The 57671-nt window shown below is 52.3% G+C and carries 51 protein-coding genes, 2 pseudogenes and 1 other annotated feature; of the genes and pseudogenes, 23 read left to right on the top strand and 30 right to left on the bottom strand.

Annotated elements, in window-relative coordinates:
- On the bottom strand, positions 1–1047 hold the full coding sequence (locus tag QVF11_RS02810) for a J domain-containing protein (RefSeq protein ID WP_167492812.1): 1047 nt from the start codon (positions 1045–1047) through the stop codon (positions 1–3).
- Positions 1048–1367: 320 nt separating this feature from the next.
- On the opposite strand from QVF11_RS02810, the gene copA reads away from it, so the two are divergent.
- Positions 1368–3869 (top strand): copper-exporting P-type ATPase CopA, encoded by a 2502-nt coding sequence (gene copA, locus QVF11_RS02805; protein WP_287855169.1) that lies wholly within the window; start codon positions 1368–1370, stop codon positions 3867–3869.
- Positions 3870–4047: 178 nt separating this feature from the next.
- On the opposite strand, the gene QVF11_RS02800 is transcribed toward copA, so the two are convergent.
- The 5 genes from QVF11_RS02800 to QVF11_RS02780 are packed head-to-tail and all read right to left on the bottom strand — an operon-like array spanning position 4048 to position 9381.
- The gene (locus QVF11_RS02800; protein ID WP_112214197.1) at positions 4048–5298 is read right to left on the bottom strand and encodes a phospholipase D-like domain-containing protein; all 1251 of its coding nucleotides are present in this window, start codon (positions 5296–5298) and stop codon (positions 4048–4050) included.
- Positions 5291–5938, bottom strand: coding sequence for a MotA/TolQ/ExbB proton channel family protein (locus tag QVF11_RS02795; protein ID WP_142512155.1), 648 nt, complete (start codon positions 5936–5938; stop codon positions 5291–5293). Before QVF11_RS02795 ends, QVF11_RS02800 begins: the two co-directional genes overlap by 8 nt.
- 19 nt (positions 5939–5957) lie before the next feature.
- Positions 5958–8198: a TonB-dependent receptor family protein gene (locus tag QVF11_RS02790; RefSeq protein ID WP_112214195.1), complete on the bottom strand. Its 2241-nt coding sequence runs from the start codon at positions 8196–8198 to the stop codon at positions 5958–5960.
- A 36-nt stretch (positions 8199–8234) separates the two neighbouring features.
- Positions 8235–8972 carry an energy transducer TonB gene (locus tag QVF11_RS02785; RefSeq protein WP_287855168.1) on the bottom strand — a complete coding sequence of 246 codons (738 nt, stop codon included), beginning with the start codon at positions 8970–8972 and terminating at the stop codon, positions 8235–8237.
- A gap of 1 nt (position 8973) precedes the next feature.
- A complete protein-coding gene (locus QVF11_RS02780; protein ID WP_112214193.1) occupies positions 8974–9381 on the bottom strand; it encodes an ExbD/TolR family protein in 408 nt (135 codons plus the stop codon).
- 322 nt (positions 9382–9703) lie between these two features.
- On the opposite strand from QVF11_RS02780, the gene QVF11_RS02775 reads away from it, so the two are divergent.
- On the top strand, positions 9704–10498 hold the full coding sequence (locus QVF11_RS02775) for a TraB/GumN family protein (protein ID WP_287855167.1): 795 nt from the start codon (positions 9704–9706) through the stop codon (positions 10496–10498).
- Between the two features lie 201 nt (positions 10499–10699).
- Positions 10700–11179: a Cys-tRNA(Pro)/Cys-tRNA(Cys) deacylase YbaK gene (gene ybaK, locus QVF11_RS02770; protein ID WP_142512158.1), complete on the top strand. Its 480-nt coding sequence runs from the start codon at positions 10700–10702 to the stop codon at positions 11177–11179.
- A gap of 252 nt (positions 11180–11431) precedes the next feature.
- Here ybaK and ushA read toward each other — a convergent pair whose 3' ends face one another.
- Positions 11432–13084, bottom strand: a complete 1653-nt coding sequence (ushA, locus tag QVF11_RS02765) for a bifunctional UDP-sugar hydrolase/5'-nucleotidase UshA (RefSeq protein ID WP_287855166.1) — start codon at positions 13082–13084, stop codon at positions 11432–11434.
- Positions 13085–13247: 163 nt separating this feature from the next.
- Between ushA and QVF11_RS02760 the strand changes: the two genes are divergently transcribed.
- From QVF11_RS02760 to QVF11_RS02735, 6 genes are all read left to right on the top strand, one after another.
- Positions 13248–14468, top strand: coding sequence for an MFS transporter (locus tag QVF11_RS02760; RefSeq protein WP_287855165.1), 1221 nt, complete (start codon positions 13248–13250; stop codon positions 14466–14468).
- 499 nt (positions 14469–14967) lie between these two features.
- A complete protein-coding gene (ybaL, locus tag QVF11_RS02755) occupies positions 14968–16647 on the top strand; it encodes a YbaL family putative K(+) efflux transporter (protein ID WP_142515295.1) in 1680 nt (559 codons plus the stop codon).
- A gap of 265 nt (positions 16648–16912) precedes the next feature.
- Positions 16913–17464, top strand: coding sequence for a fimbrial protein (locus tag QVF11_RS02750; RefSeq protein WP_185930758.1), 552 nt, complete (start codon positions 16913–16915; stop codon positions 17462–17464).
- Between the two features lie 20 nt (positions 17465–17484).
- The gene (locus QVF11_RS02745; RefSeq protein WP_130624395.1) at positions 17485–18084 is read left to right on the top strand and encodes a fimbrial protein; all 600 of its coding nucleotides are present in this window, start codon (positions 17485–17487) and stop codon (positions 18082–18084) included.
- A 24-nt stretch (positions 18085–18108) separates the two neighbouring features.
- The gene (locus QVF11_RS02740) at positions 18109–18681 is read left to right on the top strand and encodes a fimbrial protein (RefSeq protein WP_287855164.1); all 573 of its coding nucleotides are present in this window, start codon (positions 18109–18111) and stop codon (positions 18679–18681) included.
- A gap of 47 nt (positions 18682–18728) precedes the next feature.
- On the top strand, positions 18729–19313 hold the full coding sequence (locus QVF11_RS02735; protein ID WP_142515296.1) for a fimbrial protein: 585 nt from the start codon (positions 18729–18731) through the stop codon (positions 19311–19313).
- Between the two features lie 61 nt (positions 19314–19374).
- Here QVF11_RS02735 and QVF11_RS02730 read toward each other — a convergent pair whose 3' ends face one another.
- From QVF11_RS02730 to QVF11_RS02690, 9 genes are all read right to left on the bottom strand, one after another.
- On the bottom strand, positions 19375–20679 hold the full coding sequence (locus tag QVF11_RS02730) for an inosine/guanosine kinase (RefSeq protein WP_142515297.1): 1305 nt from the start codon (positions 20677–20679) through the stop codon (positions 19375–19377).
- 63 nt (positions 20680–20742) lie between these two features.
- On the bottom strand, positions 20743–21705 hold the full coding sequence (gene hemH / locus QVF11_RS02725; RefSeq protein WP_287855163.1) for a ferrochelatase: 963 nt from the start codon (positions 21703–21705) through the stop codon (positions 20743–20745).
- A 127-nt stretch (positions 21706–21832) separates the two neighbouring features.
- Positions 21833–22477, bottom strand: a complete 645-nt coding sequence (gene adk / locus QVF11_RS02720; RefSeq protein ID WP_009653605.1) for an adenylate kinase — start codon at positions 22475–22477, stop codon at positions 21833–21835.
- A 177-nt stretch (positions 22478–22654) separates the two neighbouring features.
- Positions 22655–24529 carry a molecular chaperone HtpG gene (htpG, locus tag QVF11_RS02715; RefSeq protein ID WP_112214181.1) on the bottom strand — a complete coding sequence of 625 codons (1875 nt, stop codon included), beginning with the start codon at positions 24527–24529 and terminating at the stop codon, positions 22655–22657.
- Between the two features lie 111 nt (positions 24530–24640).
- The gene (gene recR, locus QVF11_RS02710) at positions 24641–25246 is read right to left on the bottom strand and encodes a recombination mediator RecR (protein WP_287855162.1); all 606 of its coding nucleotides are present in this window, start codon (positions 25244–25246) and stop codon (positions 24641–24643) included.
- Complete coding sequence (locus tag QVF11_RS02705) at positions 25246–25578, bottom strand: YbaB/EbfC family nucleoid-associated protein (protein ID WP_287855161.1); 333 nt, start codon at positions 25576–25578, stop codon at positions 25246–25248. Before QVF11_RS02705 ends, recR begins: the two co-directional genes overlap by 1 nt.
- A gap of 57 nt (positions 25579–25635) precedes the next feature.
- On the bottom strand, positions 25636–27540 hold the full coding sequence (gene dnaX, locus QVF11_RS02700) for a DNA polymerase III subunit gamma/tau (RefSeq protein ID WP_112214180.1): 1905 nt from the start codon (positions 27538–27540) through the stop codon (positions 25636–25638).
- Positions 26239–26303 (bottom strand) — a sequence feature (DnaX frameshifting element). (Overlaps the previous gene by 65 nt.)
- Positions 27541–27632: 92 nt before the next feature.
- Entirely contained in the window at positions 27633–28184 is a 552-nt protein-coding gene (apt, locus tag QVF11_RS02695; protein ID WP_110273694.1) for an adenine phosphoribosyltransferase, read from the bottom strand.
- 150 nt (positions 28185–28334) lie between these two features.
- Positions 28335–28712 carry a DUF454 family protein gene (locus QVF11_RS02690; protein ID WP_110273695.1) on the bottom strand — a complete coding sequence of 126 codons (378 nt, stop codon included), beginning with the start codon at positions 28710–28712 and terminating at the stop codon, positions 28335–28337.
- A 69-nt stretch (positions 28713–28781) separates the two neighbouring features.
- On the opposite strand from QVF11_RS02690, the gene priC reads away from it, so the two are divergent.
- The 3 genes and pseudogenes from priC to QVF11_RS02675 all read left to right on the top strand — a co-directional run.
- On the top strand, positions 28782–29309 hold the full coding sequence (priC, locus tag QVF11_RS02685) for a primosomal replication protein N'' (RefSeq protein ID WP_142512168.1): 528 nt from the start codon (positions 28782–28784) through the stop codon (positions 29307–29309).
- Positions 29310–29323: 14 nt separating this feature from the next.
- Entirely contained in the window at positions 29324–29482 is a 159-nt protein-coding gene (rsmS, locus tag QVF11_RS02680) for a pleiotropic regulatory protein RsmS (protein ID WP_287855160.1), read from the top strand.
- 78 nt (positions 29483–29560) lie between these two features.
- Positions 29561–29821: pseudogene (locus QVF11_RS02675) on the top strand (Rpn family recombination-promoting nuclease/putative transposase); the annotation flags it as partial.
- A 37-nt stretch (positions 29822–29858) separates the two neighbouring features.
- On the opposite strand, the gene mscK reads toward QVF11_RS02675, so the two are convergent.
- On the bottom strand, positions 29859–33203 hold the full coding sequence (gene mscK / locus QVF11_RS02670) for a mechanosensitive channel MscK (RefSeq protein WP_287855159.1): 3345 nt from the start codon (positions 33201–33203) through the stop codon (positions 29859–29861).
- A gap of 130 nt (positions 33204–33333) precedes the next feature.
- The gene (acrR, locus tag QVF11_RS02665) at positions 33334–33984 is read right to left on the bottom strand and encodes a multidrug efflux transporter transcriptional repressor AcrR (protein ID WP_112214176.1); all 651 of its coding nucleotides are present in this window, start codon (positions 33982–33984) and stop codon (positions 33334–33336) included.
- Between the two features lie 142 nt (positions 33985–34126).
- On the opposite strand from acrR, the gene acrA reads away from it, so the two are divergent.
- The 5 genes from acrA to maa all read left to right on the top strand — a co-directional run bounded on the left by acrA (position 34127) and on the right by maa (position 40303).
- Positions 34127–35320 carry a multidrug efflux RND transporter periplasmic adaptor subunit AcrA gene (gene acrA, locus QVF11_RS02660; RefSeq protein ID WP_112214175.1) on the top strand — a complete coding sequence of 398 codons (1194 nt, stop codon included), beginning with the start codon at positions 34127–34129 and terminating at the stop codon, positions 35318–35320.
- 22 nt (positions 35321–35342) lie between these two features.
- Positions 35343–38489, top strand: coding sequence for a multidrug efflux RND transporter permease subunit AcrB (gene acrB / locus QVF11_RS02655; RefSeq protein ID WP_287855158.1), 3147 nt, complete (start codon positions 35343–35345; stop codon positions 38487–38489).
- 481 nt (positions 38490–38970) lie between these two features.
- Complete coding sequence (gene tomB, locus QVF11_RS02650) at positions 38971–39345, top strand: Hha toxicity modulator TomB (RefSeq protein ID WP_112214173.1); 375 nt, start codon at positions 38971–38973, stop codon at positions 39343–39345.
- A gap of 26 nt (positions 39346–39371) precedes the next feature.
- Positions 39372–39590 carry an HHA domain-containing protein gene (locus QVF11_RS02645; RefSeq protein WP_110273703.1) on the top strand — a complete coding sequence of 73 codons (219 nt, stop codon included), beginning with the start codon at positions 39372–39374 and terminating at the stop codon, positions 39588–39590.
- 146 nt (positions 39591–39736) lie between these two features.
- The gene (maa, locus tag QVF11_RS02640; RefSeq protein ID WP_112214172.1) at positions 39737–40303 is read left to right on the top strand and encodes a maltose O-acetyltransferase; all 567 of its coding nucleotides are present in this window, start codon (positions 39737–39739) and stop codon (positions 40301–40303) included.
- Here maa and QVF11_RS02635 read toward each other — a convergent pair.
- Positions 40272–40379: pseudogene (locus QVF11_RS02635) on the bottom strand (hypothetical protein); the annotation flags it as partial. The gene maa and the pseudogene QVF11_RS02635 sit on opposite strands and share 32 nt — an antisense overlap.
- A 61-nt stretch (positions 40380–40440) precedes the next feature.
- Here QVF11_RS02635 and QVF11_RS02630 point away from each other — a divergent pair.
- Positions 40441–40908: a YlaC family protein gene (locus QVF11_RS02630; protein ID WP_287855157.1), complete on the top strand. Its 468-nt coding sequence runs from the start codon at positions 40441–40443 to the stop codon at positions 40906–40908.
- Here QVF11_RS02630 and pdxR read toward each other — a convergent pair.
- Complete coding sequence (pdxR, locus tag QVF11_RS02625; protein WP_287855156.1) at positions 40886–42340, bottom strand: MocR-like pyridoxine biosynthesis transcription factor PdxR; 1455 nt, start codon at positions 42338–42340, stop codon at positions 40886–40888. The two genes, QVF11_RS02630 and pdxR, sit on opposite strands and share 23 nt — an antisense overlap.
- Before the next feature lie 101 nt (positions 42341–42441).
- On the opposite strand from pdxR, the gene QVF11_RS02620 reads away from it, so the two are divergent.
- Positions 42442–43149, top strand: a complete 708-nt coding sequence (locus QVF11_RS02620) for a GNAT family N-acetyltransferase (protein WP_112214169.1) — start codon at positions 42442–42444, stop codon at positions 43147–43149.
- Here QVF11_RS02620 and ykgO read toward each other — a convergent pair.
- The 3 genes from ykgO to QVF11_RS02605 all read right to left on the bottom strand — a co-directional run bounded on the left by ykgO (position 43146) and on the right by QVF11_RS02605 (position 44734).
- Positions 43146–43286 (bottom strand): type B 50S ribosomal protein L36, encoded by a 141-nt coding sequence (gene ykgO / locus QVF11_RS02615; protein ID WP_003859006.1) that lies wholly within the window; start codon positions 43284–43286, stop codon positions 43146–43148. The two genes, QVF11_RS02620 and ykgO, sit on opposite strands and share 4 nt — an antisense overlap.
- Positions 43286–43549, bottom strand: a complete 264-nt coding sequence (locus tag QVF11_RS02610; RefSeq protein ID WP_287855155.1) for a type B 50S ribosomal protein L31 — start codon at positions 43547–43549, stop codon at positions 43286–43288. The genes ykgO and QVF11_RS02610 overlap by 1 nt, the downstream gene beginning before the upstream one ends.
- Before the next feature lie 111 nt (positions 43550–43660).
- Positions 43661–44734 (bottom strand): LacI family DNA-binding transcriptional regulator, encoded by a 1074-nt coding sequence (locus tag QVF11_RS02605; protein ID WP_142512174.1) that lies wholly within the window; start codon positions 44732–44734, stop codon positions 43661–43663.
- A 269-nt stretch (positions 44735–45003) separates the two neighbouring features.
- Between QVF11_RS02605 and QVF11_RS02600 the strand changes: the two genes are divergently transcribed.
- Entirely contained in the window at positions 45004–46275 is a 1272-nt protein-coding gene (locus QVF11_RS02600; RefSeq protein ID WP_112214167.1) for a maltoporin, read from the top strand.
- Between the two features lie 123 nt (positions 46276–46398).
- On the opposite strand, the gene QVF11_RS02595 is transcribed toward QVF11_RS02600, so the two are convergent.
- From QVF11_RS02595 to QVF11_RS02570, 6 genes are all read right to left on the bottom strand, one after another.
- Positions 46399–46713, bottom strand: coding sequence for a glucose PTS transporter subunit EIIB (locus QVF11_RS02595; protein WP_112214166.1), 315 nt, complete (start codon positions 46711–46713; stop codon positions 46399–46401).
- A gap of 65 nt (positions 46714–46778) precedes the next feature.
- Positions 46779–48836: a beta-galactosidase gene (locus QVF11_RS02590; protein ID WP_287855154.1), complete on the bottom strand. Its 2058-nt coding sequence runs from the start codon at positions 48834–48836 to the stop codon at positions 46779–46781.
- A 31-nt stretch (positions 48837–48867) separates the two neighbouring features.
- A complete protein-coding gene (locus QVF11_RS02585; RefSeq protein ID WP_112214164.1) occupies positions 48868–50070 on the bottom strand; it encodes a glycoside hydrolase family 53 protein in 1203 nt (400 codons plus the stop codon).
- A gap of 4 nt (positions 50071–50074) precedes the next feature.
- A complete protein-coding gene (locus QVF11_RS02580) occupies positions 50075–50926 on the bottom strand; it encodes a sugar ABC transporter permease (protein ID WP_287855153.1) in 852 nt (283 codons plus the stop codon).
- Between the two features lie 10 nt (positions 50927–50936).
- Positions 50937–52244, bottom strand: coding sequence for a carbohydrate ABC transporter permease (locus QVF11_RS02575; RefSeq protein ID WP_112214162.1), 1308 nt, complete (start codon positions 52242–52244; stop codon positions 50937–50939).
- Positions 52245–52299: 55 nt separating this feature from the next.
- Complete coding sequence (locus QVF11_RS02570; protein WP_142512175.1) at positions 52300–53532, bottom strand: extracellular solute-binding protein; 1233 nt, start codon at positions 53530–53532, stop codon at positions 52300–52302.
- Positions 53533–53885: 353 nt separating this feature from the next.
- On the opposite strand from QVF11_RS02570, the gene QVF11_RS02565 reads away from it, so the two are divergent.
- Both QVF11_RS02565 and QVF11_RS02560 read left to right on the top strand, forming a co-directional pair.
- Complete coding sequence (locus tag QVF11_RS02565; RefSeq protein WP_142512176.1) at positions 53886–54995, top strand: ABC transporter ATP-binding protein; 1110 nt, start codon at positions 53886–53888, stop codon at positions 54993–54995.
- A 243-nt stretch (positions 54996–55238) separates the two neighbouring features.
- Positions 55239–56825, top strand: a complete 1587-nt coding sequence (locus QVF11_RS02560) for an EAL domain-containing protein (RefSeq protein WP_112214159.1) — start codon at positions 55239–55241, stop codon at positions 56823–56825.
- A 2-nt stretch (positions 56826–56827) separates the two neighbouring features.
- Here the strand turns inward: QVF11_RS02560 and QVF11_RS02555 are convergent, their stop codons facing one another.
- Complete coding sequence (locus QVF11_RS02555) at positions 56828–57100, bottom strand: metal-sensing transcriptional repressor (protein ID WP_112214158.1); 273 nt, start codon at positions 57098–57100, stop codon at positions 56828–56830.
- Positions 57101–57266: 166 nt separating this feature from the next.
- On the opposite strand from QVF11_RS02555, the gene QVF11_RS02550 reads away from it, so the two are divergent.
- On the top strand, positions 57267–57671 hold a 405-nt coding region (locus QVF11_RS02550), incomplete at its 3' end, for a nickel/cobalt efflux transporter (protein ID WP_287855152.1).

Below are 57671 nucleotides of genomic sequence, written 5' to 3'. Positions count from 1 at the left end.
CTATAGCGGAGCCTGCTGGCATATCAGGGTGAAGGGAACAGACAGAATGCGAACATCGTTATTGTAATCATTGATATAGCGATAAATCATAGTGCCATCGGCCGGGAAAAATGTACTGGCGTCCATATAGTCGCCAATATGCGGGCACATAATGCTCCACGGGTTTCTGCCATTATAGGCAGGGCTACTATCGACAATGGTCTTCGCTACAAATGTCGCAGGGTTTAACGTGATATTTGCGCTTTGAGAATAGTAATGAATGTCATACACCAGCGAGTGACCATCAATAAAGATATCGCCTAAGTTAAGGCCTTTATTTTTATAAGAAGGAGCCGACTTTTGCCTGGCATCAGCTTCATTGCTCATTAATGAGCGCATAAAATTATTACTGGCCGTTTCCTGGTCAGTGACCGATGCAGGCGCGTTGACCACACTTTCGACCGCCGTTTTACTTACTTCACGGCCAATCACTCTAATCACCCCAATGACAATAAGCAGCACCACCAGGCCAAGGGTGAATTTGAAAATTCGCACAACCAGTCTTTTTCCAGCGCTCACCACCGGCGCGCCTTTCTGTTTAACAAAATCTTTGCCTTTACCAAATATCTCTTCCGCTACGGTAAAAGCTTCGCTGGCTTTTGCCTGATAAGAGTAATCAGGATCCTGCTTGCGGCGCTGATTCATCCACTCATCTTTGCGCTTTTGTAACTGATACTCTTCTTCCCATTCCGCTTCCATCTTCTGCCAGAAATCGCGATAGGCACGCTCTTCCTGCTGGCGTTCACGCTGGCGATCGTGCTGTGTGAATGCGCTGTTTTCCCGATTCTCCTGCTGAGCAATCCACGCATCGTGCTGGGCGCGAAGTGCTGGATCGGCAAGCGTACGCCAGGCTTCATTTAATAGCTGGATGATTTTGGTTTTTTCATCTTTTAGTTCAGGCGGATGGCGATCCGGATGGTGAATAAAAATAAGGCGTTTATACGCTTTCTTAATCTCCTCCACCGACGCGGTGCGAGAAACTTTAAGATTATCATAATGAGTTTGCACTTCTCTTCTCCCGGGATACTGCGTGAAACACCTTCCCTTTTCCTCAATCAGGGTCGGCATCCGGCTCGCCCTGCAAAAATAAGCTCTTTCTGAAACCAAAAAACACAGAAGCCACGCACTCATATTTGAGCGTTCTAAAGTCAGCCTGGAGATAATTATCAGAGAGCAAGTCTTTCATTTTACGCCGCGCGCGCTTTTATCCGCTATTCCTTATTTAACGTGGGGGACGAACGATAAAAATCACCAGGATTAACGCTTGACCTTCCAGTTGCTGGAAGGTTTAAGCTTAAGCACAGTTGTTAAACCAAGGAGTCAAAACCATGTCTCATACTATTGACCTGGCGCTTGATGGCCTCTCCTGCGGCCACTGCGTTAAACGCGTGAAAGAAAGTCTGGAACAGCGTCCTGATGTAGAACAGGCGGACGTTACCGTTACCGAAGCCCACGTCACGGGCAGCGCCAGCGCTGAATCGCTGATTGAAACCATCAAACAGGCCGGATACGGCGCGGAGCTCAGCCACCCAAAGGCTAAACCGCTGGCAGAATCATCAATCCCGTCGGAAGCGCTGACAGCGGCCACCTCTGAGCTTCCGGCAGCCCGTGACGAGGATGACAGCCAACAACTGTTAATCAACGGCATGAGCTGCGCCAGCTGCGTCTCCCGGGTACAAAACGCGCTTGCCGCGGTACCGGGCGTGTCGCAGGCGCGGGTCAACCTTGCGGAACGCACTGCGCTGGTGATGGGCAGCGCGTCCGCAGCAGAATTAGTGCAGGCGGTGGAAAAAGCAGGCTACGGCGCGGAGGCCATCGAAGATGATCTCGAACGCCGCGAGCGCCAGCAGGAGACCGCCGTCGCCACCATGAAACGCTTCCGCTGGCAGGCTATCGTCGCTCTGCTGATCGGTATCCCGGTGATGGGCTGGGGGATGATCGGCGACAACATGATGGTCAGCGATGACAACCGTTCGCTATGGCTGGTTATCGGTCTTATCACTCTGGCGGTGATGGTATTTGCTGGCGGTCATTTCTACCGCAGCGCATGGAAAAGCCTGAAGAACGGCACCGCCACCATGGACACGCTGGTGGCGCTCGGTACCGGAGTCGCCTGGCTCTACTCGATGAGCGTCAACCTGTGGCCGCAGTGGTTCCCGATGGAAGCCCGCCACCTCTATTATGAAGCCAGCGCGATGATTATCGGCCTGATTAACCTCGGCCATATGCTGGAAGCCCGCGCGCGCCAGCGTTCTTCTAAAGCGCTGGAAAAATTGCTCGATTTAACCCCGCCGACCGCGCGTGTGGTCACCGATGAAGGCGAAAAAGATCTGCCGCTGGCGGAAGTTCAGGCTGGGATGACCCTGCGCCTGACCACCGGCGATCGCGTCCCGGTCGACGGCGTGATTAGCCAGGGAGAAGCGTGGTTTGATGAAGCCATGTTGACCGGTGAACCAATACCGCAGCAAAAAGGCAACGGTGACGCCGTTCACGCCGGGACCGTGGTGCAGGACGGCAGCGTGCTGTTTACCGCCAGCGCCGTCGGCAGCCAGACAACCCTGGCGCGAATCATCCGTATGGTGCGCCAGGCACAAAGCAGCAAACCGGAAATTGGCCAACTGGCGGACAAAATCTCCGCCGTGTTCGTCCCGGCGGTGGTGGCGATTGCCCTGTTCAGCGCCGCGATCTGGTACTTCTTCGGCCCGGCACCGCAAATTGTTTATACCCTGGTGATCGCCACCACGGTGCTGATTATTGCCTGTCCTTGCGCACTGGGGCTGGCGACGCCGATGTCGATTATTTCCGGCGTGGGTCGTGCGGCTGAATATGGCGTGTTGGTTCGCGATGCCGATGCGCTGCAGCGCGCCAGCACGCTGGATACGCTGGTCTTTGATAAAACCGGCACCCTGACCGAAGGTAAGCCGCAGGTGGTAGCGATAAAAACCTTTGCCGCAATTGATGAAACAACCGCTCTGCGTCTGGCTGCGTCTCTGGAACAAGGCTCCAGCCACCCGTTGGCGCGAGCCATCCTTGATAAAGCCGCCGACGACCGACTGCCGACGGTCAATAACTTCCGTACTCTGCGCGGGCTGGGCGTCAGCGGAGAAGCCGAAGGTCATAACCTGCTGCTCGGCAATCAGGCGTTACTCAATGAGAACAATGTGCTGACCGCCGAAATAGAAAGCGAAATGACCGCCCAGGCTTCTCAAGGGGCAACGCCGGTGCTGCTGGCGGTGGATGGCCAGGCGGCGGCGCTATTCGCCATTCGCGATCCGCTGCGTGAAGATAGCGTGGCGGCACTCGCCAGACTGCATCGTCAGGGCTATCGGCTGGTGATGTTGACCGGAGATAACCCGACCACCGCCAATGCCATTGCCAAAGAAGCGGGTATTGATGAGGTAATTGCCGGGGTGCTACCGGACGGTAAAGCCGATGCCATTAAGCGTCTGCAAAGCCAGGGGCATCAGGTGGCGATGGTTGGCGACGGTATCAACGATGCGCCCGCGTTGGCGCAGGCCGATGTCGGTATCGCCATGGGCGGCGGCAGCGATGTCGCCATTGAAACGGCGGCGATCACTCTGATGCGCCATAGCCTGAACGGCGTCGCCGATGCGCTGGAAATTTCAAAAGCGACGTTGCGTAATATGAAGCAGAACCTGCTGGGAGCGTTTGTTTATAACTCACTGGGCCTTCCGATTGCCGCTGGGATCCTCTGGCCGCTGACCGGTACCCTGCTTAACCCGGTAGTCGCCGGAGCGGCAATGGCGCTTTCCTCGATTACGGTCGTGAGCAATGCCAACCGTCTGCTGCGCTTTAAACCGAAATCATAGGTGGCGCTGAACCGGTAGCCCGATTGCGGTACAGCAATTTCCGTGCATTCCCCGGAGGCGGCGTTAACACGCCAGTCCGGGCTACCATCCCTGAGACAGCAGAGACCCCATCCCCCCGGTAAGCAATCGCGCCACCGGGGATCTTCCCTCAAACCGCGTTGAACTGTACCCTGATTTTCTATTCATGCTCGCGACCTGGATGCGGGGCCGGATAATCGAAGTCAACTTTGATCGGCTCCGCGTAGCGGCTGTTCCATAGCTGACTGTAAAGCGCGTCCACGCGCTCTGCCATCGGTACGCTATTCAGCACCAGCTCAAGGTTGCGTGAGTTATCAAAATAGCCCCCGCTCCAGTTGCTGGTTCCCACCCACGCCGTCGAACCGTCGATAGTCATCAGCTTACTGTGCACCACCCTCGCAAACGGGATAAATCCCCGACTGGCGGGAGGAATGGTCACTACCTTTAGCTGAACGTTAGGCACCAGAGACAGGCTCTTTAACCAGAACACCTCCGGTTTTTTCAGATTCCAGCTGGCAACCATCAGTTCAACCTGCACGCCGCGCGCTGCCGCGCTGCGCAGAGCGTTATCAATGGGGGCATAGAAAGGTCGGTTTCCCTTCTCACCCCATGATAGCGGCGCGTAGTCCATCACCTGCACCCGGATCCGCGACTTCGCATTGGCCAGCAGACGCGGCAGTTCAACCTGCGAATCGATCACCCCGCTCGGGTTGTAATCGCGCGGGCTGGCAACCAGATAATTGCCCTGCGGGGCTGATTCCGGAGCCTGCCATGCCAGCTTCGGCACCGGTTTATTTTCTGCAAGCAGGGCCTGCGCCTGCCAGTCCTGATCGAAAATAGCCTGAATCTGCTGTACCGCTTGCGCATCGCTGATGCGCAGACCGGTTTCCTGAATCTGCTCCAGCGCACGCCAGTCAAAATTCTGGCTACCAACAAAAGCTTGTTTACCATCTACCAGCAAATACTTGGCGTGGACAATCCCGCCGGTCAGCCGATGGAACGGAATAATTCGCAGCTCCAGATTCGGGATCGTTTTCAGCGCCGCCAGCGTTTCCGGCGTCGACAGGCCAACGCCCTTCTCCTCCATCAGAAAACGAATTTTCACCCCGCGTTCACCGGCTGCCCGCAGATGATTCAACACGCCGTCCAGCAGAGAGCCTTTTTCATTTGCCACGTAAAACTGCGCCAGATCGATATGACTGTGCGCCGCGTCAAACATCTGCTGCCAGACTTCGGCAGCATTACGCAAATCGTTATCCTGTAGCGTAGTTTCCTGCGGCGCGTTATACACCAGTTCATAACCCGGTATCGAAAACGCCGCCTGCGCGGGCAGGCTTAGCAGCACCCAGGCGCTCGCGAACAGGCTCATCAGGCGGCCTCCCGGCCACCCGCATCGACGATAATCAGGCATAACGCTGCGCCTCACGACCATCCCAGCGATTACTGCCCTGCTCCGGACGACTAGCCGGGCTACCGGCGCGGATCAGCAGTACCTTCAGCAGTTCGTTAATGCGTTCCATGCGGCTTTGCAGGTAGTTATTACCTACCAGGCACAGCAGCGCGATCGCGATCCCCAGGCCGGTGGCATACAACGCGGTGCCCATCCCGGCTGAAACCATACTGGCATCAGAGACGCCCGAGGCGGAGAGCGCCTTAAAGGTATCCATAATCCCCAGAATCGTACCCAGCAGGCCCAGCAGCGGCGCGGCGGTAACGACGGTTTCGAGCATCCATAGCCCGCGCGACATCTGCGGTTTACTCAGCAGGTACTGGGCGTCAATTAAGTCGCTCATTGCCTCCCGGTCTTCCGCCGTCTGTTTTTTCTCCAGCACCGGCAGAATAATGGTCAGCGGAAGGCTATTGCGCCCGGTCAGTGATTCCGGCAAGTCCGACACACGGCGGACCTCCGGCGTCAGCGCCTTCTCAAAGCGCTGAGCCTGACGCTGGGCCCATGAAAAATAGAGCCCGCGTTCCACCAGAATCACCACGGCGATCGCCAGCGCGGCATACATAACGTAGAAAATAATGTCGTGAATCAGGTTGGCATCCATCAAAGTGCCCTCCGGTTAATTAAAAGGTGGCTTCCAGCGAAACGCTAAAGGTGCGCTCTTCGCCGACGTTGTAATACGGGGTACTCGCCTTCACGCCGTCGTAAGGAGCAGCGTTAAAGGTCGTCGAGCGTACGGAGGTCAGGTACTGTTTATCGAACAGGTTATCGATACCAAAGCGCAAAGTGGCGCTTTTAACTATTTTTTTGTCCACCGGCAGATGAACGCCCGCGGCGACATCAAACACCGTGCGCCCGCCGATTTTTTCGTCGTTGGTCAAATCGCCATAGAACGAGCTAACGTATTTACCGCCGAAGCTCCCGTAATAGAGGCCATCGTCATAACCCAGCGATGCGTTGAGCATGTTTTTCGGTACGTTAGGCACGGTTTTGCCTGCCGTTGGCAGCGGATGACCGCCGTTGCTGACAATGTCATCTTTTTGTTCGGAATGGGTATAGGTGTAAGAGGTGTAGTAGTTAAAGTTGTGCGGCAGCTTACCGCTCCACTCCAGCTCTACCCCTTTACTTTCGACGCTGCCGATATTCATCATTTCGTAGTCGCCATCCGCATTGGTGGTCGAAATCTGACGGTCGGTATAGCGCATGTAGAAAAGCGTCGCGCTCAGCAGCATATCTTCACGCTGGAAACGCCAGCCCAGCTCGTGGTTCCAGCTCAGCTCCGGCTTGGTGTTGATTGAATCGCCGACGTTGTAGAGCACGTAGTTTGGCGGCGTACGCATGTTGCGGGTCAGGTTATAGAACAACTGGTTTTCCATATCCGGCTTATAGCTAATGCTAAAGTTCGGCAGGAATTCATGGTAGGTCGCATTGCGTTTTTCCGGGGCGTTATACAGGCTGCCTTTGTTATCGCCTTTACGTTCGACGTACTGGTATGCCAGCCCGCCCACCAGCGTCCAGTCTGGTGTCACAAACCAGGTATCCTGAAGCCATACTTTTTGCGCCGGAGTGACGGTGTACTGGTTACGGCCCTGTACCGTGTTGCCGTTGGCGTCTTTCACCTGATCGGAGCCGCCCGGTTTACCGGAGACGTTCGCCGGATTGCCGTCATCCTGAATGCTGATAAACGGCTGGGTCTGCGACTGGCGCGCCCGTTCGTACCAGTAGCCGATATCCAGACTGTGCTCGTCGTTAATGTCCCACTTCAGCTTAGTGGTGACGCCCGGTCGCCAGGTCTGGGTCCACGAAGGTCGGTAGTAGGTATTGGAACTCAAATTGCTCAGGTCGTACTGCCCGGCTTTATCGGAGGTATTCGACAGCACCGACGCCGTTTGCCCGGTAAAGCTGCCACCGTTACCCCAGTAGTAATAGGGTTGAACGGTTAACGCGAGGTTGTCACGCAACTGCAATCGCTGTGAGAAAGAAAGCGTGAAGGTTTCAAACGGGTTGCGGTTGAGCTTGTAATATTTGCTCAACTGACCTTTGTTGTTATAGACCGGAGAGGTCGAGTAGTCCTGACGCGGGTCTTCATCAAACTGCGCTTTGCTTAGAGTGTTGTAGTTGCTGTTATCCTGACGGTTGTACTTCATGATCAGGTTACTGCTGTTGCCATTCCCGTCCTCATAAAGCGAGTTCATCTCGAACTTATCGGAATAGTTACGCCCTTCTCCGCGCCATTTTTTGGCTTCAGTGTGCGAGTAAGAGAGCCAGTTGCTGAAACCGTTGTACTCGCCGGTCTCCAGGCGGGCGAAAGTTTTGCTCAGATTATTGCTGCCCAGCGTTTGCTTAACGAAGCCACCGAACTCTTTGGAGGGGCGCCTGGTAACGAGACCAATGTTACCGCCGCTGGATCCGATATGCGGGCCGTCAGCTTCGGAAGATCCCTGAGTAACAAAGATCTGCTCAAGGTTTTCCGCATCGCCCAACAGGTTCGGATAGACCGCGTAGTTGCCCGAATCGTTAATCGGAATGCCATCCATCGACAGGCCGATTTGATCGGAGTTCATCCCGCGCATGGTGTAATCGATACCGCTCAGGCCGCTGGCGTCATTACTGTTGACGTTCATACCCGGCGTATATTTCAGCATGTCGATGGCATTGCTGGCACCCGGCGCTTTATCCATCGCTTCTTTGGTCAGAGTGGAGCGCGCTTTGCTGCTGTCTTCCTGCACCATCAGACCGCCGCCGAGCGACTGTCCTTTGACGTTAATCTCCCCCACATCGCTACTTTCCGCCGCCAGCGAGGAACCCGATAACAATGCCGACACCACAGCTAATGCAATCCCAGAATAACGAAAATTCTTCATTTCTTTTCCTATAAAAAACAAATGATTAATTAGGCTTTATGGAGCCTGATAATTAAACGTCGCGGTAAATTTTTTGCTTCTTTGTCCGGCAAAAGCCTCTTCAGGAAAGGGCTTCAGCTGGCTAATACTTTGTAAAGAGCTCAGCGCAGCACGATTGAGCAGCATGCTCGGGGCCTTGCTGGCAATACCGGAAGCCAGCACTCTGCCGCTACGGTCGACTTCCAGCCACACCTCAACGTTGCCCTGCGGACGTTCCAGCGAAGCCTGGCGGCCGCTCGGGTAGCGTTTGCGCTGCTCCAGCTCGCGTCGCAACATCTGCAGATAGCCATTTTCCACCGCCTGCGCGTTCACTTTCGGCGCCGGAGGAGAAGACGGCACGGCGGGTTTACTCACCACCGGGCTGCGCACGACGGCGGGCTGCGGCGCCACACGTTCCTGTAGCTTCGGCGCTTTCTCCTGAACCGGTTTTGGCTTCGGCTTAGGTTTTGGTTTAACAACTGGTTTGGCCTGGATAATGGGATCCGGAGCAGGAACAACGGGCTCAGCAATCGGCTCCGGCTCAGGTTGGGGTTCCGGCGGCGGCTCTGGCTGCGGTTCCGGGACAGGTTCTGGCTGCGGTGGCTCGGGTTCGGCCAGCGACAGTTCCATCACCGTATCGTCATAATGCGGTTTCACCTGCAGGACGGCCTGCTGGCTGACGAACAGCAAGCATCCGGCGATGACTATCGCGGGTAACCAGCTAACAACGTGACGTGAGCGATAAAGCAGATACATATCACTGCTTCCGTGTGGCGATGGAAATGGAGAAGAAACCGCCCTGACGCAAGGTATCCATCACTGCGACCAGGCGTTCCACCGCAACCTCTTTATCGCTGTTGACGATAATGGTGGTGGTTTGATTTTCCTGCTGTTGTTGCTTCAGGGTATTAACCAGCGCATCAAGCACCAGCGGCTGGCCATCAAGCTGCAGCCGATCGTCAGCGCCGAGGGTGATAATGGCTTTTTTCTGCGGCTTAAGCTGTTGGGCGCTGCTGGCCGATGGCAGCTGGGTTTTCAGGCCCAGAGCCGGGATCACATTCAGGCTAATCAGGACAAAGAAGACCAGTAAAAACATCATCACATCGATCATCGGGATCAGTTCGATATGGGCTTTATTCTTTTTAGGCTCACTCCAATTACGCATGACACTCCCCCCAAAAATTGAAGGGGTCAATATAGAAGCGCTTTGTTTATTTTTCGTTACAGATTTTTTATTTTATTATCACAATTCACCCATTTTTGAGAAAAAAGCACCATCCACGACTTGCGCATAAAAACACAACAATTTGATTTTAATATATAATTTATTTCAAAATGCCATTGCGAAAATTGCAAAAAACAAGAACATCAAATTTTTTTGTTATTTTTATGACATTGCAAAAGACCTGTTCCTTTGCGCCCTATCCGCCCTCTTGCGCCTCTGTTTCCCGCGCGATAGCATGGGCTCCTCACACTACGGAGTACGTATGGGCCTGTTAAACCGAATAAAAATGCTGTGGCAAACCGCCGTCGGTTCGTCTTATTCCTGGCCCGCGCTGGATATCACTCTTCCCGGCGAACGCTATTTGCACCTGGTTGGCAGTATTCATATGGGCACCCGCGATATGTCGCCCCCTCCCGCCAGGCTGTTGAAAAAGATTCGCCAGGCCGATGCGCTCATTGTTGAGGCCGATATTACCGGCAGCGAAACGCCGTTCAGTAACCTCCCCTCCTGTCCGCCGCTGGCGGAACGCCTGAGCGCATCCCTGCTCACTGAACTAAAAGAGCGAACGGGAGAAATGGGCCTGTCTGTTGCGCTATTTGATAGTCAGCCGCTGTGGCAGGTCGCGATGGTCTTGCAGGCCACCCAGGCGCAAAAGCTCGGGCTAAGGGCGGATTACGGTATTGATTATCAGCTACTGATGGCGGCGCGTGAGAGCAATATCCGCGTGATGGAGTTGGAGGGTGCCGACAGCCAGATTGCGCTGCTGCGGGATCTGCCCGACGGCGGACTGGCGCTGCTGGAGGATACGCTGACCCACTGGCGCACGAATGCGCGTCTGCTGCAGGTGATGATTAGCTGGTGGCTGGAGCAGCCGCCATCAAAAGGTGCAACCGTGCTACCAACAACCTTTAGCCAGTCGCTATATGATGTGCTGATGCATCAGCGCAACCTGGCCTGGCGAGAAACGCTGCAGGGGCTGCCGCCGGGGCGCTACGTGGTTGCCGTAGGAGCGTTACACTTGTACGGGGAAGGGAATCTGCCGGATATGCTGACATAAAAAAATGGCCAATATCTCTATTGGCCCGTCAAAGAGGAATTTCATCATTATTATTATTCCGGGGTTCACGCCCCGGATCGTCTGATTGTCGCTCAAAGTGACCATCACTGCCAATACTATTGCGCAAGATGATACTATTTTTTAGACAGCCGTCGGGCGTATGCTTAAGTCACATGAAATCGGTTGGTAAGAAGGATAACGATGACTCCCGCCGTAAAATTACTCGAAAAAAACAAAATCTCTTTTAAGATCCACAGCTACGATCACGATCCGAACGAAACCAATTTTGGCGATGAGGTAGTGCGTAAGCTGGGGCTGAACGCTGACCAGGTCTATAAGACTCTGCTGGTCGCCATCAACGGCGATATGAAACACCTTGCCGTCGCGGTAACTCCGGTAGCGGGTCAGCTGGATTTGAAAAAGGTAGCGAAGGCCTTAGGCGCGAAGAAAGTGGATATGGCCGATCCGATGATCGCGCAGCGCGTCACCGGTTACCTGGTGGGCGGTATCAGCCCGCTTGGGCAGAAAAAGCGCCTGCCAACGGTAATTGACGCTCCGGCCCAGGCGTTTGCCACCATTTATATTTCAGGCGGCAAGCGCGGGCTGGATATTGAACTGGCAGCCAGCGATCTGGCGAAGATCCTTGAGGCGAAATTCGCCGATATCGCGCGGCGCGATTAACCCCTGCTTTATCTCAGAGGATAATCCCGGAGGCGGCGCTTGACGCGCCTTGTCCGGGCTACCAATCCACAGATGGCTGCAAACCCGTAGCCCGGTCAGCGTAAGCGCCACCGGGAAGAAGCAACGCCAGGGGATCAGGTACGGCACATTTCCCGGAGGCCGCGCTTGACGCGCCTTACCCTGGCTACAAAACCCAAACCGCATGGCCACGTAGCCCCGGTAAGCGTAAGCGTCACCGGGGAGTTTCAGACGTTACTGCCAGCTCACCTCGCCTTTCGGCTCAAATGCTTCAACATCCAGCGGAGAGTTTTTCTGGATGTACTCCTTCAGCACTTCGGCGTCGATAAAACCGGTATTGACATAGCCTGGTTTGGTATCGATATGCGGATAGCCATCGCCACCGGTAGCGTTAAAGCTCAGCGTCGCCATGCGGTAGGTTTTCGCTGGGTCTACCGGCTCGCCCTTGATGGTCAAATCGTTAAGCTTGCCGTCTTTAGCCACAAAACCAACGTTAGCAAACTGCGGATAAGCACCGGAATCCGGCTTCATCTGCGCCACGGCGGTCAGATACTCCGTGACTTCCTTGCCGCTCATATCGACATACACCAGCACGTTGCCGAAGGGTTGCACCTTCATCACGTCTTTATAGGTGATATCGCCCGCTTCAATCGAATCACGCACCCCGCCGCCGCTCATCACCGCAAAGTCGGCATTACTACGCGCCATTTGCGCCGCCAGCAGCAGACGACCCATATTGGTTTGCACGAAACGAACTTTGCTGCGATCGCCCTCCAGATGCCCGTTCACACTGCCAATTTTCACCTGCAGCTGCGCTTTGCCTTTATTCTGGAACGGCGTTAGCAGAGAGAGCATCTGCGGGTTTTCGGCGATTAGCGGCGTATAGAGCACACGCTCGCTGTCACCGTTATCGTAGGTGATCTTTTTCTTCAGGTTGACCGGAATCAGCTGATAGTGCACCAGCTTCATTTCACCATTGCGGAATTCAAAGTCGGCGCGGCCAACATATTTACCCCACTCGTGGGCCTGGACTATCCAGATACCGTTCTGTTTGTCCGGTGCGCACGGGCTGCCCGGCACATAATCCACCTGTTTTTTATTCTCAGACGCCATACATACCGGATCCTGAGAGTGGCCGCCGACGATCATTGCCAGCGATCCTGCCGGCAAGCTACGCGCCATCTCAACGTCGCCCGGTGCATTAGAACCGTGCGCGCCGTTGTCATAATGTCCCATATGGGTGGTCGCCAGAATCACGTCCGGCTTTTCGTTCTGCTGCAGCTCCTGAATCACTAATTTGGCTTCTTCCGTCGGTTTGCGGAATTCGATATCCGTAAAATACTCAGGATTACCAATTTTCGCCGTATCGTCGGTCGTCAGGCCGATAACCGCAATATTCAGCCCGCCGCGTTTAAACAGCGCCCACGGTTTAAACAGACGCTCACCAGTACTTTTCTGGTAAATATTGGCGGAGAGGAACGGAAACTTCGCCCATTTTTCCTGCTGACGCAGTACGCTAAGCGGATTATCAAACTCATGGTTACCCACCGCCATCGCATCATAGCCAATCAGGTTCATACCGCGAAAATCAGGTTCCGCGTCCTGTAAATCTGATTCCGGTACGCCGGTGTTAATATCACCACCGGATAACAGCAGCACGCTGCCGCCTTCTGCGGCGACCTCTTTACGAATACCGTCCACCAGCGTTTTTTGTGCCGATAGCCCATATTCGCCGTAATCGCTACGCCAGAAGTGACCATGATGATCGTTAGTATGCAGGATGGTAATTTTGTAGGTTTTATCCTGCTCATAAGCCCGTGCCGACAGGCTTCCCAGCGATAGCGCGGTGAATAATGCCAGCGCAACGCCCCGTTTGATCAATTGCATATTTCTCTCCCTGACAAAGTAACAAGTGCCGAAAGTATAGCGAGTTGGTGAATTAGACAACTTTGTTTTCAGAAATGAGACTTTATTCAAACCTTAGGGGCAGGTATGTTAGGCGGATAATAATTCCACCTGCATCCTCTATAAAAAACACTTAAGTGAACCTATGGCAATGAATCAGACCGCACAACCCTTATCCGGCCCCGCTGCTGCGCCGCAAAAAGCACGCACCTCGTTTCGCATTCTGGGGGCCATCAGCCTCTCTCATTTGCTAAACGATATGATCCAGTCGCTCATCCTGGCTATCTACCCGCTGCTACAGGCCGAGTTTTCCCTGTCCTTCGTACAGATTGGGATGATCACCCTCACCTTCCAGCTGGCATCGTCACTTTTGCAGCCGGTGGTTGGCTATCTGACCGACAAGCACCCGATGCCGTGGTCGCTGCCCATTGGCATGTGCTTTACGCTTTGCGGTCTGGTCCTGCTGGCGATCTCCGGAAGCTTCGGAATGGTTCTGCTGGCCGCTGCGCTAGTGGGTACCGGCTCATCGGTGTTTCACCCGGAATCTTCGCGCGTTGCGCGAATGGCCTCGGGCGGACGCCACGGCCTGGCGCAGTCAATATTCCAGGTTGGCGGTAATTTTGGTAGCTCATTAGGGCCGTTACTCGCCGCTCTCATTATCGCCCCGTATGGCAAAGGTAATGTAGGCTGGTTTGTGCTGGCTGCGCTGCTGGCCATCGTGGTGCTGGCGCAAATTAGTCGCTGGTATGCCGCCCAGCATCGTATGAACAAAGGTAAACCAAAACCGGTAATTGTTAATCCGTTGCCGAAAAACAAAGTGATTCTTGCGGTTAGCATCCTGTTAATGCTGATTTTCTCAAAATACTTCTATATGGCGAGCATTAGCAGCTATTACACCTTTTATCTGATGCAAAAATTCGGATTATCGGTGCAAAATGCGCAATTCCACCTGTTTGCTTTCCTTTTTGCGGTAGCGGCAGGAACGGTGATTGGCGGGCCTGTTGGCGATAAGATCGGGCGTAAATATGTTATTTGGGGCTCTATCCTTGGCGTCGCACCGTTTACCCTTTTTTTACCCTACGCCACATTAGAATGGACCGGTATTTTGACGGTAATCATTGGTTTTATCCTCGCATCGGCCTTTTCCGCCATTTTGGTCTACGCACAGGAGCTGCTGCCGGGCCGTATTGGCATGGTTTCTGGTTTGTTCTTTGGTTTTGCCTTTGGCATGGGCGGACTCGGAGCCGCGGTACTGGGGCTGTTAGCTGACCATACCAGTATCGACCTGGTCTATAAAATCTGTGCTTTCCTGCCTCTTCTCGGCATCCTGACGATATTTCTTCCTAATAACCACCAAAAATCGTGAATATCCGGCAGCCAAAGTGAAACCTTGGCTGCCGCAACCCCTTACCCCATCAGCATCATCCCGCATTATCTTCTGCCATTTTGCTGTCCGTGCTTTTTTGCGGATTAATTCCATTTTTCTGCAAAATTCAACAATTATTCATAAACAAAACCGCTGAAACTGTCATAAACTATTACTCGGTTTTTTGGTTTTTATACCCTAAATAATTCAAGTTGCAGGACAAGGCGCTTGTGCCTTGAACAGTGCTTGCGCTGGCCCCGTAGGGGCGAGGCCGTAGGCCGAGTAACGCGGCGACGCAGGGAATCCCCAGGAGCTTGACTTCCGTAAGTGACTGGGGTGAGCGACAAATCTGTCAGGAACAGATTTGAACACCGTATCGCGGTGGCCCGTAAGGGCGAGGCTCATGGATGAGCCGAGTAACAAAGCCAACGCCCATGCAAATTGAAGTATGACGGGTATATGCCGAAAATGGATCAGCTCACCACTGCAAGGAGACGGAATGCACCACGCAACACCGCTAATCACCACCATTGTCGGCGGCCTTGTGCTCGCCTTTATTCTCGGCATGATTGCCAATAAGCTACGTATTTCTCCTCTGGTGGGATATTTATTAGCGGGCGTGCTGGCCGGACCTTTTACCCCTGGCTTCGTTGCTGATACCAAGCTGGCGCCTGAACTGGCCGAGCTTGGCGTGATCCTGCTGATGTTCGGCGTGGGTCTGCACTTCTCCTTAAAAGATTTAATGGCGGTAAAGGCCATCGCTATTCCCGGCGCCATCGCCCAGATAGCTGTGGCGACGCTGCTGGGTATGGCGCTCTCGGCAATGCTTGGCTGGTCGCTGATGACCGGCATTGTTTTTGGTTTGTGTCTTTCTACCGCCAGTACCGTGGTGCTGCTGCGCGCGTTGGAAGAACGACAGCTTATTGATAGCCAGCGGGGGCAAATCGCCATCGGCTGGCTGATTGTTGAAGATCTGGTGATGGTGCTGACGCTGGTTCTGCTGCCGGCCGTCGCAGGTATGGCGGAGAAAGGCGACGTTGGTCTGGCCTCCCTGGCACTCGATATGGGCATTACCATCGGTAAAGTCGTCGCCTTTATTGCAATTATGATGCTGGTCGGCCGCCGCCTGGTGCCGTGGATTATGTCACGCAGCGCCGCCACCGGCTCACGCGAGCTGTTTACGCTGTCGGTACTGGCGCTGGCGCTCGGTATCGCCTTCGGCGCGGTTGAGCTGTTTGACGTCTCCTTCGCCCTGGGCGCATTCTTCGCCGGTATGGTGCTGAATGAATCCGAACTGAGCCATCGCGCAGCCCACGATACGCTGCCGCTGCGCGATGCGTTCGCCGTTCTGTTCTTCGTTTCTGTGGGTATGCTGTTTGACCCGATGATCCTGCTGGAGCAGCCGCTGGCGGTACTGGCTACGCTGGCTATTATTATCTTTGGTAAATCGGCTGCGGCCTTCTTCCTGGTGCGGATGTTCGGTCACTCGCCGCGCACCGCGCTAACGATTGCCGCCAGCCTGGCGCAAATCGGCGAATTCGCCTTTATCCTCGCGGGTCTGGGAATGGCGCTGAATCTGCTGCCGCAGGCCGGGCAAAATCTGGTGCTCGCCGGGGCGATAATCTCAATCATGCTCAACCCGGTGCTGTTTACCCTACTGGAAAAATACCTCGATAAAACGGAGACGCTGGACGATCAGACTCTGGAAGAGGTGCTTGAAGAAGAGAAACAGATCCCCGTCGATATTTGCAACCATGCGCTGCTGGTGGGTTTCGGTCGCGTCGGCAGCCTGCTTGGCGAAAAACTGATGGCCCAGGGCGTGCCGCTGGTGGTCATCGAAACGTCGCGTACCCGCGTAGACGAGCTGCGTGCGCGGGGCATTCGCGCGGTATTAGGTAATGCCGCCAACGAAGAAATTATGAACCTGGCGCATCTGGACTGCGCCCGCTGGCTGTTGCTGACCATACCTAACGGCTATGAAGCCGGGGAAATCGTCGCTTCGGCACGCGAGAAGTGCCCAAATATCGAGATCATCGCCCGCGCCCACTATGACGATGAAGTGGAATACATTATTGAACGCGGCGCGAATCAGGTGGTGATGGGCGAGCGTGAAATTGCCCGCGCAATGATAAAACTGCTGGAAACACCACCAGCGCCACTGGAAGTGACCACGGGATAAGACTGAAGCGGAGCCGATATCGACAAAGTGTCGGCTCCCGTTAATGACTAATTATTTTCAAATATCAAAAAACACTCCAAATTATTTACCACCCGTTATTACCCGTTAATTTAAACACAACCCATAACAATTCATAGCTATAATAAAACCGTCATAAAAAGTCAAAATAAACAACCTCATTAACCACCTTATTTTGTTTACTACAAAACAATTTTCCATTAATCTCTAGAGACATCTATTTTTTATATTAATGGAAGCCATAATAATGACGTGTAAAAATATGCTATGGAGCAGCATAATAAGTTTTATTATGCTATCCGCTAATACTCATGCCATCGATGGAACAATAATATTCAAAAGCACATTAACAATCGGTGCTTGCAAGGTACACGCTAACACTCACAGTACTCCGGCAACAATGCTAAATGACATCAGTTTAGCCATGCCTGCAGTTTCGGCCAGCAACCTTAACGGCAGCGTGTCGTTCATCATCAACGTCAACTGTTACTCCGAACAGATTAATCTCGATAACGTAAAAATCCGCTTTACCTCCGACTCGGCAAATGAAAATGGTATTTTACTAAATACCGCAGCAAACGGAGCATCCAATATAGGTATCAGGATTGCTACAGCAACAGGAGTACCGATAAAAATCAACGCACCGGGAGAACGTAGCGCTGTGGCACCCCATTACAGTAGTTCATACAGTTCGCTTCGAACCGAATACATCGCTTCTTATCAAAAACTGAACGAGATGCAAGAAGTGAATGCTGGCCCAGTAGAAAGCATGCTGAATTACGAAGTCATCTATTTTTAACCTGCAGAGAGTTAACCATAATGAAGAAAATGTTAAAGTTAGCAGGTCGAGGAATAATGACCATCGGCCTCATGACATCGTTATTAATATCCCCAGCGCACTCTGTTGATGGTTCGTTTAATGTTGCAGGAAACATTGTTAATGAAACCTGTATTGTTGAAGGAGTAGTTGTCATTCCTCCATATGGTGGCAATAATATACCAGCCAGAGATATGGTCATTGAATTTGGCTCACATATTTCTTTCGATGGTGATGAGACAACAACCTATTTCGTTACCGGAATCCCTTTCAGTATCAAACTATCTAACTGCGCCGCTACGGTAGCATGGCAGAATGTTCGCCCCAGATTTACCACATCAGGGAAACTGGATGGCAAAGGTATGTTGATTAATATGGATAAAGCCGGGCCGCAGAATATATCAATGTACATTGATAAATATACAGATGGTAGCTTTACAAAAATTAAGTTTAACGAAAGCTCAGGCCCCGCAACGCCCCTGCCAACCTCGCCAGGTAACGTTAATCTCAACTATCGTTTTTCACCCTATAAAACCGGAAGTTTACCGACCAAAGGCGGGCCGATTCTTGGTATTGTTAATTATGAGATCGAGTATCTCTAACGTTTTGCATAAAAGGAATATGCCATGACACATACCCGATTTAAGCTCTGGAGCGGCACATTTGCATTGCTAGTGTGGCCGGGTATTTCGCAAGCCGCTGATGGCACCATGATATTCAGAAGTACACTGTATGCCGGTGCCTGCATGATTAGCGCTGACACTCCGGAAGTTTATAAGGGGTTACGCAACCTCACCATTCCGCTACCCGTAGTCTCAACCAGCAGCCTTAGCAGTAGCGTACAGTTTAATATCTATATTTCGTGCCAATGGACGGAGTTAGTTAATCTCGACAACGTGAAAGTCAGTATGACATCCGATGCAACCAACAGTGACGGTGTTTTGCTGAATACCGCAGCCAATGGCGCTACCAACGTTGGCATCCAGATCAGCCATGATTCAGGAGCGCGGGTGAAAGTGAATGGCCCCGCTGAGAGCAGCAATGCAACTCCCCGCTACAGAACCGGCACATCATGGAATATCCACGGAAGTTACCTGACAATGAAATATAGCGCTTCGTATCAAAAACTGGATCCCTCTCAGGCCGTTACTCCCGGCCCCGTACAGAGCGTACTGAACTATGAAGTTATCTACTTTTAATACCCGCGGATACGAAGCATAAAGTCTGATAATAAAAGGTTCACATTATGTTAAGCATAGTTCGAATAACGATGATGGTATTCACCTTATTTTCCATCACTGCATGGGCTGCCGATGGTAGCATTAATGTAGAAGGAAATATTATTAACAGTACCTGTAAGGTCGAAGGGGTAGTCATCGATCCCGATGACGGCGGCAGCGGCGTTCCCAGCAGGGATATTGACTTTGAATTTAGCTCCCATGTTTTTATCGATGGCGATCAGCAAACCACTAATCAGACAGGTGACGTCCGTTTTTTTATCCGACTCGCCCATTGCCAGGCAACTGCAGAGATACAAAATGTCCGCCCGCGATTTATTACCTCAGGCACGCTTGATAGCGGAGGCAGATTAATCAATATGGATAAAAATGGTCCACAGAACTTTTCGATGTATATCTATAGCAACCAGGATGTGGGTTATCCCGCCGACATGATCGGTTTTAACCAGAGCACCGGAAAGAGCTACGCCCTTCCAGCATCCCCTGAAAAAATTGATATGTATTACATATTCAGAGTATGGAAAACCGACGGCCAGCCCACAAAGCTCGGGCCAATTCTCGGCATTATCAGTTATGAAATAGAATATTTTTAACCCCCCGGAACCGGCATCGAAGCGCTTTCCGGGGAGGGACATCTTTACATCTTGCCCGGAATTAACGCTCCCAGTAGGCCTCTTCCAGGCTGTCTTCACGCTCCGGCAGGCCGCGGGTCAGGCGCGGCGAGTGCTGATTCAGCACCTGATAACTCACGCGGTTTGCGTATTTGCATACCTGGGCCAGCGATGAATAGGTCAGCCACTTGCACTTGTGCTTACTGGAGTTCGGCACGTTGTTGCGATGATAGTTGTTGGCGGTGATATCATGCAGCAGCGCCGCCAGCGCACCGTCGCCCGCGCCGTTGGTATTCATGATCTTCTCCGGCCCGCCCATATAGGGTGCGATATGTGAATAAATACGCAGAGGATTCACGCAATCCTGATGGCGCATCGCGCGGCTGAACTCAAACTGGTTAAACTCGGCAATCGCTCCCGGCAGCAGCGGATGCTGGGTTTTACGCTTAGCCTCTTCCTCAGTAAAACTCGCCATATAAAGCCCGGCAGGCCCGGCGGTGCACAGCACGAGATCAACCCACTCCAGCGCCTTATCCGATGCCAGAAGCGGATCGCCAATGCCCGTCAGCGCTTCAGCTTCCTCTTCGTTCATCGCCAGAATAGATACGTGCTCCTTAAGGAACGTCTGCCACCACTGCGGGTTATCAGCGATGACGTATTTGGTTCCCAGCGTCAGGACCACCGGCACGTCATGCTTTTTCGCATATTCGATGGCTTTCATCGTGGCGTCCGGCATCGGCTCGCCCGGTTTGCAGCGCACAAGATAGGAGGTCAGTACCAGTGCGGATGCTCCGGCAATAACGGCTTCCGGGATACTTTCCGGACGCAGCTTATTCATATGGCCGGGACTAATCGCAAAGGTCCGCTCGCCGGAATCGCTAATCAGCGTAAAGCAGCGGCCAATCGCGCCCTCTACGCCTTGCAGGTAGTTCAAATCGGTTCGGCTGGAGGTATTACATAAATAGCGATAGGCGTAGCCACCAATTTCTATATTGCTGCACATGACGCCAAGCAAAACCGAGCGGTCATCCGCCAACACCGAGTAATTGTGCATGGTATTACCAATGGTGCCACCGGCAAACTGATGGGTGATCAGGTCATTACGTACCAGTTCCTGATACAGCGCCTCAGCAACATCATCCTCAATCACCAGCGAATGACCGGCGCTCAGACCGTAGCGTACGATAAACGACTCATCCACTTTCGCCTCGATATCCACCAGCGTTTGATCGATACCGACCACCCAGGCGACGTTAGACTCATTTTCTGGCTGAATTTGTTGCAGCAGCGGATCGCGAGCGTTGACGGGAAAGTAGTGTTTAGACTTGCGTTTACCGGGAAATTTCATAGTGATGGTTTATGGACAGTGAACAAGCGGGAAATAGTAGCATACTCCCCGCGACAGGCGCGATCAGCGATAGGTTGCTGTCAGGTTAACCATCATTTCGATATGCGCGGAGTCCGCGTTAAGTGCAGGAATATATTCATATTGCTGCCCACCGGCTTCAAGGAAAAATTCCCGGTTCTGTACCGCTATCTCTTCCAACGTTTCCAGACAATCAGCGGAAAAGCCCGGGCAGATAACCTGAACATTCTTCACGCCCTTCTCACCAAGCATTTTCAACGTTTCATCGGTGTAGGGTGTCAGCCAGGGTTCGCGGCCAAAGCGCGACTGAAAAGTCATCATCACGCGGTCCGGAGGGAGCCCCAGAGCCGAAACCAGCTCACGTGTAGTGTCGCGACAGCGCTGGGGATAGCTATCCCCTTCATGGGCATAACGCTGCGGGATCCCATGATAAGAGAGCAGAAGTAAATCAGGCTCACCATGCACCGCAAACGAAGCGCGCACGCTGGCGGCCAGCGCGTGAATATAGTCCACATCATCGGCATAATCGCGAATAAAGGAGATGCCTGGGATTGCGCGCTTTTTGGCAAGAATACGCGCCAGTTCATCCCACACGGCCGCCACGGTGGAGCAGGAGTACTGCGGATAGAGCGGGAGCACCACAATATGGTCAACGCCCTGCTCCATGAGTTCATCCACTGCGCTTTCCAGCGACGGCGAGCCATAGCTCATCCCCAGCGCAACGGGCGTATCTGGAAGGCGTTCTGCCAGCGCCTTCTGCTGCTGACGACTGTAGACCATCAGCGGCGACCCCTCTTCCATCCAGATAGACTGATAGAGTTTGGCTACTCGGGGCGCGCGCAGAGGCAGTATCACACCGCGCAGCAGCGGCCACCACAACAGACGAGAGGTATCCACCACCCGCTTGTCGCTAAGAAATTGTCGCAGATAGCGCTTTACCGCATCGGGCGTGGGCGCATCGGGGGTGCCTAAATTGGCTAATAAGATACCTGTTTTCGTCTGATGCATTACCGCCTCTTAACCATTTGAATCGCTGACAATTGTAGCTGAAATGGCGCTAAACGGAACCAATCATAGAAAAAGGTAATATGAGAGGAATTCTCATCCCACAGTTGCAGGATGAGAACGGGCTGGATTAACCGAGGATTTTTTCCAGTTCTACGCGAACGTCAGCCACCGCTTTGGTGCCGTCGACTTTCGCGTATTGGGTGTTGCCCGCTTCGGCTTCTTTCTGATAGTAGCCGATCAGCGGAGCCGTCATCTGATGATACTCAACCAGACGCTTACGCACGGTCTCTTCCTGATCGTCTTTACGGGTGGTCAGCTCTTCGCCGGTCACGTCGTCTTTGCCTTCAACTTTCGGCGGATTAAATTTAATGTGGTAAACGCGGCCGGAGGCGGCGTGGACGCGGCGACCGATAATACGGTCAACGATCAGTTCGTCGGGAACGTCAAATTCCAGAACGTAATCAACGGCGATGCCTGCTTCTTTCATCGCGTCAGCCTGCGGAATAGTGCGCGGGAAGCCATCCAACAGGAAGCCGTTACGGCAATCTTCCTGAGTAATACGCTCTTTGACCAGGGCGATAACCAGTTCGTCGGTCACCAGCTTACCGGCATCCATGATGTCTTTTGCTTGTTTGCCCAGCTCGGAGCCAGATTTCACCGCGGCACGCAGCATGTCGCCGGTGGAGATTTGCGGAATACCGTATTTCTCCATGATGAACTGAGCCTGAGTTCCTTTACCCGCGCCCGGAGCGCCAAGCAGAATAATACGCATTACGAAAATCCCCTCAAAAGTTGATTCAATTCTTCAAAAAGCGCTAAACCATACCACCAGAACGCGGATGGCTCAAGGAAGGCGGGGCGGCTGAAACGGTTAATGGTGAGATATTTTACGTAGAGTGCGCCTGGAGGCCCTCACCCCGAAGGGTGAGGGTCAGGGTGAAGGTAAAGATTACGACGCCAGCAGCTGGTTCATACGGCGGATAAACTGGTTAGGATCTTCCAGCGTCCCGCGCTCAGCCAGCAGTGCCTGATCGAGAAGCAGCTCAACCCACTCGCCGAACTGAGCATCGTCCTGAGTGTCCGCCGCGCGTTTCACCAGCGGGTGGACCGGGTTTAGTTCAAAGATATATTTCACTTCCGGCGCAGCCTGGCCCGCAGCGGCAAACAGTTTCGCCATCTGGGTACTCATTTCATCTGCATCAGTCGTAACGATAGCGGGTGTATCGGTCAGACGATGGGTCAGACGGACTTCTTTCACTCGATCGCCCAGCAGCGTTTTCGCTCGCTCAACGAACGGCTCCAGTGCCTTCTCGGCTTCTTTGGTGGTTTCATCCACTTCATCCGTCAGCTTATCCAGCGACTCATCAGCTTTCGCGACCGACTGGAACGGTTTACCGTCGAACTCGGTCAGATAGCTCATCATCCACTCGTCGATGCGATCGGAAAGCAGCAGAACTTCGATGCCTTTCTTACGCAGCAGTTCCAGATGCGGGCTGCTCTTCGCAGCGGCGTAGCTGTCAGCAGTGATGTAATAAATCTTCTCCTGCCCTTCTTTCATGCGCGATACGTACTCTTCCAGCGACACGGTCTGCGCAGCGGAATCGGTATGCGTGCTGGCGAAGCGCAGCAGTTTGGCGATAGTCTGCAGGTTGGCGTTGTCTTCCGCCGGGCCTTCTTTCAGCGCCAGGCCAAACTGCTGCCAGAAGGTCTGATATTTTTCCGCGTCGTCTTTCGCCAGTTTTTCCAGCATTTGCAGAGCGCGCTTACTCAACGCCGTGCGCAGGTTGCGGGTTACGCTGCTATCCTGGAGAATTTCACGCGATACGTTCAGCGGCAGATCGCTGGAATCCACAAGGCCGCGCACAAAGCGCAGGTAATTCGGCATAAACTGCTCGGCGTCATCCATAATGAAGACGCGCTGCACATACAGCTTCAAACCGTGTTTGTGATCGCGATTCCACATATCCCAGGGCGCCTGCGACGGGATATACAGCAGGCTGGTGTACTCCTGCTTACCTTCTACGCGGTTGTGGCTCCAGGTCAACGGATCGCTGTAGTCATGAGCAATGTGCTTATAGAATTCGTTGTATTCGTCGTCTTTAATTTCCGACTTATTGCGGGTCCACAGCGCCTGAGCTTTGTTAATTTTCTCCCAGGAGATAACGGTTTCACCGTCAACCTCTTCCTGCTTTTCAATCTCAACCGGCAGCGCAATGTGATCAGAGTATTTGCTGATGATCGAACGCACGCGCCAGTCGTTGAGGAAATCGTCCTCACCTTCGCGCAGGTGCAGCGTGATCTCCGTTCCGCGATCGGCTTTAGTGATGTCGGCAACCGTATAATCGCCTTCACCAGCAGATTCCCAGAATACGCCGTTTTCGGCGCTATCGCCCGCCGCGCGGGTACGCACGGTGACTTTGTCAGCGACAATAAACGCCGAATAGAAGCCTACGCCGAACTGGCCGATCAGCTGACTGTCTTTCGCCTGATCGGAGCCCATTGATTCAAGGAATGATTTGGTTCCGGATTTCGCAATCGTCCCCAGGTGATCGATAACTTCATCACGGTTCATACCGATTCCGTTATCGGCGATGGTCAGGGTGCGGTTGTCTTTATCAAATGAAACGCGCACGCGCAGCTCGCCGTCGCCTTCATACAGATCCGGCTGGGACAGCGCGCGAAAGCGCAGCTTATCGGCCGCATCGGAGGCGTTGGAAATCAGTTCACGCAGGAAAATTTCTTTATTGGAATAAAGAGAATGGATCATCAGGTGCAGAAGCTGTTTTACTTCTGACTGAAAACCACGAGTTTCTTGTCCTTTCATCTAAATCAACCTCAACAATGCCATTGTTAATGGTAAAAAAACCGTTGAGTGTGAGATGGGGACAGAGAGGGAAATTTTCAAGCGGAGGCCCTGAAAAGCGCCTCCGTTTGATTAAAAACGAATCTTATGGCGCCCGGCGAGAGAGTGGGACAGCGTAGTGCCGTCAACCATTTCCAGCTCGCCGCCAACCGGTACGCCATGGGCAATACGGCTCGCGTCTACGTCATACTGCGCGCAAAGCTCGGCGATATAATTCGCAGTGGCCTCGCCTTCAACCGTAGGGTTGGTGGCGAGGATCACTTCCTGCATCGATTCGTCACGCAGACGCTGTTCCAGACGATCGAGCCCGATATCATCCGGCCCGATACCATCGAGCGGCGACAGGTGGCCCATCAATACGAAATAACGACCGGAAAATTGCCCGGTCTGCTCGATGGCGTAGATATCCGCCGGGCTCTCTACAACGCAGATCTGGCCGTTTTCTTTACGTCGCGGGTTGCTGCAAATATTGCACACTTCCTGCTCGGTGAAGGTGCGGCAATCGGCGCAATGGCCGATTTCCGACATCGCGCGCGTCAGTGCCTGCGCAAGGCGCATCCCGCCGCTGCGGTCACGCTGCAGCAGGGTAAACGCCATACGCTGCGCCGACTTCGGGCCAACACCCGGCAGGCAGCGCAGCGCTTCCATCAGCTGAGTTAACAGCGGACTGGTTTGCATCAGAACGGCATCTTAAAGCCTGGCGGCAGTTGCATACCGGAAGAGACAGAAGCCATTTTTTCTTTCTGGGTCTCTTCAATGCGGCGAGCGGCATCGTTGAATGCAGCAGCCACCAGATCTTCCAGCATGTCTTTGTCGTCTTCCAGCAGGCTTGGGTCAATTTCAACGCGACGGCAGTTGTGCGCGCCGTTGATGGTCACTTTTACCAGACCTGCACCGGATTCACCGGTCACTTCCAGCCTGGCCACTTCTTCCTGCATCTGCTGCATTTTTTCTTGCATCTGCTGGGCCTGCTTCATCAGGTTACCCAGACCGCCTTTTCCACCAAACATAGGCTTCTCTCTCAGTAAGTCGTCGTTAAGGATGATGATCGCAAGTTTAACTTGCAATCAAATGGGGCGAATACTTTCTTCATCCAGGTCCGCATCAAAGAACCGACGCAGCGTCTGGATGTTGTTATCCGCAATAATCGCTTCACGCGCCTGCGTGAGCTTTTCTTCATAAATTGCCTGCCGCCATTCAAGCGGCGTGCGCATCGCGGGATTATCATCTTCCACGATGGTCAATTCAACCGGCGTACCGTACAAAATACCCAGCGCTTCCGCCAGCTTTTGCTGCGCGCCCGCCGAGTTCAGATGGCGCTGGCTCGGCCGTAAGTGCAGGCAGACACGGTTACCCTCCTGCTCTTTCCATGCGTTGAGAGCCACCTGCTCCACCAGCTTCGGTACCGCGAGCTGGCTAACTTCCGCCGCCCAGCTATCCCGCTCGACCGCTTCGATGGCCAGCTTAGCCGCCAGTTCTGGCGTTTTTTCATGCTCCAGTGCTTTTTTCAGCGCTTTCGGCGTTGCAACTTCTTCTTTTACCGTTTCAACAATCATCGTCGATTTCCAACGGTAAGCTTCTTTTTTCGCCGGAGCTTGCTCCAGAGCGGCAACTGCCGGACGCGCCTGTACGCGCTCGCTAATCGAACTCAGTCGTTCCAGCGCAGCGTTATTCACCGGCCGCGCGCGGGAAGCGGCTGCCGGTTCACTCTTTTTTGGGTTGGGTGCTCCCTGGCTACGCTGCAGCTGACTGCGGGCCGCCAGCACCTGGCTGGTGGTCTGCGGCAAATTCTGCGGCGGCGGTGGAGCAGATACCGGGACGGACTGCTGTACAGGTGCGGCTGGGACCGTTTGCGCCGGAGGGGCTTCCGGTTCCGGCAACGGCATGCGCGGGTGGAATGCCAGCGCCCGCAGAAGCGTCATTTCAACACCCATCCGTCTGTCCGGCGCGTACGGTAGCTCTTTGCGGCCAATCAACAACGTTTGATAGTACAGCTGAACATCGGTTGGCGGCACGGTCCGCGCCAGCTCGCGCATACGCAGCTCTATCGCCGCCATATCCGCGCCGAGCGCCGACGGCGAGAGCTGGACCATTGCAATACGGTGCAGCAAACTTTGCATCTCGACCAACAGGGCTTCCCACTCGACACCACGAGCAGCCGCCTCATTGACGCCCGCCATCACGCGTTCGCCATCGGCAGCCACCAGCGCTTCAATCAACGAGAGCGCCTGATCGTCATCAAGAGTGCCAAGCATGGTGCTGACAGATTCTGCGGTCAGGTGGCCATCGCCGCTGGCGATAGCCTGATCGGTCAGGCTCAACGCATCGCGCAGGCTTCCGTCAGCCGCGCGCGCGAGCAGTTGTAGCGCCCGAGGCTCAAAAGCAATCTGTTCTTCACCGAGAATATGCTCTAACTGATGACGGATCTGTTCAACATCCAGCGCCTTGAGATGAAACTGCAGGCAGCGGGAAAGAATAGTGACCGGCAGCTTTTGCGGATCGGTCGTCGCCAGCAGGAATTTAACGTGCGCAGGCGGCTCCTCTAGCGTTTTTAGTAACGCGTTGAAGCTGTGGCGCGACAGCATGTGGACTTCATCGATCAGATAGACCTTGAAGCGACCACGGGCCGGTGCGTACTGGACGTTATCCAGCAAATCGCGGGTATCTTCGACTTTGGTGCGCGAGGCGGCATCGATCTCGATCAGATCGACAAAACGCCCTTGCTCTATTTCTCGGCAGTTATCGCAGACGCCACAAGGCGTGGCAGTAACGCCGGTTTCACAGTTTAACCCTTTCGCCAATAAGCGAGCGATGGAGGTTTTACCCACCCCGCGGGTACCGGAAAAGAGATATGCGTGATGAATGCGCCCTAACGATAAGCCGTTCGCCAGTGCGGTCAGCACATGTTCCTGGCCGACGACGTCAGCAAAGGTTTGTGGGCGCCATTTACGGGCTAAGACCTGATAACTCATGGGCTGGCTCTGAAACGCTGGAAGGTGAAATCACGAGGGGGCCATGCTATCACAGCCCCGCCCAATCAGCGAGGCTATGTGTCGGGAAATGCTTAGTGGCCCGGGAAGGGAACCAGGCTATAGCTGTTGATTCCCAACTTCTCCAGGCGCTGTTCGCCGCCCAGATCAAACAGATTGATAATAAAGGCTGCATCATGTACTTCACCGCCCAAACGACGGATCAGCTTCACGGTCGCATCGATGGTGCCGCCGGTCGCCAGCAGGTCGTCAACCACCAGTACCTTGTCGCCTTCTTTAATGGCATCAACATGGATTTCCAGCTGATCGGTACCGTATTCGAGCTCGTAGCTCTCCGCGATGGTTTCACGCGGCAACTTACGCGGCTTGCGCACTGGAACAAAGCCAACGCCCAGCGCCAGCGCAACCGGTGCGCCAAACAGGAAACCACGCGCTTCGGTGCCCACCACTTTGGTAATACCCGCGTCTTTGTAGCGCTCTGCCAGCAGTTCAATGCTAAGCGCGTAGGCTTTTGGGTCTTCCAGCAAACTGGTGACATCACGGAAAAGGATACCAGGCTTCGGGTAGTCCTGGATGCTTTGGATGCTGTTCTTCAGATATTCAAGCTGCTGTGCAGTTGCGGTCATAAGTTTATGCCTGATTAAAACGGTGTTACTCACGGGCATGACAAACGGGCCAAAGAAACATTTGTTTAACCTTTGACCAGTCGTACCCGCGCTCGAAAACGCCAGAATTTACTGTCTGTCAGCGACAATTGCAACCATCATTATTGCGCATCAGTGCTTTTGTTGCTTTGCATCAACCACCGGAATGCGCCACATAAATATCAGCAGACAGGTGAGAATCACCAGCAGCAGGATGCGCACCCACGTAAGATTAACCAGCCACAGGGAAATGGCAAAGGTCAGCAAAATCATCACCACCGCCCGAGGTTTAGCTCCAGGCGGCATAGCGCGGTATTTCTGCCAATGGCGCAGGTAGCCACCAAACCACGAACGGTACAGCAGCCAGTGGTGAAAGCGCGGCGACGAGCGGGCAAAACACCAGGCCGCAAGCAGGATAAACGGCGTCGTCGGCAATAAGGGTAAAAACACGCCCAGCGTTCCTAATGCTACCGCCAGCCAGCCAATGATGATTAAAATAATACGTGGCATAATGCGAATCGTTATCAAAAAGATAACGCTAATGTAGCACAGTTGTTTATCTGGGTAGGGAGGAGTTATTTGAAAACGGCCCGGCTTTTACACTCGCTGGAAAATCAACTGGCAGCGCTGGCAACGCAAGTTGCGCCACTGGCGGATCACGCGACGCTCAGCCCACGCTTCGATCGCCAACTGTTCCGCACCCGCAGCACGCAAATGCAGGCTTATCTGGATGAAGCCAACGAATGCTTCACCGAGCTACAGCAGGCAGTCGAACGCCAGCAACTGCCGCAGGTCACCTGGTTGGCGGAACGTCTCGTTGCCCAGATCGCCGCTATCAGCCGGGAAACGGCAACCTGGTCGCTACGCAACTGGGATAGCGCTTCGCCCACTCTAAACCGCTGGCAGCGCCGACGTCTGCAGCATCAGGAATACGAACGCAGGTTGCTGGCGATGAGAAACGATCGCCAGCGTCAGCTCGTGCAAGCCACAACCTTTGATGAACAGCAGCGGTTGGCAAAAGAAGTGGACGCCTATGCCGGACGTCTGGCCCGCTGTCGTGACGCGCTGGAGAAAATCGAATACGTACTGGCACGTTTAACCCGCTAAGTGGAGGAAGAAATATGTCGCTGGAAAACGCATCAGACGAGGTCAAGCTAGCGGTCGATTTAATTATGTTGCTTGAAGAGAATAAGGTCCCAGCGCAAACCGTGCTAGCTGCGTTGGAGATTATTCGTCATGATTATGAAAACAAAGTAAAAAGTGCGGAAGAAGCCTCTTAAAACACGCAAAACACGCAAAACACGCAAAACACGCAAAAGTAGTCTATTACCGGATCGTTGAAGGTGCCAGAGGTCAGCTATATCCTGCAGGCGGGAACCACGGAAAAGCCCGAGCCTCTCATTCGCGAGCTGGCGAAACAGTCGCCCAGGCATAAGGAGCCACTGATGACGATTGCCGAATGGCGGGAAGAGGAAGGTCGTAAAAAAGGTTTACTGGAAGGCCGTCAAGAAATCTCGCGCAGCATTGCCCTGAAAATGCTCGCCAGCGGGCTGGATGCCGGGATGATAATGGAAATGACCGGACTGAGTCAGGAAGAACTCTCCTCTCTCGCCCCATAAAACTAAGAGGGGCGGCATGCTTGCCGCCCCAGTAACCTTAACCTATCGCCGGAGCCGCATCGCCCCCATTTGCATCACGCTTCACCTCAGTGATTTCATCGCCCTTCTCATTACGTAAATGAACTTCCAGTTGGTTAAAGGCGATATTGATATCATTCTCCCGACACAAGCGATCGATAGCGCGGTTTAATTCATCTACCGCGTAGCTACGATCGCGCAGTTCGCGCACGTACAGGCGCAGTTCGTGATCGAGCGTACTGGCACCAAAGGTGGTAAAGAAGACCGACGGCGCGGGCTCTTGCATCACTTTAGGATGCTCGTGCGCAGCCTGTAGCAGAACTTCTTTCACCTTATCCAGGTCGGAACCATAGGCCACGCCCAAGCGGATGACGACGCGGGTCACGGTGTCGGAAAGCGACCAGTTAATCAAACGCTCCGTAACGAAGGCTTTATTCGGGATAATCACTTCTTTGCGGTCAAAGTCAGTGATCGTCGTGGCGCGGATGCGGATCTTACTGACGGTGCCGGAGAACGTACCGATGGTCACCGTATCGCCAATACGTACTGGGCGTTCGAACAAGATAATCAGACCGGAGACAAAGTTACCGAAAATTTCCTGCAGGCCGAAGCCTAAACCAACCGACAGCGCTGCTGCCAACCACTGCAGCTTATCCCACGAAACGCCCAGCGAACCAAAGACTGTCATCGCGCCAATAACAATAATGGCGTAGTTCAGGATCGTGGTAATCGCATATGACGCCCCCTGACGCATATTCAACCGTGAGAGCACCAGGACTTCCAGTAGCCCTGGTAGGTTGCGAATTAACGCCCAGGCCACCATGGACGCCACAATCGCAAACAGCAAGCTGCCCATGGTGACGCTTTTTATGACACTGACCCCGGCCTCTGTACCGTTGTAGTGCCAAAGCGTAATACTGTCGAGATAAGCAAAAACGGTGATCAGATCCGACCAAATAGCCCAGAACAGTACGCCGAACAGCGCGATCATTACCAACATCGTAATACGCAACGTCTGCTGGTTAACCTGCTCCAGTGCTATCGTCGGTTCCTCCTGTGGCTCAGCGCCTTCGGCCCCTTCTTTAACCAGGTGCTGACGGCGCGCCAGCGCCCGACGCCAGGCGATGCGTCGGGCAGCTACGCTCAAACCACGCAGCACAGTCTGGTACAGTAGATTCCACAACATCACCAGATAAACGGTTTCAATCCAGCGACCCGCAAGACGCAGCGTGGTGTAGAAGTAGCCCGTTGCCGTCAAAATCATCAGCGCAATCGGCACAATCGACAGTACGGTCACGGTGATTAGACGCAGACCGTGGGACTCTTTATCTCGCCAGCTTTCACGAAATATTGGCCAGACGAGAACCGCAATCAGCAGCAGGTTGAGGAAAATAACGAACTGCCCCAGCACATCGTCCATCAGATGCAGCGGCGACAGTTCCGACATCACCGACCAGAAATTCAGTGGCAGTAGCGCAAGGCTGACGCGCACAATTTGCCGCCGCCAGTGGCTGGTCAACTGTGATGGCATATTGAAGTGGCTCACCGCCACGCCGTCTTTTTCCAGCACCTTCCAGCACAGGCCAAATACCAGCCAGAATATCGCCAGCTTTTTGCTATAGGCCCACAGCAAATCGCTGATATTCAGCTGCATCGTTAGCAGAATCAGGCCAATGGCCAGAATCAACAACACCACTGGCAGCGCTCGAATCAGATCGATGAGAATCGCTTTCGGCGTATGAAGCTGAGTGTCATTGCGTAGTTGTCCGACCTGCGATGCCAGCTTCGCCTGATACGCTTTAAGCCATTTCAGACGCCAGCGAATCAGCCCGGCAATCAGCAATAGCGGCAAACCGGCGAGAAATGCAATAAATACCGCAGGCCAGGCCTTTTCCCAGTTTACGGTGATTTTCATCGCCTTAAACTGACCTTGCAGCGCTTCCGGGAAGGCTTTAATCCATTCCCAATCCATCGGACGGTTACTGTTGACCCAGAAAATCTGCTGCGTCAGGATGGCTTTGAGGTTGGTCGAGACGCTCATTAACTGCTGCTGGTTGATTTGCAGGTTAATCGCCATCATCAACTGATTGCCAAGCTGTTTATTAAACTGATCGAGCAGCTCCCGGCGCATATCAATCAGCTCCAGCAAGGCATCATGCACTTCGGGGTTAACATCGCTGCTATGCCCTTCTTCCAGTTTCGCAACGTAAGCATCACTCTGGAACAACGCGTCTCGCTGCTGGTTAACCTCAAACTGCTCAAGGCGCAGGTCAGCGATGCGGTTAGTCATATCGCTCAGTTCATCCGCCGAGGGCAGCGTCTGTTGTTGCTGGTAAAGAATGCGCGACAGTAACAGGCTGCCTTTCAGCACCGAGATCTGCTCTTTAATATCGCGTTCAGACTGTAAAGCGCGATCGAGCCAGGTCTTTACCTTGATATTACGCTGGACCAGCTGATTGCCGTTTTCCGTTGCTGAAATAAGTTTTTCACTAAGCTGATGGTTAATATCCAGCTCTTGTTTCACCAGCGGGTTAGTCTGAATCTTTGCTGCTTCATCTGGAGAAACCGCCTCCTGAGCAGTCTTCTCAGTGAGCGTTAAGCGCTTAGTGTTGACAGCTTCTTGCAATAACTGAAGCTGATGCTGTAAACGGTTACTATTGGCGGTAACATAATCACGCTGCTTTTGCAGGGTATCCTGCAGCACCGTGTTGCCTTCCAGACTTTTGCGCTGCTGATCGATCTGCGCGTTCAGTAAAGCCTGCTGTACCAGCAGCAAATTCTGCTGAGTGGGGCGCAACGCTTCCTCGCCTGTCGAAGTGCCATTCAGACGATTACGGATTTGCTGGAGCTGCTGAGAAGCTGAATACATCGCATTTTGCACGCGCTCCGGCTGCGTCTGCAGGGAGACTAACTGGCTGTTATAAGTTGCCAGATCGTTCTGTGCATTTTGTAGATCGTCCAGCGTCTGAGAAACGCGCGATTCCAGCTGACGCAGTGACAAGGAGCTCAACGTTTTTCGCGTCGCCTCATCATCAGTAGCATCGCTCAATGCATTCAGGCTATCGATGGCCTGATTCATTTTAGCAGGGGCCTGAGCGACCTGCTGACGCAGTTGGGCCGTTTCCGACTTTATGCGTTCAATTTTATCGAGAGTTTCCAGTGTCTGAGTCAGGTCCTGCTGAACCAGCTTATCCTGCGGGGTCAGATCTTTTTGCTTATTCAGCGTGTTGAGTTGACTTTGGACTTCGGCACGTTCAGGTAAATCAGCCGCTAGCGCCTGGTTGACGCTGATACAGCCGACGAAAAAAATCAGGGTAAAAATAAAAGCGGATATGGCATTTCGCCAACGGATAGTATGCAGCATAGTGTTAACATGAGTGGTTGCAAAAGCCGGAGAATACCGGGGATCGTCGCAGCGCGAAGGATAGCACTTATGACATCGCGCGAATAGCGGCGAAAAGCAGGAAATATTGGCTATTTCTCTGCTGACGCGCTTAAGCTTCGACTCCTTCTGGAGCTCGTAGAGAAGGGCAGAATTGATACATTTCGAGCAGCGTCGCGACGTACTCTCGCGCATCTTTTTGCAGATCGAAGGCGTTCGGCGCCAATAGCCAGTTTTCCATCAGGCCCGAAAGATAGCTGCGCATCAGTATTGCCGCTCTCCGGGTGAGCAAATTGGCAGGCAACATCTTTGCCGCAATACATTCCTTTAATGTTTGTTCGATGCGATCGTAGCTCTCCAGGCACATACTTCGCTGAGCCTGTTGAAGCGTTACCATTTCACCAACGAATTCACATTTATGGAAGATGATTTCCATCATCAACCGCCTGCGTTTTTCTGTCACAGTGGCTTCAAGGATATACACTAAGATCTCGCGAACGACTGACAGTGGATCGTTAGGGAATTTTGCCCGATACTCAACTTCGAGGTCACTAATACTGGCTTCTGAAAGTACCCATATTTCATTAAATAAATCTGATTTATTTTTGAAATGCCAGTAGATAGCGCCCCTTGTCACGCCAGCGGCTTTTGCAATTGCGGCCAACGAGGTGGATGATACGCCTTGCTGCGAAAACAAACGCAGAGCAACATCCAGAATCTGTTGCCGGGTCTCAAGCGCCTGTTGTTTGGTTTTTCGTGCCATAGGTCGATGAGTTTACAGAGGTTACGTTTACATACATTTGTGAATGTATGTACCATAGCATGACCATAATAGAAACACAGCAGTGGGTTTGTGGTCGATTGAGCCACTGAACAATTTGAAATTGGACACTCGAGGTTTACATATGAACAAAAACAGAGGGTTAACGCCTCTGGCGGTCGTTCTGATGCTCTCAGGCAGCTTAGCGCTAACAGGATGTGACGACAAACCGGCTCAGCAAGGGGCCCAACAAATGCCGGAAGTCGGTATTGTGACGCTCAAATCCGCTCCGCTACAAATCACAACTGAACTGCCAGGTCGCACCAGCGCTTATCGCGTTGCGGAAGTTCGCCCTCAGGTCAGTGGCATTATTCTGAAACGTAACTTCACTGAAGGCAGCGATATTCAGGCTGGCGTGTCTCTTTATCAAATTGATCCCGCGACCTATCAGGCCACCTATGAAAGCGCAAAAGGTGATTTAGCAAAAGCGCAAGCTGCGGCAAATATGGACCAGTTGACGGTAAAACGTTATCAGAAACTGCTAGGCACTAAATACATTAGCCAACAGGATTACGATACTGCCGTTGCAGCCGCTCAGCAGAGTAATGCTGCAGTGGTCGCCGCCAAAGCTGCTGTAGAAACTGCACGCATCAATCTGGCATACACCAAAGTCACCTCTCCTATCAGCGGTCGCATTGGTAAATCCGCTGTAACCGAAGGCGCCCTGGTGCAAAACGGCCAAACCACTGCGCTGGCTACCGTGCAGCAGCTTGATCCTATTTATGTCGACGTGACTCAATCAAGCAATGATTTTCTGCGTTTAAAACAAGAGTTAGCCAACGGCAAACTGCAGCAGGAAAACGGTAAAGCGAAGGTTGAGCTGGTCACTAACGACGGCCTTACCTACCCGCAGGGCGGTACGCTGGAGTTTTCCGACGTCACCGTTGACCAGACTACCGGCTCTATCACGCTGCGCGCTATCTTCCCCAACCCGGATCACACTCTGCTACCTGGAATGTTCGTCCGTGCACGTCTGGAAGAAGGTGTAAACCCTGATGCTATGCTGGTTCCTCAGCAGGGCGTAACTCGTACGCCACGCGGTGATGCGAGCGCCATGGTTGTTGGCGAAGGCGATAAAGTCGAAGTCCGTCAGATTACCGCCACTCAGGCAATTGGCGACAAATGGCTGGTCACCGAAGGTTTGAAAACGGGCGATCGCGTGATCATCACTGGTCTGCAAAAAATCAAACCAGGCGTACAGGTAAAAGCGCAGGAAGTCGTTTCTGACGATAAACAGCAAGCCGCTGGCAATGCTCAGTCAGAACAACCCAAGTCTTAACTTAAACAGGAGCCGTTAAGACATGCCTAATTTCTTTATCGATCGCCCCATATTTGCATGGGTGATCGCCATTATTATCATGCTGGCTGGGGGACTTTCGATCCTCAAATTGCCGATAGCGCAATATCCAACGATTGCGCCTCCGGCAATTTCCATCACAGCCATGTACCCCGGTGCTGATGCAGAAACCGTGCAGAACACCGTAACTCAGGTTATCGAACAGAACATGAACGGTATCGATCACCTGATGTACATGTCATCAAATGGCGACTCCACTGGTACGGCGACAATCACCCTCACCTTTGAATCCGGTACCGATCCGGATATCGCTCAGGTTCAGGTACAGAACAAGCTGGCACTTGCAACACCGTTGTTGCCGCAAGAAGTACAGCAACAGGGTATTAGCGTTGAAAAGGCATCCAGCAGCTTCCTGATGGTTGTCGGCGTTATCAATACCAACGGCACCATGAATCAGGATGACATTTCTGACTATGTTGCTGCCAACATGAAGGATGCCATTAGCCGTACCAGCGGCGTAGGTGACGTGCAGCTATTTGGCTCACAATACGCCATGCGTATCTGGATGGATCCAAACAAACTGAACAACTTCCAGCTAACGCCGGTTGACGTGATTAGCGCCCTGAAAGCGCAGAACGCCCAGGTTGCGGCAGGTCAGTTAGGCGGTACGCCACCGGTGAAAGGCCAGCAGTTGAATGCCTCCATCGTGGCGCAGACTCGTCTGACTAATACTGAAGAGTTCGGCAACATTCTGTTGAAGGTCAACCAGGATGGTTCCCAGGTTCGTCTGCGCGATGTCGCGAGGATTGAATTGGGTGGTGAGAACTACGATGTCATCGCAAAGTTTAACGGCCAGCCGGCTTCCGGTCTGGGGATTAAACTGGCGACTGGTGCGAACGCCCTGGATACCGCTAACGCCATTCGTGCTGAGCTGGTGAAGATGGAGCCGTTCTTCCCTTCAGGACTGAAAATCGTTTACCCATATGACACCACTCCATTCGTTAAAATATCTATTAACGAAGTGGTGAAAACGCTGGTTGAAGCGATCCTGTTGGTGTTCCTGGTCATGTACCTGTTCCTGCAGAACTTCCGCGCGACGCTGATTCCGACGATCGCGGTACCGGTTGTATTGCTGGGGACCTTTGCGATACTTGCTGCGTTTGGCTTCTCGATAAACACCCTCACTATGTTTGGTATGGTGCTCGCCATCGGTCTACTCGTGGATGACGCCATCGTGGTGGTGGAAAACGTCGAGCGTGTTATGGCTGAGGAAGGGCTACCGCCGAAGGAGGCAACGCGTAAATCAATGGGCCAGATTCAAGGCGCACTGGTGGGCATCGCGATGGTGCTTTCGGCAGTATTTATCCCGATGGCCTTCTTCGGCGGCTCTACCGGTGCGATTTATCGTCAGTTCTCTATCACTATCGTTTCGGCCATGGCGCTGTCGGTACTGGTAGCGCTGATCCTGACCCCGGCGCTTTGCGCCACGATGCTTAAACCCGTCGCGAAAGGCAGCCATGGTGCAACCACCGGCTTCTTTGGCTGGTTTAACCGCATGTTTGATAAGAGCACGCATCACTACACCGATAGCGTAGGCAACATTCTGCGCAGTACCGGTCGTTATCTGGTGCTGTATCTGATCATCGTAGTGGGAATGGCCTGGCTGTTCGTGCGTCTGCCAAGTTCCTTCCTGCCAGACGAAGATCAGGGCGTGTTCCTCAGCATGGCGCAGCTACCTGCCGGGGCAACTCAGGAGCGTACGCAAAAAGTTCTGGATGAGATGACCGACTACTATCTCACCAAAGAGAAAGACAACGTTGAATCAGTATTCGCCGTTAACGGCTTTGGTTTCGCGGGTCGCGGACAAAACACCGGTATCGCGTTCGTTTCTCTGAAAGACTGGAGTCAGCGTCCAGGCGACGAGAACAAGGTTGAGGCGATTACAGGTCGAGCAATGGGCTACTTCTCGCAAATTAAAGACGCAATGGTCTTCGCCTTTAACCTGCCAGCTATTGTCGAACTGGGTACCGCTACCGGCTTTGACTTCCAGCTGATCGATCAGGCTGGATTGGGTCACGAAAAACTCACTCAGGCACGTAACCAGCTCTTTGGCATGATTGCGCAGCATCCTGACGTATTAAGTGGCGTTCGTCCAAACGGCCTGGAAGATACACCGCAGTTTAAGGTCGATATCGATCAGGAAAAAGCGCAGGCTCTCGGCGTTTCGATTAGCGATATCAACACCACACTGGGTTCGGCCTGGGGTGGTAGCTATGTCAACGACTTTATCGACCGTGGTCGCGTCAAGAAAGTCTATATCATGTCCGAAGCCAAATACCGTATGCTGCCAGAAGATATTGGCAACTGGTACGTGCGCGGTAGCGATGGACAGATGGTGCCGTTCTCCGCCTTCTCCACTTCACGCTGGGAATATGGATCTCCGCGTCTGGAACGCTATAACGGTCTGCCATCAATGGAAATCCTCGGTCAAGCAACGCCTGGTAAGAGTACCGGTGAAGCAATGAACCTGATGGAGGAGCTGGCGGGCAAACTGCCTTCTGGTATTGGCTACGACTGGACCGGTATGTCCTATCAGGAACGGTTGTCCGGCAACCAGGCACCTGCGCTCTACGCGATCTCGCTGATTGTCGTATTCTTGTGCCTGGCGGCATTGTATGAGAGCTGGTCAATTCCGTTCTCGGTCATGCTGGTCGTTCCGCTCGGGGTTGTTGGTGCACTGCTGGCGGCAACTTTCCGCGGGCTGACTAATGACGTCTACTTCCAGGTTGGTCTGCTAACAACCATTGGTCTGTCGGCGAAGAACGCGATTCTTATCGTTGAATTCGCCAAAGACCTAATGGATAAAGAAGGTAAAGGCCTGATTGAAGCGACGCTCGAAGCAGTACGTATGCGTCTACGTCCGATCCTGATGACCTCACTGGCATTTATCCTGGGGGTAATGCCGCTGGTTATTAGCTCTGGGGCAGGCTCCGGCGCGCAGAACGCCGTAGGTACTGGCGTAATGGGCGGGATGGTGACCGCGACGGTTCTGGCTATTTTCTTTGTACCAGTATTCTTCGTGGTGGTTCGCCGCCGTTTTAGCAAGAGAAATGAAGATATTGAGCACAGCCATACGGTTGAGCATCACTAATCTCCCCTCTAAGGGCCGCATTTGCGGCCCTTTCCTTTTCTATCTATATTAAGCGCACTCATTGTCATTGTTTATTTTGTAGCCTGTTATATAATATTTAATGATGAGTTCTGCCATATATCTCTGTTTTTTTCATCCACTGATTTGTCACTCCGACCTAACTAAGAATATTCTCAATCACTGACATTGTGTATGGTTGTCCGACAACAACCACAAAAATGCTCAGCTAACCCGATGAAATATAAGGTTTGCTTTCATTTTTTCCGTTGAAACTAATGTTGCTATATAATAAAGCGCACAGTGTTTAAGATAAATTAACCGTGATAATTGTAATTTTTCGTAATAGCACGGTGAAATCTTTTTGAGAGTGGATTATAGTTAAAACAGCAAGATTACATTGTATGTGTCAGGTCTGTTAGTCGTGTTCATCCCACAACGGTGCTGTTAGTCGTCGTTTAAACCACTTAAAAGGGGATGTTTTATGGACGAATACTCGCCAAAAAGACATGATATTGCGCAGCTTAAATTTCTCTGCGAAACCCTGTATCATGACTGTCTTGCAAACCTTGATGAGAGCAACCATGGCTGGGTTAATGACCCGACTTCGGCTGTCAATCTTCAACTAAATGAATTGATCGAGCACATTGCCGCATTCGCACTTAATTATAAAATTAAGTATGCTGAGGATAATAAACTGATTACTCAGCTTGACGAATACCTGGATGACACTTTCGTGCTGTTCAGCAACTACGGCATTAACACAACAGATCTACAGAAATGGCGCAAATCAGGCAACCGGTTATTTCGTTGCTTCGTGAACGCCAGTCGGGAAAACCCGGCAAGTCTTTCTTGTTAGTATTATTACAATCAAAAGGTGAATTTATGTCTGATAAAACATTAACCAAAATAGACTATTTGATGCGTTTACGACGCTGTCAGACAATTGATACGCTGGAACGCGTAATTGAAAAAAACAAATATGAACTTCCCGATAATGAACTGACGGTATTTTACTCAGCAGCTGACCATCGTCTTGCTGAATTGACGATGAATAAACTGTACGACAAGATCCCTCCCTCAGTTTGGAAATTTATCCGCTAATATATTTCAAATGAAAGACAAGCAACAGGTAGCGCCTCCCCCTTCAACAGCAATAACTGTGATATCAATCACATATATTAGCAAGTGGCGCATATGAAACCGGTTTCTTTTTATACTATGGCGGCATTTACGATAAGGAAAGCCCCATGAGTGAAGAGAAACATAAAATGATTGCCGGAGAGCCGTATCTACCCGGTGATGCTACCTTACAAGCAGACCGTCTGCGTGCCAGGCAACTGCTGCATCGTTACAATCTTTCAGCACCGGAAGAGCATGAATTACGCAAATCATTACTGGCCGATCTCTTTGGTCAAGCTAATGATGCCTATATTGAACCCACCTTCCGCTGTGACTATGGTTACAATATTTTCCCGGGTAAAAATTTCTACGCTAACTTTGATTGCGTCATGCTGGATGTCTGCCCAATTCATATTGGTGATAACTGTATGCTGGCTCCCGGCGTGCATATCTACACCGCAACTCATCCACTGGATGCCATCGAACGCAACAGCGGTAAAGAGTACGGCAAACCGGTGGTCATCGGTCACAATGTCTGGATTGGCGGTCGGGCAGTCATCAATCCCGGAATCACGATTGGCGACAATGCCGTCATTGCGTCCGGCTCCGTGGTAGTGAAAAATGTCCCCGCGAATGCCGTCGTTGGCGGAAACCCGGCACAAATCATAAAAATGCTGCCAAGCGAAGGACTGTAACTGTTATGCTTTTTCGCAACTGATCTGTTACTTTTCCCTGTGATTTACGCAACATAAAATAGCCTTCAGGCTGAGCCCAAATTGCATCTTGTTCTTCAAGCATGCATCCGGGCTCTTAGCAGAATTTGGGGAATAAGATGACAGAAATACAGCTGCTGCTGAAGAACACCATTGATGAGCTTAATGTAAAGGAGAAACGCGACAACCGTCCGCGTTTTAGTATTAGCTTTATTCGCAATCATCCATGGCTGTTTGTCGCAATGTATGCCGCCTTCCTGGCTACGCTCACCGTGATGCTACGTTCAGAAACATTGGTAGATTCTGTCTGGCTGTTAATCGTGCTGTTCGTCCTGCTCAACGGCTTCTTCTTCTTTGACGTCTATCCGCGCTATCGCTATGAAGACATTGATGTTCTGGACTTTCGCGTTTGTTACAACGGCGAGTGGTATAACACGCGGTACGTCCCTGACCAATTGATAGAGAGAATCCTGCAATCACCACGCGTCGCCGGTGAACAAAAGGCTCAGTTGCAAAAAATGGTCGATACCAAGGGTGAACTTTCGTTTTACGATGTGTTTTCCCTTACCCGCGCCGGCACTGCGTAATAAGACGATTTAGCGTCCGCACCGCAGGAATGAAATGCGAAGCGGACGTATTACCGTAGCCCAAAACCAGTCCACTTTTCGCATTTTTAACATCAAGATAAAAACGGCTTAATGCCGCTGGTGCCTGCTGAAACTGGCGAGCCAACTGAACAAGTGCTTCATCATCAATGCCTTCGATAGCGACCGTCAAATGCAACCCACCTTCTCCACCAAAGAGCTCATAAGGTACCTTAAGCTCCTCTGCCAAAACCTCCCGTAATTGCTGCTGACGTTTACGATACAAACGACGCATGGCCGCAAGATGGCGCGCGTAATGTCCCTCTTCGATAAATAACGCCAACGCCCGCTGCTCCACCCTGTGTCCACCGCGCAATAGTGCACCAATCGCTCCCTGAGCCGCATCAGCCAACGCCGAGGGCATCACCACAAAGCCAATGCGTAGCGCGGGAAACAACGTTTTGCTGAAAGTCCCGAGATACACTACCGGTGCCTGTTTGACCATTCCCAACATTGCCGGAATCGGTTCGCCGCTGTAGCGAAACTCGCTGTCATAATCATCTTCAATAATCCACGTATTATGCTGGCGTGCATACTCCAGTAACGCCAGTCGTCGCCCTGCGCTCATGACTGCGCCATAGGGATATTGATGTGAAGGTGAAGTGAAGATCAATCGCGGGGCCTTACTCTCATCACTCATATCAGGCCGCATGCCTTCACAATCCACTGGTACACCTTTCATATGAAGCCCGGCTTTGAGAAACATACTTTTTACCCCCAGGTAGCCAGGTTCTTCCACCCAGGCGGTATCCCCAGTTTCGCCCAGCAGATGCGTGCATAAATTGATACCTTCCAGTGCACCCTCCGTAATCACAATTTGTCGGACATCGCAGCGAATCCCTCGCGATAGCGCCAGATGGCGGGCAATCGCCTCGCGCAGAGCAGGTTCACCTTGCGGGTCACCATAGCCCAGCAACGCGGTCCCCTCTTCACGCAATATTCTGTCGAGAAGCCGACGCCAGAGGGGAAGAGGAAAATAGTTAACCGCAGGCATTCCCGGCGTAAAGAGCAACGTGGGCGAATCACGCCGCATGCCCCCAGGCAACCCCTGTAAGCGCTCGGGAAGCGCGATTGCGTGCACCTCAACATCACGCTCCCCCTGAGACGTCAAAGGCGCTACGTGCGTCCCCTGACGGCTGCGTAGCAAATAGCCCTCGATGGCCAATTGCTCAAGCGCGCTGTTGATCGTGTTACGCGAAAGCCCTAACCGCTGAGCCATAGCACGTGAACCTGGTAAACGGCTATTGCCTGCCAGTCGCCCCTGCAAAACGGCCTCACGCAGCAGTTGATACAGCGCACGCTGCAAGGTTTCACACCCTCTACTGCGCAGGCCGTGCTCCAACAAAGTAAAAAACGCATCGTCTGGAATATTCATCGCGGCTCCTCGTGGCACCATAAAAACATACACCCTTGGTACTTTTTATAGAACCAATAAGCTCTTAATCTCATTGCATTCGACCAAACAAGGAAAACCGCATGAGCCTCCTTAACCAGTTTAATCAACCTGTTGGTACTGCCCTGCCCGATTGGCAACCTCGGCCCCACCCCGAAAAACAAAATCTGCAAGGGCGTTTTTGCCACCTTGAGCCTTTAAGTACACAACACGCCAGCGCACTATTCGCCGCCCACCAGCTAGCCCCAGATACACGCAGTTGGACATGGTTGCTGCGCGAACCAGATAACAGCATTGAGGAGTACCGTACGTGGATTGATAGCGTTGCCGGACTGGCCGACCCCATTCACTTTGCGGTGATTGACGGGCGGACAGGTCTCCCCGTCGGGTCGTTGGCGCTGATGAGAATTGATGCAAAAAACGGCGTTGTTGAAGTCGGTCATGTCCACTTCTCACCGTTACTAAGCCGGACGGCGATGGCAACCGAAGCGCAGTGGCTGCTGATGCGTTACGTTTTTGATATTCTCGGCTACCGCCGCTATGAATGGAAATGTAACAGCCTGAACGAACCCTCACGCCGGGCGGCGCTACGTCTGGGGTTTCAGTATGAGGGGCGTTTTCGTCAGGCTCTGGTGATAAAAGGCCACAACCGCGATACCGACTGGTTTTCCATTATCGATGACGAATGGCCTCAGATTGATAACGCTATGCAGCAGTGGCTGGCCGCCGACAACTTCAACGACGGCCAACAGTTGCGCACGCTGGAGAGCTTCCGCAAACGGGTAAGTTAACGTCTTTTCTTACGTCCCTGCACGGCTTTAAAGCGGGGATTGCTTTTGCAGATCACGTACAGCCGCCCTTTGCGCTTAACTATCTGACAATCCGGGTGGCGCTGTTTGGCGCTACGTAACGAGTTGAGTACCTGCATTATTTGCTCCTTTTCGCATCGATAAAACCACCGAAGCGCTGGCGGAAGCGTGCGGTGCTGCCTTCATTATTGAAAGCCTTCTGTTTACCGGTGTAATACGGATGCGATTTGGATGACACATCAAGCGTCACGTACGGATACGTCTCACCTTCGAGCTCAATCTCACGCTCGGTCCTGATGGTTGAACCGACTTTAAAGAATTCGTTGGCACTGGTGTCGTAAAAGACCACGGTACGATAGTGCGGATGAATGTTGGGTTTCATAGCGACCTCGATCATTACGTTATAACATAACAATACGGTACGCCGAGTTAATACAAAGATCAACCATGAGAACGAAAAGGGTAATGGGCGACGCAGGCCGCCCGTTGCAGATTAGGGATTCAGCTGATGCGCTAACGCCCGCAGCTGTTCGGCTATGGACTGCAGATCTTTACCGGGCTCCGTTTTCGGCCCGGTAGAATGGCGAATAACCAGTCGTGCGGGGAGAATAGAGGAAGTATGCAGCGTTTCGTTATCACCGCTATCAAGGATGCGGCGCACAGCCTCTTTACCTTGTAAATCGAGGTCTAGCGAAACAGTCGTCAGCGCCGGATAGAAGAATGAACTTTCATAGGTATCATCGTAACCAATCACCGATTTCTCCCCCGGGATCGGCACCTGATGCTGATGAAAAGCGCTCAGGACACCCAATGCCATCTGATCGTTTCCCACCAGCACTGCGGTGAAGTTCGGTGTCTCGCGCAGCATTTGCAGCGCACCGGCGTAACCACTCTGTGCATCCCAGTTGCCACGAACAACTGTAACAGGTTGCAGGCCATAGCCCTCAAGTGTTTCCATCCAGCTTTTCAAACGTAGCTTTGCCGATACCGAGCTTTCCGGCCCGGCCAGCAGCGCGATGTCCCGATGCCCCATTTCATAGAGATATTTGACGCTCGCTCGGGTGCCATCCGCCGGGTTAAACGAAACGTTAAACACAGAACTGTAGGGATCGACATCTAAAAAAAGACAGACAATATCATCGTTGTCAGTGGCTATTTTCTGGGCCTGTTCGGTCTCCAGAGGCACGTTAATAATAACCTTATCCACCAGCTGAGACTTCAGCTCGTTAATAGATTCTTGAATACTTTGGTTGACGCTCTCATCAATCATTGAGATGAGCACCTGATAGCCCTCAACGTTCGCGTAGCGTTTTACCGCTGCGGCTACCTGGGAAGGTGCGTGCAATGCGAGGGAAATGGTGACCAATCCCACGGTATGGCTTTGCTTACCTACCAGCTGTTGCGCCAGACGGTTAGGGACATAGCGTAGCTCTTCAATGGATTTCTCCACCTTGCTGCGCGTGGCTTTGGATACATTAGCAGACTTGTTGAGTACCCTGGACACGGTCTGATAGGAGACGCCCGCATGGCGAGCAACGTCTTCTAAGGTCGCGCTTTTAGACTTCATGGTCCGGTTCCTTATGTTGTTATCCCTGGATTGTAACAGGGGCAATTTGAAAAAACGCTCATTGCCGCATCCCCTGAGCAACAACAACCAATAAAAGTATGACGCTCACAATACAACAAATTGTGAATAGACTCACTACTCGTAACAAAACCTGCTTATTTATTTGCAGTTAATCACACTATTAAGATCATTAAATTGCCTGAATTATGGTTTAGGCATTTCATGACACAAGTTATGTGAACGTAATACAAAAAAATAAGAGGATAGACATGAACACTACGCTGCGCACACTCTCCGTTGCGTTGGCCGCTGCGCTGATTTCACCATCCGTGTTTGCTGCTTCCGCCACCCTTCCGGGTATCGATTTTCATGGTTATATGCGCGCCGGGGTTGGGGTCTCCGGTGACGGTAGCCAGGCCGAATGGCAAAAGAATAAAATTGGTCGTCTGGGTAACGAGTCCGATACCTACGGCGAGCTGGAGTTAGGTTCAGAGGTCTACAAAAAGAATGATGTTAGCTTCTATCTTGATAGCATGGTCAGTATGGTTTCTGACGGCTCCAATGATAACGAAACCACACTGGATGACGATGCGCAATTCGGCCTGCGCCAGCTAAACCTGCAGATCAAAGGCCTGGTCCCCGGCGATCCAAACGCGGTGATTTGGGGCGGTAAACGCTACTATCAACGCCACGATCTGCACATCATCGATACCAAATACTGGAACATTTCCGGATCCGGTGCGGGAATCGAAAACTATACGCTCGGCCCGGGCGCCGTCTCATTTGCCTGGATCCGCGGCGATGCTAACGACGTCGATTACCGCGTCGATGGTGATAGCAACGTCAATATTAACTACCTCGATCTGCGCTACGCAGGCTGGAAGCCATGGTCCGGATCGTGGACTGAATTTGGTATCGACTACGCGATGCCGAATACCACCAAAAAGCAGGACACTTACGGCGGGCTGTATGATGCTGAAAATGGCGTCATGCTAACCGGTGAGATTAGCCAGGATATGCTGGGTGGTTACAACAAAATGGTGCTGCAATACGCCAACAAAGGGCTGGCGCAGAATATGGTCTCCCAGGGCGGCGGTTGGTACGACATGTGGAACTACGTCAACGACGCTACCGGCTACCGCGTTATCAACACCGGTTTAATCCCGATTACCGACAAGTTCTCCATTAACCATGTCCTGACATGGGGCTCTGCAGACAACATAACCGAGTACACGGATAAAACGCGTATGCTGTCGCTGGTCGCTCGCGGGCAATATCAGTTTACCGAGTACGTGCGCCTGATTGGTGAGGTGGGCGGTTTCTATCAAAAAGACAGCTACAAGAACAACACCGAATACAAACAGGCCGGTGAAAAATACACTATTGCGCTGGGCCTGGCCGATGGCCCTGACTTTATGTCACGCCCGGAACTGCGTATCTTCGCTTCATATTTGAATGATTCTGAAAATGGCAAACCATTCGAAGATCAGACTGCCAATAATACGTGGAACTTTGGCGTACAGGTAGAAGCCTGGTGGTAATAAGATGTAAACCGTTTCATCTCCAACTGTAAGGCCGTTAATTACCCTCCGGTAATGATTATTGCCATTGAACACCTGCTTTACTTTCGGGATAACCCTTTATTGAGTTATCCCGTTTTTATTTTATTTACGGTTAGCAAAGTGTTCATCTAGTAATTGTCGCAATGCATCCGACTGTTTACCAAAAATAGCATGCACCTGCTGCCCAAGAATAATAACCCCAAGCGCTCCCTGCTGCTGTAATGCCTGAGAATCAACAACCGCCAGATTATTCACCGTGACGCGTAGGCGGGTAATACAAGCATCGACATTAATAATATTGGCCTCGCCGCCGAAAGCCTGAATTAAATGCTCAATTTGCTGTTGTTCCACCTGACTCAAAGATACCGCCGGACGAGGCTGGGAGAAGTAATTCAGAAAGGATTTTAAACTCACCATAATAGACTCCTGATAAGCAGATAAAAAAACGCCTGCTCGCAGGAGCAGGCGCGGGTAGAGAGAAATTACGCGTGACGACTAAGAATACGGCAGTCCCATGCATTTAAGGCCAACGGCGCATTCAGAACCGTGCCGGTGAGGCTGTCCTGATAGCCTTGCGGCAGGGTTACGCTATGCTGTTGCGCGCTGTAGTTTTGCAGGAATACATACGTGGTTTCACCATCCGTGCGTGCTGTCGCTACCACGCCCGGAGGGAAATCAGCCTCAACCGCACGCGGCAGCGCCAATTCTTTACTTATGGTGTTGAAGAAATCTCGCTGAAAAGCCAGATCGTTGCGCGAAGCAACATGCCAGGCCTTGCCTTTACCAAAGTGGTTGACGGTGACTGCCGGTCTTCCGGCATAAAAATCATCGCGGTATGTCGCCAACGGCTGCGCCGTTTCAGTATGAATCAGTTCACACAGATGACGAACCTGGTAAGGTCCCTGCAACCCGCCTTCATTCCCTGCCAGTCCCTGCACCAGATTGCGTTCGCCATCGTTCAGGCAGTCGATCTCTTCCGCCCAAATGCCCAGCAGTTTACGCAGAGGACCAGGGAAACCACCTAAGTGGCAGAGATCGGACTCGTTAACGATACCCGTCCAGTATGTTGTAACTAAGTGACCACCGTTGGCGACGAAATCTTCGGCGCGCTCAGCAAATCCCTCGCGTACCATGTACAACATAGGTGCAATAACCAGCTGATAGGCGCTCAGGTCAACATCCGCATCGATAATATCGACGGCGATCCCCTGCTCCCAGAATGGACGATAGTGTTCGTTGACGGTATTTTCATACTCCATCCCGAGATTACGCGGTCCCTGAGCATCATCCAGCGCCCAGCGGTTTTGCTGGTCGAAGATAATCGCCACTTTCGCATCCGTCCGGCAACCCACCACGCCCGGTAACTTGCTTAACATATCGCCGAGCTTAGTCACTTCACGGCCTACTCGAGTATCCAGGTGGCCTACGTGATCGATAATAGCCCCGTGGAACTTCTCTACTGAGCCACGGCTCTTACGCCACTGGAAGTACTGTACCGAATCAGCACCGTGTGCGACGGCCTGCATAGAAGAAAGAATATGCATTCCCGGCTTTTTCAGCTTGCTGGTCGGCTGCCAGTTGGTTGCGCTCGGCGTGGACTCCATCAAGACAAACGGTTTACCACCCTTCAGGCTGCGCATCATGTCGTGATACATGGCGGTATAGCAGGCCAGGGTGGTTTCATCTTTGTCACGGTGCCACATGGGATAGCTATCCCACGAGATGAAGTCCAGCGCCTGCGCCAACTGCCAGTAGTCGTAATCGTAAAAATACTCCATGAAGTTGGTTGTCACCGGCAGTTCAGCATTCGCTGCTTTCAGAGGGGCAACCTCATGGTGGCAGAAGTCAGTCACCTGCGCGGTGTTGAAACGATGCCAGTCAAGGTTCAGACCATGAATTGAGACTTCTCCTTGCGGTGCCGGAGATTCAATCTGCGACCAGTCGCTATAGGTGTGGCTCCAGAAGGCGCTCCACCAGGCATGATTGAGGTTATCCAGCGTTTCATAACGCGCCTTCAGCCAGTCTCGGAAACGCTCCTGGCACAGGCTACAGTGGCACTCACCGCCGTATTCGTTGGAGATATGCCAGCCCAGCACCGCCGGGTGCTGCGAATAACGCTCCGCCAGCAGCGTATTGATTTTCAAGGTTTTCTCACGATAAACCGGTGACGACATACAGTGGTTATGGCGTCCACCGTGCAGCGCAGGCACCCGATCGCGACCAACGCGTAGCACCTGAGGATACTTCTGCGACATCCACGCCGGACGCGCGCCGCTTGGGGTGGCGAGATAGACATGAATTCCGGCGGCATACAGTTTATCGAGAATACTGTCCAGCCAGCCAAACTCAAATACGCCTTCCTGAGGTTCAAGCTTCGCCCAGCTAAATATCCCCACCGACATCACATTACATTTTGCCTGCTGCATCATGGCAATATCTTTGTCGATAATATCGGGATAATTCTCCCACTGCTCCGGGTTATAGTCAGCGCCATGCAATAGCGCATTAACCTTAGGACTCAAAGGCGCAAATTTTTTCATAATAAACATCCTGAAGTTTAAAGCTGAATAATTAATTAAATACTTTCATTGACGGCAATGCTTTCCCCTGACAATCAAATAGAGCCTGATTTTCCCGGGCATTACCTTCTTTCCACTCATCGTGGATATATTTCATTCCGGCAGGCGTCGCCCAGGTATTTCCCGGTACGGCAATCCATGTCGGCTCCCAATAAAAGATACCTTTACCACGATGTTCCGGAACGTCAGCCACGGCCTGCATTAAATCGTGAATATAATTATATTGCCCCTGCACGGTAGCAGGATAACCGCCATCCTTTTCCTCTTTTGCCTGAAAACTATTTTCGGCATTATCGCAGTTATCCAGGGTATAAGCGTAAGCGGCTTCAACCACAATCACGTCTTTGTTATAGCGCTTGCTGATATCGTCCATATTGGCTTTCAACGCGCTAATCGGTCCATTCCAATAGGTATACATCGACAGGCCAATGATGTCGTAAGGCACGTTACGCTTGCTGATTTCATCAAACCACCAGCGGAAGGTGTCATTTTTGGTCCCTTCAGCCAGATGAAGCATGATTTTGACTTGCTCGCCGCCGGTGAGGTTCTCCTTCAGGCCGTCAATGGCAGCATTAAGCAGTCCCGCCAGGCGATCGAATTCGCCGCCGCCCTGCCCCCAGCTTTTGCCCTCCGGCCACAGCATACCGCCGTTAATCTCGTTGCCGATCTGCACCATATCCGGCAGCACGCCCTCCTGTTTAAAGCGGGCAATCGTGTCGCGAGTGTAGTCGTGGATGGTGGTTTTCAGCTGTGGGTAGTCCATTTTCTCCCAGGCTTTAGGCTTGAACTGCTTACCCGGATCGGTCCAGAAGTCACTGTAATGGAAATCCAGCAGCAGCTTCATGCCCTGTGCTTTTGCACGCTTTGCCAGCGCCAGCGTTGCCGCCAGATCGTTATCACCGCCACCGTAGCCCTGACCCTGAGCATCTTTAGGATCAACCCACAGACGCAGGCGAACATAGTTCACGCCGTCGGCCTTCAGAATTGCGATAGGATCCTGCTGCTGGTTGTTGTGGTTAAAAAACTTTGCGCCGTGCTTTTCAGCATCCAGCAACGTGGAAATATCCGCCCCTTTAATAAAATCAGCGGGCATATTGTTAAAAGCTTTTGTTTGCAGCGCATCTGCCGCCAGCGTACTGGCTGAAAAACAGCATGCCAGAGAAACAGCAAGCCACGCGGGTGTTAATCTTTTCATGAAGTTATCCTTTTGTACTGCCAGAGGTGAGGCCGGAAACAAAGTACTTTTGCAGCGCCAGGTAAAGAATCGCTACCGGGACGGCAATCAGTACCGCGCCCGCTGCATAAGTGGTGTAGCTGGCACCCATTTTCTGCGCTACCAGGTTGTACAGGCCAATCGGTAGCGTGTACTTATCCGGGGTGCGCAAGATGGTGCTGGAGAGAATGAAATCTCCCAATGGGCCGGTAAATGAAAATAGCGCAACCACCGCCAGAATCGGTTTTGACAGCGGCATGATGATTTCGGAAAAGATACGGAAGCTGCTGGCACCATCCATACGTGCGGACTCATCCAGATCTTTAGGGATCGCATCCAGATACCCCTTCATAAGCCAGGTATTCATCGGGATCATGCCGCCAACGTAGATCAGCACCAGCGCCAGATGACTATTGATCAGCCCCAACAACTGCGAAAGAACAAAGATCGCAATCAGCGCTGAGAACTGCGGGATCATCTGCAGCAGCAGGAACAGCATCAGCCCGTTCTGCCGTCCTTTAAAACGAAAACGGGAGAACGCATAGGCAGTAAAGCTCACGCTGATGAGGGTCAGCACCATGGTCATGAAACTGATTTTCATCGAGTTCCAGTACCAGGTCAGGTAGTTCACATTGCCATTAAACAGGTCTGCATAGTGCTGAAATGACAGGTTCTCAGGAATAATCGACGTACTCAGCAGACTATTCCCGGCATTCAGTGACGCCCCTACCGTCCAGACCAGCGGATAAATAATAATCGTTGATACCAGGATGACCACCAGCCAGGTCAGTGACAGGCGAATCCACTTTTCGCGTTTAATACTCGGTGATTTAGCCATGTTGCTTCCCTTACGCCATATCGTCATTTTTGAAGGATTTCGTGGCGCGGAACTGCCACAACGCCAGACCAACGACAAAAATCGACAGCAGGATCGTAATGGTGGCCGCGATGGCATATTGCGAAGACGACATCGTCAATTTGTAGATCCACGACACCAGGATATCCGTACCGCCAGCATTAGACCCCGCCACCGCCGGTCCACCGTTGTTGAACAGATAGATGATGTTGAAGTTGTTAAAGTTGAAGGTGTACTGGGTGATGATGATCGGCGCAATGGAGTACAACACCAGCGGCAGAGTGATCGTCCGCAGGCGGGTAAACGCGCTGGCCCCATCCATCGTGGCCGCTTCATAAAGATCGTCCGGAATCGCCTGCAGTACGCCGGTAGTCATGGCGAAAACAAACGGGAAGCCCAGCCAGGTTTGCATCATGATCAATGCAGTCTTAGTCCAGAACGGGTCGGTCAACCACGCCTTCGGGCTGATGCCGAAGAAGGACAAAATAGCGTTGTTAATTACCCCGAATGAATCGTTAAACATCCCGGCAAAAACCAGAATCGTCACGAATCCAGGCACCGCCCACGGCAGAATAAAAATAGTACGAATCATCGGCTTAAAGCGCAGGTCTTTCTGGTTGACCAGAATCGCCAGCAGCACGCCGACGGTACATTGCAACGTCGTCGCCAGCAGAGTCCACACCACCGTCCACTGCAGCACATCAAAGAAGGTTGAGCGCCAGATGGACAATGTGAAGATGTTGATGAAGTTTTTGAACCCGACCCAATCCACCAGCTTCGCCGGTGGCGTGTGGTAAAGGTTGTAGTTGGTAAAGGCAATGGCAAAACCAAACAAAATCGGGAAGATGACGACAAACACCAGCAGAATAAAGCCGGGGGTGATCATCAAATAAGGAAAACCATCGCTAAGCAGCATCTGATACTGCTTACGTACGCTATTCAGCGCCATGCCCTCATCGCGCTTTTTGCCGTTAACCCAGGCATCGCGTAACGAGAGGAAATAGACCAGCAGGCCAAAAGCGATAATCAGCACGCTGATAATCCCTTCCGCCAGCAGGAAGATTGAGTTATCCCGCGGAACTTCCTCGCCCAGGGTATATAACCCCCACAGGCCTTCGCTGAGAAAGTCATAAAAAATGCTCATAAAACTGCTCAGCAGCACCAGGAAAACAATCCCCTTCAGCCACTGGCGATGATAAAACTGCCCAAAACCCGGCACGATAGCCAGCAACAGGCCGCACCACGCATGGCGTCCTGCGCCACGCGCTTCGGCGATATTTTCGCTGGGATTGATAATCACACACGACTCCTTCTGAAAACGGGAGGGCCTCCTCCCGTTCTGTTACATCACCTGATTACTGATTGCTGGCCTGCATCGCTTCGATTTGCATTTTGATCTGCTTCTCTGCGTTATCGAGCGCCGCTTTAGGCTCTTGTTTGCCGGTCAGGCTAAGCTCCAGCGCGGCATTAGCCGGGCCCCAGACTTCGCCCATTTCCGGGATCCCCGGCATCGCCGTCGCACGCGCTGACTGCACCGCCACCGCGCTGGCCTTTTCATCATTCTTAATCACCGGATCGTCAATCATTGACTTCAGCGGCGGGATTTCACCGGTCGCGATATAGCGCGCTTTCACGTACTGCGGCTGGTTGATGAATTCGATGAACTGCTGTGCCAGCGCTTTATCTTTACTCCACGTCGAGACCACATAGCCCTTCACGCCGAGGAAAGAACTCATCGGTTTGCCATCAGGCAGCATCGGTAGGGGCGCAACGCCATAATTAATGCCTGCCGCTTCATACGGCTGGAAAGCCCACGGACCGTTAATCACCGCCGCCGCTTTTTTCTCTGTGAACAGGGAATCAATAGCGTTCAGCCCATTGTCCCCGAGGATCCCCGCCGGGAAGACCTTATCGGTGTAGAATTTTTTCAGGAAGGTAACCGCTTCCACAGCACCGGGCTTGTTCAGGCCAACGTCCTGCGGGTTAAAACCACCTTTGTCGTTTTTGCCAAAGATATAGCCGCCCATCGGACCAATAGCACCCCAGCTGTAATAGATCTGATCAAACTTCGCCAACAGACCATACTTGCCCTCTTCGCGCTGCTTTTTCGAATAGTCGAACCACGCCTGCAGGCTATCCAGCGGCTTGTCGATCAGGTCTTTGTTGTAAATCAGTACCAGGGTTTCCACCGCTTTCGGCACGCCATAAAGCACGTTATCCATATGGAAAGCGTTGATTGACGCAGGCGTAAAAGCCTCCTGCTTCGCCTGCTCCATAGTCAGAGGAGACAGCAGCCCCTGGACGACCGCACCACCCAACTGGTCATTAGGGATAACCAGTACATCCGGGCCGATGCCCGCCGGGCCATCAAGTCGCAGCTTTTCCAGCTGCTGGGCGTACGGCATCTCCTGCACGTTAACCTTAACGTCGAACTGCTTTTCAAAATCATTTACCGCAGCTTTAATGCCGTCGGATTTTTTGATGTCTTCCCAGACGTTGAGCTGTCCGGCCGCGTGCGCCTGCAGGCTCACTAGCTGCCCGGCAGCCAGAGTGGTAAGGATCAGTGCAGCAAGAGTGTTCTTTTTCATTACCAACCTCATGTGAAGGTATAACAATTTAATGGTTTTTATTGGACAATTTGACTTCCGGTAATTCCTTAGTCAATTGATAAACGGCGCTTCATAAACAAAACATCCGTCATTCTTGATTTGTTATACGCTACGCTTTGAATGTCGATAAAACTACTGAAAGCTACCAGTTGTGTGATCATGATTGCAGAAATGAAACTTCAATGTATGGTGCTAAAACGCTGGAAGTTATAGTCACAGCATGATTTTAGTGTCGTTGAGCATCGTCCGGCTGAATTGTTACACGTTATACAAATTATACGTCACAGCCCAAATCCCAACGGCAGGAAACGCTACTAACCCGGGGAATGTTGATGTCCAATATACGACTGAGGAATGTCACCAAGCGGTTCGGCAGTACAGTGACGCTGCATCAGGTGAATCTTGATATTGAAGATGGTGAATTTGCAGTTTTCGTTGGTCCATCCGGCTGCGGTAAATCGACGCTACTGCGGATGATTGCCGGCCTGGAAGAGGTCAGCGATGGTGAAGTACTGATTGGCGATGAAGTGATGAATGATGTCGTCCCCGCCCACCGCGGCGTCGCCATGGTATTCCAGTCCTATGCGCTCTATCCGCATATGACGGTGGCGGAAAATATGGGTTATGGCCTGAAGGTCAATAAAGTCCCAAAAGATGAAATTCGCCGTCAGGTTGAAATGGTCGCGAAAACGCTGCAACTCTCTCATCTACTGGATCGTAAACCTAAACAACTTTCCGGAGGTCAGCGCCAGCGCGTGGCAATCGGCCGCGCGATCGTGCGTAATCCACGGGTGTTTATGTTTGATGAGCCCCTTTCTAACCTCGATGCCGAGCTACGCGTTGAAATGCGCCTGCACATCGCGAAGCTGCATCATGAACTTAAGACCACGATGGTCTATGTCACCCACGATCAGGTTGAAGCGATGACCCTGGCCGACAAAATCGTGGTGATGAACTACGGCAAAGTGGAACAAATGGGCTCGCCGATGTCGCTGTATTACAACCCGGTGAATAAATTCGTCGCGGGGTTTATCGGCTCACCCAAAATGAACTTCTTGCCTGCGACAGTAACCGCATGGCAGCCGGGGCAGCTTAGCGTAAAGATGGCGCAAGACCATAACCTGACGCTCAATATCACCACCTCGCCGCTGCTGCCTGGTGCCGCTGTTACGCTCGGTATTCGCCCTGAACATCTCTCAACCAACGTGAACACAGGGACCATAGTTGAGTTTCAATGTGAAGTGGTTGAGAGACTGGGCAATAACACCTATCTGTTCGGCCAGTGCTATGGCCATGATAACGTCAAAATCCTGCTGCCAGGCGACGTTCATTTCCGTCCCTGGCAAAAAATCAGCGTTGCGTTCGACGATCGCTACTGCATGGTCTTCGACGAAAATGACCTGCGGATTAGCGCTGACATCGCCGCGCCAGATGCCCATTAAGCGCAACATCTGATTGTCATGATTGTGCGTTAGAATATGAACATATGCTGATAGCCCTTACTGTCAGCATACCAGCCCTCGTTTTCTCCGCGTCGTTCAAATTTTGGACGACGCGGTTCATCCACTGTTAGCCCGAATTCGTGAGTATCTTGCGGTTCGGGCCTTTTTTATCCCGCTTGCTGAATCCTCTTTTTATCTTTCGCGTATACTCATCGAACCCCTCGATAAAATAAGGAAATACTCATGACAGCCCGGCATCAGGTGAGTCTGGTTACAGGGGTACTGATTCTCGCCATTATTTTGCCGGTCGTACTGAGCATCTGGCTGGCAACTCAGCAAGCTAAAGCACAGTTTTACACCGAGCTGGATAATTTTTCCGTCCGCGTACTGGCCCGCGTTCAGCAGGTTGCCGATCAGGCAAGAGAAGCGCTTAAAGAAGCAGATGCTCATACCGCCGCGACCTGCAGTCCGCAGCATCTGCTCAATATGCGGCAGATTGCCTACACCCACCGCTACGTACAGGAAGTTCTGTGGTTACACGATGGTATTCCGCAGTGCTCTTCCCTCGAAGAGCATCAAGTTTCAGTCATCTTTCCACCTCCCGACCATATTACTGCCGATGGCTATCGCACCTGGCTCACATCGGTTAGCGATCTGGGACTGAAACATAAAATGACGGCAATGGGCAGCGAGCATCATGTGGTGATGATCGACCCCGTTTCATTTATCGATGTGATTCCGTTAGGTCAGGAAGAAATTCACACTCTCCTGTTCGGAACGAAGCACGACCAAATCATTATCAGCAGTAAACCGCTCGACACTGCCGTCTGGGCGCAAATTAAACATCTGGATGCAGAAACGTTAACTCTCAATAACACCGTTTATCGCCTCCACCGTATACCCGAGCTGGGTCTGGCTATCGCCACCTGGTCATCCACGCTGCCATTACAGAAAAAACTCCATCAGCAGCTGATACTGTGGCTGCCGATTGGCCTGTTCACCAGTATTTTGGCCTCATTCCTGCTTATTCGCCTGCTACGAAGATTGCGTTCACCGCGTTACGGGATGCTGGACGCTCTGAACGCCAATGCCATTCAGGTCTATTACCAACCCATTATTTCGTTGCAGAGTGGAAAAATCGCGGGTGCGGAAGCGCTTGCTCGCTGGAAGCAGCCCGACGGGAGCTTCTTATCGCCGGATATTTTTATCCCGCTTGCCGAACAGACGGGACTCATTACCCATTTAACCGAAGATATTGTGAGGAAGATTTTTGCCGAACTGGGTGCATGGCTGCGCCAGCGCCCTGAGGTACACATTTCGATCAATCTGTCGGTCGATGATTTACGTTCGCCTACGCTGCCAATACTTTTGCGTGAGCAGCTTCAGCGCTGGGGTATCAGCGCTCAGCAGATCACTTTGGAAATTACCGAACGCGGTTTCGTCGATCCGCAAACCACTTTACCCGTCATCGCCGGTTATCGTCAGGCCGGCCACCGTATTTCCATTGATGACTTTGGTACCGGCTACTCCAGTCTGAGCTATTTACAAAAGCTGGACGTCGATACCCTGAAAATCGATAAATCGTTTGTCGATACGTTGGAATACAAACCGCTAACGCCACACATTATTGAAATGGCGAAAGCGCTCAACCTGACAACCGTCGCGGAAGGCGTCGAAACCCAAAGCCAGCGCGACTGGCTACGCAGTCATGGGGTGCTGTACGCCCAGGGGTGGCTTTATAGCAAAGCGCTGCCAAAGGAGAAATTTATTCTGTGGGCTGAAAACAACCTTAAAGCACATTCACAACAGCCCGCGAAAAATCTCTCCTGAATCTACTTCAGATAAGATTTTATCACCTGCATGACCACGTCAAGGTCAGCTTCACGTTGGCCTTCCTCCGGCTCTTTAACGACGTGATCCGTTAAGTGTCCCTGGATGACCTGCAACATCATACCGTTGACCGCCCCGCGGATCGCCGCAAGCTGCTGTAAAACCTCAGCGCATTCATGATCGCGATTAAGCATTTTTTCTAATGCGGTATTTTGCCCCTGAATTTTCTTTAATCGAGTCAATAACATCTTCTTGTGACGAACGGTGTGTGACATTACGCGATCCACTATTTGATTGATTGGTCATTTCCACGGACGACCACAGTACACAATAAGAACAGCATAACATGCCCTACTCCCCCGGAGTATTTTTCTACTGGGGGGTAGTATTAGCCTACTGGGGGGGAGTAGCATACAATAACTTCTGATAATGGATCATGTTATGAACGACTTCACTTCGCTGTTGCAACAGGGCAATGCCTGGCTCTTTATACCCAGCGCCATTCTGCTCGGCGCATTGCACGGCCTCGAGCCGGGACACTCTAAAACAATGATGGCGGCATTTATTGTGGCGGTACGTGGAACGCTTAAGCAGGCAGTATTGCTGGGGTTAGCGGCAACGGTATCGCATACAGCAGTGGTCTGGCTGGTGGCAATGGCAGGTCTTTGGTTTGGTCGCGGCTGGGACGCTCAAACATCAGAACCCTGGTTTCAGCTGATTTCCGGGATCCTTATTGTGCTGATTGCCTGCTGGATGCTCTGGCGTACCTGGCACGAATCGCACTCACATGAACATGAACATGAACATGAACATGAACATGAACATGAACATGAACATGAACATGAA

It is taken from the genome of Klebsiella sp., from assembly GCF_027492335.1.
GTDB lineage: Bacteria > Pseudomonadota > Gammaproteobacteria > Enterobacterales > Enterobacteriaceae > Klebsiella > Klebsiella huaxiensis.
Note: the sequence above shows the minus strand (reverse complement) of the source record. Positions and strands in the feature narration are given on the sequence as shown.

Excerpts from the sequence above, each read along its gene's own strand:
- copA (WP_287855169.1), top strand. The coding sequence starts at position 1,368 with ATGTCTCATACTATTGACCTGGCGCTTGATGGCCTCTCCTGCGGCCAC.
- QVF11_RS02800 (WP_112214197.1), bottom strand. The coding sequence starts at position 5,298 with ATGCCTGATTATCGTCGATGCGGGTGGCCGGGAGGCCGCCTGATGAGC.
- QVF11_RS02795 (WP_142512155.1), bottom strand. The coding sequence starts at position 5,938 with ATGGATGCCAACCTGATTCACGACATTATTTTCTACGTTATGTATGCC.
- QVF11_RS02790 (WP_112214195.1), bottom strand. The coding sequence starts at position 8,198 with ATGAAGAATTTTCGTTATTCTGGGATTGCATTAGCTGTGGTGTCGGCA.
- QVF11_RS02785 (WP_287855168.1), bottom strand. The coding sequence starts at position 8,972 with ATGTATCTGCTTTATCGCTCACGTCACGTTGTTAGCTGGTTACCCGCG.
- QVF11_RS02780 (WP_112214193.1), bottom strand. The coding sequence starts at position 9,381 with ATGCGTAATTGGAGTGAGCCTAAAAAGAATAAAGCCCATATCGAACTG.
- QVF11_RS02775 (WP_287855167.1), top strand. The coding sequence starts at position 9,704 with ATGGGCCTGTTAAACCGAATAAAAATGCTGTGGCAAACCGCCGTCGGT.
- ybaK (WP_142512158.1), top strand. The coding sequence starts at position 10,700 with ATGACTCCCGCCGTAAAATTACTCGAAAAAAACAAAATCTCTTTTAAG.
- ushA (WP_287855166.1), bottom strand. The coding sequence starts at position 13,084 with ATGCAATTGATCAAACGGGGCGTTGCGCTGGCATTATTCACCGCGCTA.
- QVF11_RS02760 (WP_287855165.1), top strand. The coding sequence starts at position 13,248 with ATGGCAATGAATCAGACCGCACAACCCTTATCCGGCCCCGCTGCTGCG.
- ybaL (WP_142515295.1), top strand. The coding sequence starts at position 14,968 with ATGCACCACGCAACACCGCTAATCACCACCATTGTCGGCGGCCTTGTG.
- QVF11_RS02750 (WP_185930758.1), top strand. The coding sequence starts at position 16,913 with ATGACGTGTAAAAATATGCTATGGAGCAGCATAATAAGTTTTATTATG.
- QVF11_RS02745 (WP_130624395.1), top strand. The coding sequence starts at position 17,485 with ATGAAGAAAATGTTAAAGTTAGCAGGTCGAGGAATAATGACCATCGGC.
- QVF11_RS02740 (WP_287855164.1), top strand. The coding sequence starts at position 18,109 with ATGACACATACCCGATTTAAGCTCTGGAGCGGCACATTTGCATTGCTA.
- QVF11_RS02735 (WP_142515296.1), top strand. The coding sequence starts at position 18,729 with ATGTTAAGCATAGTTCGAATAACGATGATGGTATTCACCTTATTTTCC.
- QVF11_RS02730 (WP_142515297.1), bottom strand. The coding sequence starts at position 20,679 with ATGAAATTTCCCGGTAAACGCAAGTCTAAACACTACTTTCCCGTCAAC.
- hemH (WP_287855163.1), bottom strand. The coding sequence starts at position 21,705 with ATGCATCAGACGAAAACAGGTATCTTATTAGCCAATTTAGGCACCCCC.
- adk (WP_009653605.1), bottom strand. The coding sequence starts at position 22,477 with ATGCGTATTATTCTGCTTGGCGCTCCGGGCGCGGGTAAAGGAACTCAG.
- htpG (WP_112214181.1), bottom strand. The coding sequence starts at position 24,529 with ATGAAAGGACAAGAAACTCGTGGTTTTCAGTCAGAAGTAAAACAGCTT.
- recR (WP_287855162.1), bottom strand. The coding sequence starts at position 25,246 with ATGCAAACCAGTCCGCTGTTAACTCAGCTGATGGAAGCGCTGCGCTGC.
- QVF11_RS02705 (WP_287855161.1), bottom strand. The coding sequence starts at position 25,578 with ATGTTTGGTGGAAAAGGCGGTCTGGGTAACCTGATGAAGCAGGCCCAG.
- dnaX (WP_112214180.1), bottom strand. The coding sequence starts at position 27,540 with ATGAGTTATCAGGTCTTAGCCCGTAAATGGCGCCCACAAACCTTTGCT.
- apt (WP_110273694.1), bottom strand. The coding sequence starts at position 28,184 with ATGACCGCAACTGCACAGCAGCTTGAATATCTGAAGAACAGCATCCAA.
- QVF11_RS02690 (WP_110273695.1), bottom strand. The coding sequence starts at position 28,712 with ATGCCACGTATTATTTTAATCATCATTGGCTGGCTGGCGGTAGCATTA.
- rsmS (WP_287855160.1), top strand. The coding sequence starts at position 29,324 with ATGTCGCTGGAAAACGCATCAGACGAGGTCAAGCTAGCGGTCGATTTA.
- mscK (WP_287855159.1), bottom strand. The coding sequence starts at position 33,203 with ATGCTGCATACTATCCGTTGGCGAAATGCCATATCCGCTTTTATTTTT.
- acrR (WP_112214176.1), bottom strand. The coding sequence starts at position 33,984 with ATGGCACGAAAAACCAAACAACAGGCGCTTGAGACCCGGCAACAGATT.
- acrA (WP_112214175.1), top strand. The coding sequence starts at position 34,127 with ATGAACAAAAACAGAGGGTTAACGCCTCTGGCGGTCGTTCTGATGCTC.
- acrB (WP_287855158.1), top strand. The coding sequence starts at position 35,343 with ATGCCTAATTTCTTTATCGATCGCCCCATATTTGCATGGGTGATCGCC.
- tomB (WP_112214173.1), top strand. The coding sequence starts at position 38,971 with ATGGACGAATACTCGCCAAAAAGACATGATATTGCGCAGCTTAAATTT.
- QVF11_RS02645 (WP_110273703.1), top strand. The coding sequence starts at position 39,372 with ATGTCTGATAAAACATTAACCAAAATAGACTATTTGATGCGTTTACGA.
- maa (WP_112214172.1), top strand. The coding sequence starts at position 39,737 with ATGAGTGAAGAGAAACATAAAATGATTGCCGGAGAGCCGTATCTACCC.
- QVF11_RS02630 (WP_287855157.1), top strand. The coding sequence starts at position 40,441 with ATGACAGAAATACAGCTGCTGCTGAAGAACACCATTGATGAGCTTAAT.
- pdxR (WP_287855156.1), bottom strand. The coding sequence starts at position 42,340 with ATGAATATTCCAGACGATGCGTTTTTTACTTTGTTGGAGCACGGCCTG.
- QVF11_RS02620 (WP_112214169.1), top strand. The coding sequence starts at position 42,442 with ATGAGCCTCCTTAACCAGTTTAATCAACCTGTTGGTACTGCCCTGCCC.
- ykgO (WP_003859006.1), bottom strand. The coding sequence starts at position 43,286 with ATGCAGGTACTCAACTCGTTACGTAGCGCCAAACAGCGCCACCCGGAT.
- QVF11_RS02610 (WP_287855155.1), bottom strand. The coding sequence starts at position 43,549 with ATGAAACCCAACATTCATCCGCACTATCGTACCGTGGTCTTTTACGAC.
- QVF11_RS02605 (WP_142512174.1), bottom strand. The coding sequence starts at position 44,734 with ATGAAGTCTAAAAGCGCGACCTTAGAAGACGTTGCTCGCCATGCGGGC.
- QVF11_RS02600 (WP_112214167.1), top strand. The coding sequence starts at position 45,004 with ATGAACACTACGCTGCGCACACTCTCCGTTGCGTTGGCCGCTGCGCTG.
- QVF11_RS02595 (WP_112214166.1), bottom strand. The coding sequence starts at position 46,713 with ATGGTGAGTTTAAAATCCTTTCTGAATTACTTCTCCCAGCCTCGTCCG.
- QVF11_RS02590 (WP_287855154.1), bottom strand. The coding sequence starts at position 48,836 with ATGAAAAAATTTGCGCCTTTGAGTCCTAAGGTTAATGCGCTATTGCAT.
- QVF11_RS02585 (WP_112214164.1), bottom strand. The coding sequence starts at position 50,070 with ATGAAAAGATTAACACCCGCGTGGCTTGCTGTTTCTCTGGCATGCTGT.
- QVF11_RS02580 (WP_287855153.1), bottom strand. The coding sequence starts at position 50,926 with ATGGCTAAATCACCGAGTATTAAACGCGAAAAGTGGATTCGCCTGTCA.
- QVF11_RS02570 (WP_142512175.1), bottom strand. The coding sequence starts at position 53,532 with ATGAAAAAGAACACTCTTGCTGCACTGATCCTTACCACTCTGGCTGCC.
- QVF11_RS02565 (WP_142512176.1), top strand. The coding sequence starts at position 53,886 with ATGTCCAATATACGACTGAGGAATGTCACCAAGCGGTTCGGCAGTACA.
- QVF11_RS02560 (WP_112214159.1), top strand. The coding sequence starts at position 55,239 with ATGACAGCCCGGCATCAGGTGAGTCTGGTTACAGGGGTACTGATTCTC.
- QVF11_RS02555 (WP_112214158.1), bottom strand. The coding sequence starts at position 57,100 with ATGTCACACACCGTTCGTCACAAGAAGATGTTATTGACTCGATTAAAG.